The organism is Pseudomonas sp. HS6-2, assembly GCF_049325675.2.
Taxonomy (GTDB): Bacteria; Pseudomonadota; Gammaproteobacteria; order Pseudomonadales; family Pseudomonadaceae; genus Aquipseudomonas; species Aquipseudomonas putida_N.
This window is the reverse complement of record NZ_CM143906.1, coordinates 1,635,841-1,693,511: the sequence shown is the minus strand read 5'-3', so window position 1 is coordinate 1,693,511 and position 57,671 is coordinate 1,635,841. Positions and strand designations below refer to the sequence as shown.

The 57,671-nt window shown below is 62.7% G+C and carries 43 protein-coding genes and 6 tRNA genes (2 of these 49 only partly in view); 12 read left to right on the top strand and 37 right to left on the bottom strand.

Translation table 11 applies throughout. From position 1 onward, the window contains the following. From ACOKS3_RS08005 to phnN, 5 genes are all read right to left on the bottom strand, one after another. Nucleotides 1-3,483: the beginning of an amino acid adenylation domain-containing protein gene (locus ACOKS3_RS08005; protein ID WP_422763220.1), read on the bottom strand. It extends 4,284 nt beyond the left edge of the window; only the first 3,483 of its 7,767 coding nucleotides appear in the window; the start codon lies at nt 3,481-3,483; its stop codon lies off the left edge, out of view. Between the two features lie 2 nt (nt 3,484-3,485). Further along, a complete protein-coding gene (locus ACOKS3_RS08000; RefSeq protein ID WP_103446439.1) occupies nt 3,486-6,881 on the bottom strand; it encodes a non-ribosomal peptide synthetase in 3,396 nt (1,131 codons plus the stop codon). Nucleotides 6,882-7,025: 144 nt separating this feature from the next. Then, complete coding sequence (locus ACOKS3_RS07995) at nt 7,026-8,003, bottom strand: TauD/TfdA family dioxygenase (RefSeq protein WP_103446438.1); 978 nt, start codon at nt 8,001-8,003, stop codon at nt 7,026-7,028. A 204-nt stretch (nt 8,004-8,207) separates the two neighbouring features. Then, nucleotides 8,208-8,282, bottom strand: a tRNA-Arg gene (locus tag ACOKS3_RS07990). Between the two features lie 128 nt (nt 8,283-8,410). After that, nucleotides 8,411-8,998 (bottom strand): phosphonate metabolism protein/1,5-bisphosphokinase (PRPP-forming) PhnN, encoded by a 588-nt coding sequence (gene phnN, locus ACOKS3_RS07985; protein WP_103446437.1) that lies wholly within the window; start codon nt 8,996-8,998, stop codon nt 8,411-8,413. A 348-nt stretch (nt 8,999-9,346) separates the two neighbouring features. Between phnN and ACOKS3_RS07980 the strand changes: the two genes are divergently transcribed. Continuing rightward, nucleotides 9,347-9,673: an Arc family DNA-binding protein gene (locus ACOKS3_RS07980; RefSeq protein WP_003254499.1), complete on the top strand. Its 327-nt coding sequence runs from the start codon at nt 9,347-9,349 to the stop codon at nt 9,671-9,673. A gap of 96 nt (nt 9,674-9,769) precedes the next feature. On the opposite strand, the gene mgtE is transcribed toward ACOKS3_RS07980, so the two are convergent. The 22 genes from mgtE to acs all read right to left on the bottom strand — a co-directional run bounded on the left by mgtE (nt 9,770) and on the right by acs (nt 31,542). Next, the gene (mgtE, locus tag ACOKS3_RS07975; RefSeq protein ID WP_103446435.1) at nt 9,770-11,212 is read right to left on the bottom strand and encodes a magnesium transporter; all 1,443 of its coding nucleotides are present in this window, start codon (nt 11,210-11,212) and stop codon (nt 9,770-9,772) included. Between the two features lie 377 nt (nt 11,213-11,589). Next, nucleotides 11,590-11,666: transfer RNA gene (locus ACOKS3_RS07970), tRNA-Arg, on the bottom strand. A gap of 70 nt (nt 11,667-11,736) precedes the next feature. Further along, nucleotides 11,737-11,813 (bottom strand) — tRNA-Arg (locus tag ACOKS3_RS07965). 71 nt (nt 11,814-11,884) lie between these two features. After that, nucleotides 11,885-11,961, bottom strand: a tRNA-Arg gene (locus ACOKS3_RS07960). Between the two features lie 73 nt (nt 11,962-12,034). Then, nucleotides 12,035-12,111 (bottom strand) — tRNA-Arg (locus ACOKS3_RS07955). A 105-nt stretch (nt 12,112-12,216) separates the two neighbouring features. Beyond that, nucleotides 12,217-12,307, bottom strand: a tRNA-Ser gene (locus tag ACOKS3_RS07950). Between the two features lie 72 nt (nt 12,308-12,379). Next, entirely contained in the window at nt 12,380-12,568 is a 189-nt protein-coding gene (gene csrA / locus ACOKS3_RS07945; RefSeq protein ID WP_003254503.1) for a carbon storage regulator CsrA, read from the bottom strand. Nucleotides 12,569-12,733: 165 nt separating this feature from the next. Beyond that, entirely contained in the window at nt 12,734-13,969 is a 1,236-nt protein-coding gene (locus ACOKS3_RS07940) for an aspartate kinase (protein ID WP_085675858.1), read from the bottom strand. A gap of 85 nt (nt 13,970-14,054) precedes the next feature. Next, a complete protein-coding gene (gene alaS, locus ACOKS3_RS07935) occupies nt 14,055-16,679 on the bottom strand; it encodes an alanine--tRNA ligase (RefSeq protein WP_181004464.1) in 2,625 nt (874 codons plus the stop codon). A gap of 307 nt (nt 16,680-16,986) precedes the next feature. Then, entirely contained in the window at nt 16,987-17,994 is a 1,008-nt protein-coding gene (astE, locus tag ACOKS3_RS07930) for a succinylglutamate desuccinylase (protein ID WP_103446433.1), read from the bottom strand. Nucleotides 17,995-18,004: 10 nt separating this feature from the next. Further along, nucleotides 18,005-18,295 (bottom strand): topoisomerase II, encoded by a 291-nt coding sequence (locus tag ACOKS3_RS07925; RefSeq protein ID WP_103446432.1) that lies wholly within the window; start codon nt 18,293-18,295, stop codon nt 18,005-18,007. Nucleotides 18,296-18,309: 14 nt separating this feature from the next. Further along, complete coding sequence (gene astB / locus ACOKS3_RS07920) at nt 18,310-19,659, bottom strand: N-succinylarginine dihydrolase (RefSeq protein WP_103446431.1); 1,350 nt, start codon at nt 19,657-19,659, stop codon at nt 18,310-18,312. A gap of 23 nt (nt 19,660-19,682) precedes the next feature. Beyond that, complete coding sequence (gene astD, locus ACOKS3_RS07915; protein WP_103446430.1) at nt 19,683-21,146, bottom strand: succinylglutamate-semialdehyde dehydrogenase; 1,464 nt, start codon at nt 21,144-21,146, stop codon at nt 19,683-19,685. Then, a complete protein-coding gene (gene astA, locus ACOKS3_RS07910; RefSeq protein ID WP_103446429.1) occupies nt 21,147-22,175 on the bottom strand; it encodes an arginine N-succinyltransferase in 1,029 nt (342 codons plus the stop codon). Between the two features lie 66 nt (nt 22,176-22,241). Then, entirely contained in the window at nt 22,242-23,261 is a 1,020-nt protein-coding gene (gene aruF / locus ACOKS3_RS07905; protein WP_103446428.1) for an arginine/ornithine succinyltransferase subunit alpha, read from the bottom strand. A gap of 139 nt (nt 23,262-23,400) precedes the next feature. Beyond that, nucleotides 23,401-24,621: an aspartate aminotransferase family protein gene (locus ACOKS3_RS07900; RefSeq protein WP_103446427.1), complete on the bottom strand. Its 1,221-nt coding sequence runs from the start codon at nt 24,619-24,621 to the stop codon at nt 23,401-23,403. Nucleotides 24,622-24,960: 339 nt separating this feature from the next. Beyond that, complete coding sequence (gene argR / locus ACOKS3_RS07895; protein WP_103446426.1) at nt 24,961-25,941, bottom strand: transcriptional regulator ArgR; 981 nt, start codon at nt 25,939-25,941, stop codon at nt 24,961-24,963. Between the two features lie 100 nt (nt 25,942-26,041). Beyond that, nucleotides 26,042-26,806, bottom strand: coding sequence for an ABC transporter ATP-binding protein (locus ACOKS3_RS07890; RefSeq protein ID WP_103446425.1), 765 nt, complete (start codon nt 26,804-26,806; stop codon nt 26,042-26,044). Between the two features lie 22 nt (nt 26,807-26,828). Further along, entirely contained in the window at nt 26,829-27,527 is a 699-nt protein-coding gene (locus tag ACOKS3_RS07885; protein WP_027921089.1) for an ABC transporter permease, read from the bottom strand. Then, nucleotides 27,524-28,213, bottom strand: a complete 690-nt coding sequence (locus tag ACOKS3_RS07880) for an ABC transporter permease (protein WP_027921088.1) — start codon at nt 28,211-28,213, stop codon at nt 27,524-27,526. The genes ACOKS3_RS07885 and ACOKS3_RS07880 overlap by 4 nt, the downstream gene beginning before the upstream one ends. Before the next feature lie 91 nt (nt 28,214-28,304). Beyond that, on the bottom strand, nt 28,305-29,090 hold the full coding sequence (locus ACOKS3_RS07875; RefSeq protein WP_103446424.1) for an ABC transporter substrate-binding protein: 786 nt from the start codon (nt 29,088-29,090) through the stop codon (nt 28,305-28,307). 490 nt (nt 29,091-29,580) lie between these two features. Continuing rightward, nucleotides 29,581-31,542 (bottom strand): acetate--CoA ligase, encoded by a 1,962-nt coding sequence (acs, locus tag ACOKS3_RS07870; RefSeq protein ID WP_103446423.1) that lies wholly within the window; start codon nt 31,540-31,542, stop codon nt 29,581-29,583. 420 nt (nt 31,543-31,962) lie between these two features. Between acs and ACOKS3_RS07865 the strand changes: the two genes are divergently transcribed. After that, on the top strand, nt 31,963-32,217 hold the full coding sequence (locus ACOKS3_RS07865; RefSeq protein ID WP_085675843.1) for a DUF2790 domain-containing protein: 255 nt from the start codon (nt 31,963-31,965) through the stop codon (nt 32,215-32,217). A gap of 98 nt (nt 32,218-32,315) precedes the next feature. Here the strand turns inward: ACOKS3_RS07865 and ACOKS3_RS07860 are convergent, their stop codons facing one another. Then, nucleotides 32,316-33,875, bottom strand: coding sequence for a sigma-54-dependent transcriptional regulator (locus ACOKS3_RS07860; protein ID WP_103446422.1), 1,560 nt, complete (start codon nt 33,873-33,875; stop codon nt 32,316-32,318). 255 nt (nt 33,876-34,130) lie between these two features. On the opposite strand from ACOKS3_RS07860, the gene phhA reads away from it, so the two are divergent. From phhA to ACOKS3_RS07845, 3 genes are all read left to right on the top strand, one after another. Further along, complete coding sequence (phhA, locus tag ACOKS3_RS07855; protein WP_103446421.1) at nt 34,131-34,919, top strand: phenylalanine 4-monooxygenase; 789 nt, start codon at nt 34,131-34,133, stop codon at nt 34,917-34,919. 39 nt (nt 34,920-34,958) lie between these two features. Next, on the top strand, nt 34,959-35,315 hold the full coding sequence (locus tag ACOKS3_RS07850; RefSeq protein WP_060508389.1) for a 4a-hydroxytetrahydrobiopterin dehydratase: 357 nt from the start codon (nt 34,959-34,961) through the stop codon (nt 35,313-35,315). 426 nt (nt 35,316-35,741) lie between these two features. Continuing rightward, nucleotides 35,742-36,929, top strand: a complete 1,188-nt coding sequence (locus ACOKS3_RS07845; RefSeq protein WP_103446420.1) for an MFS transporter — start codon at nt 35,742-35,744, stop codon at nt 36,927-36,929. A gap of 36 nt (nt 36,930-36,965) precedes the next feature. Here ACOKS3_RS07845 and ydiJ read toward each other — a convergent pair whose 3' ends face one another. Then, a complete protein-coding gene (gene ydiJ / locus ACOKS3_RS07840) occupies nt 36,966-39,986 on the bottom strand; it encodes a D-2-hydroxyglutarate dehydrogenase YdiJ (RefSeq protein ID WP_103446419.1) in 3,021 nt (1,006 codons plus the stop codon). A 152-nt stretch (nt 39,987-40,138) separates the two neighbouring features. Between ydiJ and ACOKS3_RS07835 the strand changes: the two genes are divergently transcribed. Continuing rightward, the gene (locus tag ACOKS3_RS07835) at nt 40,139-41,023 is read left to right on the top strand and encodes a LysR substrate-binding domain-containing protein (protein WP_103446418.1); all 885 of its coding nucleotides are present in this window, start codon (nt 40,139-40,141) and stop codon (nt 41,021-41,023) included. A 39-nt stretch (nt 41,024-41,062) separates the two neighbouring features. Here the strand turns inward: ACOKS3_RS07835 and ACOKS3_RS07830 are convergent, their stop codons facing one another. From ACOKS3_RS07830 to ACOKS3_RS07800, 7 genes are all read right to left on the bottom strand, one after another. Beyond that, nucleotides 41,063-45,613, bottom strand: coding sequence for a dermonecrotic toxin domain-containing protein (locus ACOKS3_RS07830; protein ID WP_181004463.1), 4,551 nt, complete (start codon nt 45,611-45,613; stop codon nt 41,063-41,065). Between the two features lie 166 nt (nt 45,614-45,779). Further along, the gene (locus tag ACOKS3_RS07825) at nt 45,780-47,198 is read right to left on the bottom strand and encodes an amino acid permease (protein WP_181004462.1); all 1,419 of its coding nucleotides are present in this window, start codon (nt 47,196-47,198) and stop codon (nt 45,780-45,782) included. A gap of 644 nt (nt 47,199-47,842) precedes the next feature. Further along, the gene (gene rluB, locus ACOKS3_RS07820) at nt 47,843-48,949 is read right to left on the bottom strand and encodes a 23S rRNA pseudouridine(2605) synthase RluB (protein WP_103449912.1); all 1,107 of its coding nucleotides are present in this window, start codon (nt 48,947-48,949) and stop codon (nt 47,843-47,845) included. 275 nt (nt 48,950-49,224) lie between these two features. Continuing rightward, entirely contained in the window at nt 49,225-49,995 is a 771-nt protein-coding gene (gene scpB, locus ACOKS3_RS07815) for an SMC-Scp complex subunit ScpB (RefSeq protein ID WP_422763219.1), read from the bottom strand. Continuing rightward, entirely contained in the window at nt 49,982-50,707 is a 726-nt protein-coding gene (locus ACOKS3_RS07810; RefSeq protein WP_181004511.1) for a segregation and condensation protein A, read from the bottom strand. Before ACOKS3_RS07810 ends, scpB begins: the two co-directional genes overlap by 14 nt. Nucleotides 50,708-50,835: 128 nt before the next feature. After that, the gene (locus ACOKS3_RS07805; protein ID WP_085675920.1) at nt 50,836-51,465 is read right to left on the bottom strand and encodes an L-threonylcarbamoyladenylate synthase; all 630 of its coding nucleotides are present in this window, start codon (nt 51,463-51,465) and stop codon (nt 50,836-50,838) included. 13 nt (nt 51,466-51,478) lie between these two features. Beyond that, a complete protein-coding gene (locus ACOKS3_RS07800; RefSeq protein WP_103446413.1) occupies nt 51,479-52,339 on the bottom strand; it encodes a PHP domain-containing protein in 861 nt (286 codons plus the stop codon). A gap of 67 nt (nt 52,340-52,406) precedes the next feature. On the opposite strand from ACOKS3_RS07800, the gene ACOKS3_RS07795 reads away from it, so the two are divergent. The 5 genes from ACOKS3_RS07795 (at nt 52,407) to ACOKS3_RS07775 (ending at nt 56,064) form a co-directional block, all read left to right on the top strand. Then, on the top strand, nt 52,407-53,000 hold the full coding sequence (locus ACOKS3_RS07795) for a septation protein A (RefSeq protein ID WP_103446412.1): 594 nt from the start codon (nt 52,407-52,409) through the stop codon (nt 52,998-53,000). 1 nt (nt 53,001) lies between these two features. Then, on the top strand, nt 53,002-53,301 hold the full coding sequence (locus tag ACOKS3_RS07790; protein ID WP_008091826.1) for a YciI family protein: 300 nt from the start codon (nt 53,002-53,004) through the stop codon (nt 53,299-53,301). Nucleotides 53,302-53,444: 143 nt separating this feature from the next. Next, entirely contained in the window at nt 53,445-54,122 is a 678-nt protein-coding gene (locus ACOKS3_RS07785) for a response regulator transcription factor (protein ID WP_103446411.1), read from the top strand. Between the two features lie 124 nt (nt 54,123-54,246). Next, complete coding sequence (locus ACOKS3_RS07780; RefSeq protein WP_103446410.1) at nt 54,247-54,663, top strand: Spy/CpxP family protein refolding chaperone; 417 nt, start codon at nt 54,247-54,249, stop codon at nt 54,661-54,663. Between the two features lie 60 nt (nt 54,664-54,723). Continuing rightward, the gene (locus tag ACOKS3_RS07775; protein ID WP_103446409.1) at nt 54,724-56,064 is read left to right on the top strand and encodes a sensor histidine kinase; all 1,341 of its coding nucleotides are present in this window, start codon (nt 54,724-54,726) and stop codon (nt 56,062-56,064) included. A 120-nt stretch (nt 56,065-56,184) separates the two neighbouring features. Here ACOKS3_RS07775 and ACOKS3_RS07770 read toward each other — a convergent pair whose 3' ends face one another. Then, on the bottom strand, nt 56,185-56,742 hold the full coding sequence (locus ACOKS3_RS07770) for an NAD(P)H nitroreductase (protein ID WP_103446408.1): 558 nt from the start codon (nt 56,740-56,742) through the stop codon (nt 56,185-56,187). Between the two features lie 102 nt (nt 56,743-56,844). Here ACOKS3_RS07770 and ACOKS3_RS07765 point away from each other — a divergent pair, with 102 nt between their 5' ends. Next, on the top strand, nt 56,845-57,671 hold the 5' portion of the coding sequence (locus ACOKS3_RS07765; RefSeq protein ID WP_103446407.1) for a TrkH family potassium uptake protein. It continues 628 nt past the right edge of the window; 827 of the gene's 1,455 nt are visible here — the first part of the coding sequence; its start codon is at nt 56,845-56,847; its stop codon lies beyond the right edge, outside the window.

Here is a 57,671-nt window from a genome sequence, read left to right as displayed (position 1 = left end):
CATTGCGCCTGGTATGCCCGCACGGTATTCGGCATGCCAGCTGCCGTGCGCCTTGTTGAAGGCCAGGCGCAGTGCGTCGTGCTGGTTGACCAATAGCGCCAGGGCCTGTTCGACGATGTTCGCCGTCAGCGCCTGGCGTGGCTGCAGCATGACCGCCTGGTTGTAGTGCCCAGGTTGGTTCAGGGCCAGCTCGAAGAAGCGCGCCTGCACCGGTAGCAGCGGCATGGCACCGCTGACCTGCGCAACCGCAGCTGGCTTGGCCGGCACGGGGGCCACCTTGGCGACCTGGGCCAGCTGGGCGATGGTCTGCTTCTCGAACAGCTGGCGCGGGCTCAGCTTGATGCCCTGACGCTTGGCCCGGGCGATGATCTGCAGGCTGAGGATGGAGTCGCCACCCAGCTCGAAGAAGTTGTCTTCGACGCCGATGTCGTCACGCTTGAGCACCGCTTGCCAGATGGCCAGCAGTTGCTCCTCCAGCGGTGTGCTGGCGGCGACATGGCGCTTGAGTTGCACCTGCGGTAGCGGCAGTGCACGACGGTCCAGCTTGCCGTTGGCGGTCAGCGGCAGGCGCTCCAGCAACAGCAGATGAGCGGGTACCAGGTAGTCCGGCAGCAGCGCCTGCAACTGCTCGCGCAGGGCCTCGACGCTCAGCTGGGGTGTGCCCGGCACGCACCAGCCGACCAGTTGCAGCTGCGCTGCGTCATCCCCTTGCGGGACGGCCAGCACCACCGCGTCATGCACGCCCGCCAAGCCGCGCAGCACGCGGCCGACCTCCCCTGGCTCGACACGATAGCCACGGATCTTCACCTGGTCGTCGGCACGTCCGAGGAAGTGCAGCAAGCCTGCGTTGTCGCGCTGCACGCGGTCACCGCTGCGGTACAGGCGGGTGCCCGGTGCGCCAAACGGGTCGGGCACGAAACGCTCGGCGGTCAGGGCCGCCTGGTCCAGATAGCCTTGCGCCAGGCTGTCACCGCCAATGTAAAGTTCGCCAGCGACGCGCGCGGGCAGCACGTTGAGCACATCGTCCAGCACCCGCACGCTGGCCCCCGGCAGCGCCGCGCCCAATGGCATTGCTTGCGTCACTGCACCTTGCAGTTCGTGAGTCAGCACGCCGACCGTGGTTTCGCTGGGGCCGTAGTGGTTGATGAAGCGGCAGCCGGGCTTGAGTTGGCGCACTTTCTGGTACAGCGCGGGCGAGCAGGCCTCGCCACCGACGATCAGGGCATGCTCGGGCAGCACGTCGGCGGCATTGGCCGCCTGCAGCAGGCCATTGAGGTGGCTGGGGACGATCTTCAGCACGCCAATGCGCTGCTCGGCCATGTAGGCGGCAAACGCATCCGGGTCGAAGCCCAGCGCCTCGGGCAACACATGCAGGGTGCGCCCGGAGCACAGGGCGCCGAACAGTACCGTGTGGCCGAGGTCGGCGGCGATGGTGGAGACCAGCGCCATGCTCGCGTCCGCGGCCAGATCCAGGCGTTGCAGCAGGCCATCGACATAGCTGGCCAGCGCGCCATGGCTGACCACCACACCCTTCGGTTGGCCGGCGGAGCCGGAGGTGTGGATCACGTAGGCCGGTGCACCTGCCAGTGTCCCGGCTGCTGGCGCATCACCCGGCAACGAGGCCCAGCGCTCTGGTGCATAGGGCTGTACCTGGCAACCAGACGCTGCCAACGCCTGCTGGCGCAGTTCAGCAGCCTCGCACAGCAAAACCTGCGCGCCGCTGCGCTGCAGCATGCCTTGCAGGCGCTCGGTCGGCGCCTTGATGTCCAGCGGCATGTACGCGCCACCGGCCTTGAGAACGCCCAACAGGCACACCAGCCAATCCAGCGAGCGCTCCATCAGCACCGCGACCGGTGCCCCCGTGGCGACACCCAGGTCGCGCAGGTGATGGGCCAGGCGATTGGCCTGGCTGTCCAGTTCGGCATGGCTGAGCTGCTGCCCCGCACACGCGGCCGCGATGCCTTCGGGCTGGCGGCGCACCTGCTCGTGCCAACGCTGCAGAACCAGGGCCGGCTGCTCACGGTGGCTGGCAACCTCTGCGGCAGGCGCCTTGACCAGGGTATGCAGCGGCGCGTCTGGCGCAGTCAGCAACGTGTCGAACAGCTCACGCAACGCAGCGATGAACCCTTCGATGGTGGAACGCTGGTAGAGATCGCTGGCATAGGTCATCTCGCCGTGCACCAGGCTACCGTCGTCGGTGATGTCCAGGGCGAGGTCGAAGTGGGTGCCTTCCTTGCGCAGCGGATACTCGCTGACCGCTAGCCCCGGCAATTGCAACGCGGTCTGCTTCTGCACGCCGACGTTCTGGTTGAACTTGGCCTGGAACAACGGGTTGTGGCCAAGGCTGCGTTCGGGCGCGAGCACTTCCACCAGTTGCTCGAAAGGCAGCTCCTGATTGGCCTGGGCGGCGAAGGTCGCCTCGCGCACCCGCACCAGCATTTCACTCAGCGACAGGCGCTCGTCGACCACGCAGCGCAGCACCTGGGTGTTGACGAAGAAGCCGATCAGCCCTTCCACCTCTTCGCGCCCACGGTTGGCGTTGGGCACGCCGATGCGAATGTCGCGCTGGCCGGAATTGCGCGAGAGGAACAGTGCGTAGACGGTCAGCATCAGCATGAACAGCGTCACGCCCTGGCCCCGGGCCGCATCGCGCAGGCGCTGCGACAGCGGCCCGCCGAAGTCGAACTTGAGGGTCTCGCCCTGCAGGCTCTGCACCGGCGGGCGCTGGAAATCGGTTGCCACGTCGAGCAGCTGATGTTCGTCACCCAGCTGCTCGCGCCAGTGCTGCAACTGCCGCTCGCCCTCGCCCGCTTCCAGCCAGCGACGCTGCCACACGGCATAATCGGCATACTGCAACGGCAGCGCTGGCAGGCCCTGGGCGCCGCCCTGGTAGCACTGGACGAATTCGCGGACCATCACGTCCATCGACCAACCGTCGCAGACGATGTGGTGCATGCACACCACCAGCACGTGTTCCTCCTGGCCCAGGCGGAACAGGCTGGCCCGCAGCAGCGGGCCATTGAGCAGGTCGAAAGGGCGACCGACTTCGTCTTCCACCTGGCGGGCCAGCTCGGCCTCGTCGGCCGTGCCGATGTCGACATGCCGCAGGGCCAGGGGCTCGGCCGAGAGCACCCGTTGCAATGGTTGTTCGCCGTCGACCTGGAACACGGTGCGCAGCGCTTCGTGGCGCTCGATCAAAGCGTCGAATGCGCCTTGCAAACGGCACTGGTCCAGCTCGCCCTGCAGGCGCAGGCCGGCCGCCATGTTGTAGGCCGCGCTCTGCGGGTCGAGCTGCCAGAGGAATAGCAGGCGCTGCTGGGCGTAGGACAGTGGAATGGCCTCGAGGCCATGGCGGCTGACCGGGATCGGCAGCAGGCCGAAGTCCTTGCCATCCTGGCGCAGCTTGGCGAGGAACTGACGGCGTTGTTCGAGCGGCAACCCGATGAACTTCTCGGCGATGCGCAGCGTAGTGTTGCGGGTCATGCTCAAACCTCCTCCAGTGAATTCATGAACGCTTCCATGTCGGCCCAGTCTTCGTCGGCGGTGCCGCCCAGGGCTTGCAGCTCCTCAGCCAGGGCAGCCAGGTGCGGGCGTTCGAACAGGCTTCGCATGGGCAGCGCGACGCCCAGTTCGGACTTGATCCGGGCAATGACCTGGGCCGCCAGCAACGAGTGCCCGCCCAGGTCGAAGAAGCTGTCGTCGAGGCCGACGCGGGGCACCTGCAACACCTCCATCCAGATCGCCGCCAGCTGCTGTTCCTGCTCGCTGACCGGCGCGCGGAAGCTGGCCTGCAGCTGGCTCGGCTCGGGCGCGGGCAAGGCCTTGCGGTCGAGCTTGCCGCTGGGGGTCAGCGGCAGCTTTTCCAGCAGCACCAGGTGCGCAGGCACCATGTAATCCGGCAGTGTCGCGCGCAGGCCCTCGCGGATCGCCTGGCGCTGCACCTCGGCACTGGCGCCGTCGGCTTCGGTGACCACATAGGCCACCAATTGCCGCCCGCCGGCCATGTCCAGGGCCAGCACCGCCGCCTCCCGTACGCCAGGGCATTGCTGCAGGCGCATCTCGATTTCGCCAAGCTCGATGCGGAAGCCGCGCACCTTCACCTGATGGTCGACGCGGCCGATGTATTCAATGGCGCCACTGACGTCGAAGCGGGCGCGGTCACCGGTGCGGTACAGGCGCTCGCCGGGGACTTCGGGGTCGGGCAGGAAGCGTTCGGCGCTGAGCGCGGGCTGGCCGTGATAACCGCGCGCCAAGCCGGGCCCACCGATGTACAGCTCACCGATGGCACCGGCCGGCACTGCCTGCATCTCGCCGTCGAGAATGCACAGGCGGCGCCCGGCGAGGCCTTGGCCAATGGGGATGCCGCGCCACGACACATCCTGCGACGCCAACGCCGTGCAGTCGTGGATGCTGGACACTACCGTGGCCTCGGTCGGGCCATAGGTGTTGAGCAGGCGCACGCCGCCCAGGCCGGCGCGGCGCCACAAATCGAGGCCGTCCAACGCCATGGCTTCGCCGCCGACATGCACCTGGCGCAGTGCGGCAAACGCCCGTGGCGTTTCGCGTGCGTAATCCTGCACCAGCATGTGCCAGTAGGCGGCCGGCAGGTCGGCGAGCGTGATGCCATGCTGCTCCAATGCCTGCAGGAAACTGGCGCTGTCCCACAGGCGACTGTCGCGCAGCACCACGCGGGCACCGACGCACAGCGGTGGGTAGAACTGTTCGACGAAGCCGTCGAAGCTGCAGGTAGCAAACTGCAGCACGCGATCATCCGTGGTCAGGCGCGAATAGTCGGTTGCCAGTTGGCAGAACTCGTCCAGCGCGCCATGGCTGATGGCGACGCCTTTGGGGCGGCCGGTGGAGCCGGAGGTGTAGATCACGTAGGCCAGGTTGCCGGGCTGCAGTGATACCTGCGGCGCATGCTCAGGTTGCTCGCCCTGCGCCTGGTCCAGGCACAGGACCTCGATACCATCGGCCACTGGCAGCTGGCTCAGCTGGTTTGATTGGGTCAGCAGCAGGCGCAGGCCGCTGTCGGCGAACACCTGGGCGATGCGTTCGCTGGGCGCTTGCGGGTCCAGCGGCACATAGGCTCCGCCGGCCTTGAGCACCGCCAGCAAGGCAACCCCCATGTCCAGCGAGCGCTCCAGTGCCACACCGACCAGCACCTCGGGGCCGACACCCGACTGCGCCAGGCGCTGGGCCAGGCCGTTGCTGCGGCGCTCCAACTCGGCGTAGCTCAGGCTGGCGCCCTGCCCTTCGCCGGCCAGCACCAGCGCGACCGCCTCGGGCGTGCGTGCTGCCTGGGCCTGGAAACGCTGATGGGCCACCGCCGAGGCCTGCGGGGCGGGTGCGCGCAGTGCCCAACGCTGCAACTGGCGGGTTTCTGCGGCATCGAGCAATGGCAGCTCGCCGATTCGGCGTTGCGGGTCGGCCAGCACGCTGCGCAGCAGGTTGCGCCAGTGGCCGGCCATGCGCTCGACGGTGGCGGCGTCGAACAGATCGGTGGCGTAGGTGAAGGCGGCCAGCAGGCGCTCGCCTTCTTCGCGGGTTTCCAGCATCAGGTCACTGGCCGCGGCATGGCTGCGGGCGCCGGCCACGCTCTGTTCGGCGTCCAGATGCGCCAGCTGCAGGCCGCAACCCAGGCGCATGCCCTGAATGTCGGTGACCAGCGGCTGGTGGTTGTACATGACCTGGAACAGCGCGTTGTGGCTCTGGCTGCGGCTGGGCTGCAGCGCCTCCAGCAGCGCATCGAACGGCAGTTCCTGGTGGGCCTGGGCGCCGAGGACGGTCTGGCGCAGCGCTGCCAGCAACTGCTCGAAGGTCTGGCGCCCATCCAGCTGGCTGCGCAGCACCTGGGTATTGACGAAGAAACCGATCAGGCCCTCGACCTCACTGCGGTTGCGATTGGCAATCAGGCCGCCGACGCGGATATCGCCCTGCCCGCTGTAGCGGTACAACAGGGTTTTGAAGGCCGCCAGCAGCACCACGAACAAGGTCGTACCCTGACGCTGGGCCAGCGCCTTCAGGCCGCTGCGCAGCTCGGCGTCGATGGCGAACTCCAGGCGCGCACCGGCATGGCTCGGCTGGGCCGGGCGTGGGCGGTCGGTGGGCAATTCCAGTGGTTCATGCTCCTCACCCAGCTGGGCGCGCCAGTAGCCGAGCTGGCGGGCCTGCTCGCCGGCTTCCATCCAGCTGCGCTGCCACAGGGCGTAGTCGCGATAGTGCACGGCCAGCGCCGGCAATTGGGCCTGGTTGCCAGCGCTGCGGGCGTCCAGGCAGCGCATGAATTCTTCGATGAGGATGTTCATCGACCAGCCATCGGCAATGATGTGGTGCATGGTCAGCAGCAGCACATGCTCATCCGCCGTCAGTTGCAGCAGCGCCACCCGCAGCAGCGGGCCCTGTTGCAGGTCGAATGGCTGGCCGGCTTCGCGGGCGACTTCTTCACGGGTTCGCTGCAGGCGCTGATCTGCATCCAGGGCGGACAGGTCGACATGGCGAACCTGCACCTGCGCACCGTCACCGATACGCTGCAACGCCTGGCCTTCGACGTCGTCGAAGGTGGTGCGCAGGCACTCGTGGCGCTGCACCAGATCGGCAAAGGCCAGGTCCAGCGCCTGGTGATCCAGCCTGCCGAGCAGGCGCACGGCCCCTGGCAGGTTGTAGGCAGCACTGGCCGGCTCCAGCTGCCAGAGGAACCACATGCGCTGCTGGGCATAGGAGAGCTGGTCGCGGCCGGCGATGCCGCTGCAGTCGGGGATGGGGTAGCTGGTGAAATCGACTTGTTCGTCGCGCAGGGCGGCGAAGAATACACGGCGTTTTTCCAGCGGCAGTTCAATGAAGCGGCGCGCCAGCTTCAGGGATTGATCGAGGGTGCTCATAGGTCGTCCGAACCGGTGATGGGAGCCGCCCTGGGCTCCGCGATACCTGTTGAACGAATGATTACGGCTCGCATTTAGGTGCTATATGCAAAACCCGCCGGTGCGCCCGAAGGTATGCCGGCGGCCCCTGCGCTGCCACCTGATTCAGCCCGCAGCGTGGCCTTCAGCCATGGCCACGATCACCTTGCGCTTGCCGGTGAAGGTGCTGCGGGCGTGGGCAGCGAGCATGTTGTCGAGCATCAGCACATCGCCTTCCTGCCACGGGAAAGCGATAGTGCACTCATCCAGCACACCGCGCACCTCATCGAGTATCGAGTCTTCGATGGGCGAACCGTCGCCGTAGTAGACGTTGCGTGGCAGGTCTTCCTCGTCGACGACCTCCAGCAGGCTCTCGCGCACCTCGGGCGGCAGGTTGGACACATGGAACAGGTGCGCCTGGTTGAACCATACATCCTCGCCGGTTCGCGGGTGGCGGGCCACTGCCTGACAGATCTGGCGGGTGCGCAACTCGCCGTCGTCCTTCCAGTCGCAGGTGATCGCATGGCGCTGACAGTAGGCTTCCACCACTGCCGGGTCGTCACTGTTGAACACCTGTTCCCACGGCACATCCAGGCCATTGCCGAAGTTGCGCACATACATCAGCCCATGGCGGTTGAAACGCTCGTGGATTCGCGGGTCGATCCGGCGGAACACCTCGCGGCTGTCGGCGATAGGTGTTTCCCCTCCGCTCTCGGCGGCGATCATGCTGTAGAACCAGATCTTCATCGGCCATTCACGGGTGTAGGCCTGTTCGTTGTGCAGCGGGATCTTCTGGTGCGGCGGGTACTCGGTTGAGGTGTACACACCCTGGGTAACGTTGCTGCGCGGGGTAGAGCCGAACTCGTAATTCAGCAGCGGATGGCCGAAGCCGCCGGCGAAGCTGCGAAAGGCCTCGGCGCCGCCTACATCGAAGCCGCGAAAAAGAATGCCGCCGGCGTCGAGCAAGTGGCGGTCGACCAGCTCGCGGATCGGCTCCAGCGCCTCGTTGAGGTCCAGGCCGGCGTGGGGCGCCTCGACCAGCAAGGGCAGGCTGCGCTGGCCAGGCAGCAAGGGCCGGGCCAGCAGTTCCAGTATGGTGCTCATGATCTCCCCCTTACGGCAGCTGGCCGCAGCGGGTTGAGCAGCAATTGATTGGCAACAGGCAGCGCCTGGCTGGCCTTGAAGCAGGTGGCGGCAAGCATCCTTCGACCCTCGATGAAATGACAGCAAGCTCCGGTTCGGGCGCGCGCAGCGCACGTCGGCCTTGTGCAAAGGAAACGAGGGGCAGAGGGAGGGATTTAGCGTGGATGGCGTCCCCGGCAGGAATCGAACCTGCACCAGAGTCTTAGGAGGACCCCGTTCTATCCATTAAACTACAGGGACTGAAACCCGCAAGCCATGCGTGCTGACTGAATGCAGCAACAGCGGGACGGCGAGCATGTTAACCAGCCCGCCACCGTTTGTCATGCCTGAATCGGGCTTTTTGCACGTAGGGGTTTTCTGAGAGCCGCTCAGGCAATCAACTTTTCCTGACGCAACAGATCGAGCAAGGCCGCAACTGCAGTTGCCAGATCACCTGAATTGTCGAGGGGGTAGACCGACGGCGCAGTTTCCAATTGCAGCCGAGCATTGCGCGCCAGGCGCTGCTCGACTTGCTCCGGAGTTTCCCGCCCGCGGGCGAGCAAGCGTTGACGCAGCACCTCGGGTTGCACTTCCAGGCAAACGGCCAACATATCTGGGTAGCGCGCCTGTGCTTCAGGCAGATAAGCCCGCGAACCATTCACCAGCACCGAGTGCCCTTGCGCAAGCCAGTGATCCACCTGGGCCGGGATCCCGTACTCCAGGCCATTAGCTCGCCAGTGCATGGCGAACGCGCCCTCCTCGCACATCTGCGCGAACCGCTCCGCGCTGACGCCATGGGCTGCCTCACCCTTGGCCTCGGCGGAACGCGTGATCACACGACGGGCAATTTCCACCCCTGCGGCAGACAATTGCGCGCGAGAAGCATCGATCAGGGAATCTTTTCCCGAACCTGAGGGTCCTATCAGGAATATCAGGCGGCCTGAGGTTCCATCTCGGGCGCTTGCGTCATGTTGCATAGCCACTATGCTCTATGGAAGGAAACCCGCGCATTCTAGGTGTTTTCTGGGGCCTTTGCTGCGTTTTACAGGTTTTTGACGGCAAAACGCTGACGGTACGGCGGGCTGGATAATGCAAAACTTTTCAAACCAGTGCTCATTTCTGATAATTGGTACTGGCAAAAAGCCTTTATCCAGCTCACTATTTGTCACAGAATTGACGCCAAGGAATCGGCGGCCATGAGGCAAGATGACCATCCAAATTTTTATGACGGTTGAACATTTTGTCGTCGCCACGGTCGTACTTCCACCCCGTGCGGCCAATTTGAGAACCGCTTCCCCTGAACCAGTAAAATCCGGTCAATTTATATGCGCCCAATGAAACAGGCTATTTATTCGAGCCGCACCGCTGACAAGTTCGTCGTCCGCCTGCCCGACGGGATGCGTGAGCGCATTGCCGAGGTAGCGCGCAACCATCACCGCAGCATGAACTCCGAGATCATCGCGCGCCTGGAGCAGAGCCTTATCCAGGAAGGTGCGCTGGGCGACGAGCTGAGCATGCGCCTGGACAGCCCGGAGCTGTCGCTGCATGAGCGCGAGCTCCTGCAACGTTTCCGCCAGCTGTCGCACCGCCAGCAGAATGCGCTGGTGGCCCTCATCGCTCACGATGTGGAAATGGCCGCCGACGCCTCCTGAGGCCGGCATCAAGCAGACACGAAAAAGCCAGCGTAAGCTGGCTTTTTTAGTTGTGTCCGCAAAATGACCAAGGGCGCGCAAGGCACCCCAATCGCATTACAGCAAGAACAGTGTAGCCAGGCCCAGGAAGATAAAGAAGCCGCCACTGTCGGTTACAGCCGTGATCATCACGCTGGCACCCATCGCCGGGTCACGCCCCAGGCGGGCCAGGGTCATTGGAATCAGCACCCCCATCAACGCCGCCAGCAACAGGTTCAAAGTCATCGCTGCTGTCATCACCACACCCAGCGACCAACTGCCATACAGCCAGAACGCCACTGCACCAATCACGCCGCCCCACACCAGGCCGTTGATCAGCGATACCGCCAACTCCTTGCGCATCAAGCGGCTGGTATTGCCCGGCGATACCTGGTCCAGCGCCATGGCACGGACGATCATGGTGATAGTCTGGTTACCCGAGTTGCCACCAATACCGGCAACGATCGGCATCAGCGCAGCCAACGCTACCAGTTTTTCAATCGAGCCCTCGAACAGGCCGATCACGCGAGAAGCAACGAAGGCGGTAATGAGGTTGATTGCCAGCCATGCCCAACGGTTGCGGAACGAGCGCCAGACCGAGGCGAAAATGTCCTCCTCCTCGCGCAGACCCGCCATGTTGAGCACTTCGCTCTCGCTCTCCTCACGGATCAGGTCGACCATCTCGTCGATGGTCAGACGGCCAATCAGGCGCTCGGCCTTATCGACTACCGGCGCCGATACCAAGTCATAACGCTCGAAGGCTTGCGCCGCATCGTAGGCATCTTCCTCGGGCTGGAAGGATACCGGGTCGGTCGCCATGACCTCCGCTACCTTCTTCTCCGGGTCGTTGACCAGCAGGCGCTTGATCGGCAGCACGCCCTTGAGGATGCCTTCATAGTCGACCACGAATAGCTTGTCGGTATGGTTGGGCAGCTCCTTCAGGCGCCGCAGGTAACGCAGTACCACTTCCAGGCTGACGTCTTCGCGGATGGTGACCATCTCGAAGTCCATCAGCGCACCGACCTGCTCCTCGTCGTAGCTCAGCGCCGAGCGCACACGCTCGCGCTGCTGGGCATCGAGGCTTTCCATCAGCTCGTGGACGACATCGCGTGGCAGCTCTGGCGCCAGGTCGGCCAGTTCGTCAGCGTCCATTTCCTTGGCGGCAGCCAGGATCTCGTGATCGTCCATGTCGGCGATCAGCGATTGACGAACAGAGTCGGAAACTTCGAGGAGGATGTCGCCGTCACGATCCGAGCGCACCAGCTGCCAGACCGTCAGGCGGTCTTGCAGGGGCAGGGCTTCGAGGATATAGGCGACGTCGGCAGGGTGCAGGTCGTCCAGCTTGCGCTGCAGGTCAACCAGGTTCTGGCGGTGGACAAGATTCTCCACCAGGTCATTGTGCTGACCTTCCTGACGGTGGGTCAGGTCTTCTACCACACGTTGGCGCTGCAGCAGTTCGACCACCTGGGCCAGGCGATCCTGCAGGCTTTCTTGCGCTTTCTTTACTTCTACTTCAGTCATAGGCGAACTCCACTCCCAGCAGCGGAGCACGCCGGGAGAATCAATCAGTCAGATCTAGCTGTATGAATCTTGTTAAGGAGTAACTACTGGGTAAGTCCATGGTGGTTTTCCACAAGCCCCGGCGGGGCTGACGGGCGCAATCATACACTGCCTAAGCTGTCAGATCGCTTAAAATTTTGGCCAGAACAATCGTTTGCGCGATAAAGCTGGGACAATGCTCGAAGCCATCAGTGCGACGGCGGGCGAGCAATAAAAAACACATCCGCCGCGCAAAAGTCTGTCGAGCGGGTTACTGTGCAGTCTAGTCAGGCATCACTGACAAAGCAGTGAAATAGAAAACAAAAAGCCCGCTCAATTGAGCGGGCTTCTTGATTGTATGGTGGACTCAGCAGGATTCGAACCTGCGACCGCTCGGTTCGTAGCCGAGTACTCTATCCAGCTGAGCTATGAGTCCGTGGTGGTAGTTTTAGACCAGATTACCACTGGTGGGTGAAGCGTCTTTGCAAGCAGAGCCACTTCAAAAGTGGTGGACTCAGCAGGATTCGAACCTGCGACCGCTCGGTTCGTAGCCGAGTACTCTATCCAGCTGAGCTATGAGTCCGTGGTTGGCAGTTTCAAACCAGATACCGCTGGCGGGTGAAGCGACTTTGCAAGCAGAGCCACTTCAAAAAGTGGCGGACTCAGCAGGATTCGAACCTGCGACCGCTCGGTTCGTAGCCGAGTACTCTATCCAGCTGAGCTATGAGTCCGCGATTGGTATTTTTAGACCAGATTACCACTGGTTGATTTGAAGCAGCCTTGCAAACAAAGCCACTTCAAAAGTGGTGGACTCAGCAGGATTCGAACCTGCGACCGCTCGGTTCGTAGCCGAGTACTCTATCCAGCTGAGCTATGAGTCCAGTATTGCCGCGCATGATAGTTCGCTGAAACATATTTGCAAGAACTTTTTCGTTTAACTTCAACGACTTAGTGTTCCTACTGCTTACAGCGCCCTACGCAAATAATGGCGGTGAAGGGGGGATTCGAACCCCCGATACCCTTATGAGGTATACTCCCTTAGCAGGGGAGCGCCTTCGGCCACTCGGCCACCTCACCGCAACACGAGGCGAATATTAAAGAACCTCTTTCACCTTTGCAACCCTTTTTTTGAAAAAAACTTCAAAAAAATTAAAGGCTTGGCTCTTCATCCTTCTCCTTCTTGATCCGCAGGTAGATTTCCTCGCGGTGAACAGCCACTTCTTTAGGGGCGCTGACACCAATACGCACCTGGTTGCCTTTGACGCCGAGCACCGTCACGGTGATCTCGCCGTCTCCAATGATCAGGCTCTCGGCGCACCGACGAGTCAGAATCAACATAGCTTTCTCCTTACGCAAAACATTCAGGGATTTCAGTCTTGGGATGTCAGGCCAGTCGTGGACGACGACACACAGCCTGGATGATCGCCTCGCCGGCAGGACAGGGCCTGCGTGGCGACCAGAAACGCGAAGGGCGCGGCCAAGCCGCGCCCTCCGAGCAAGGCGTTACTCGCCCTGTCGGGCAGGAGCGTCGAGTTCGAACGCGGTGTGCAGCGCGCGTACGGCCAGCTCCAGGTACTTCTCTTCAATGACCACCGAGACCTTGATTTCGGAGGTGGAGATCATCTGGATATTGATGCTCTCCTTGGCCAAGGCTTCGAACATGCGGCTGGCAACCCCCGCGTGGGAGCGCATGCCGACACCGACGATCGACACCTTGGCGATCTTGGTGTCGCCGATCACTTCACGGGCACCGATTTCACGTGCGGTGTTTTCCAGCACGCTGTGGGCCTTCTCGTACTCGTTGCGGTGTACGGTGAAGGTGAAGTCGGTGGTGTTATCGTGCGAAACGTTCTGCACGATCATGTCCACTTCGATGTTCGAAGCGCTGATCGGGCCGAGGATCTTGAAGGCAACGCCCGGGGTATCCGGTACGCCACGAATGGTCAGCTTGGCTTCATCACGGTTGAAGGCGATACCGGAAATGATCGGCTGTTCCATGGATTCCTCTTCATCAATGGTAATGAGGGTACCTGGACCCTCCTTGAAGCTGTGCAGCACGCGCAGCGGAACGTTGTACTTGCCGGCGAACTCCACCGAACGGATCTGCAGCACCTTGGAACCGAGGCTGGCCATTTCCAGCATCTCTTCGAAAGTGATCTTCTCCAGGCGGCGGGCCTGTGGCACGACACGCGGGTCGGTGGTGTAGACGCCATCGACGTCGGTGTAGATCTGGCACTCGTCAGCTTTCAGCGCAGCCGCCAGGGCCACGCCGGTGGTGTCGGAGCCACCACGGCCGAGGGTGGTGATACTGCCGTGCTCGTCGACACCCTGGAAACCGGCTACCACGACCACGCGACCTTCCTTGAGGTCGGCACGGATCTTCTGGTCGTCGATCTGCAGGATGCGCGCCTTGTTGTGCGCGCTGTCGGTGAGGATGCGTACCTGGTTGCCGGTGTAGGACACCGCTGGCACACCACGCTTGATCAAGGCCATGGTCAGCAGGGCAATGGTGACCTGCTCACCGGTCGACACGATCACATCCAGTTCACGCGGAACCGGCTGATCGGTGATCTGCTTGGCCAGATCGATCAGGCGATTGGTTTCACCGCTCATGGCCGACAGCACAACCACCAGGTCGTCGCCCGCTTCACGGTGTTTCTTGACCTTTTCGGCTACCTGCTCGATCCGCTCGATGGAACCGACAGAGGTGCCGCCAAATTTCTGTACGATCAACGCCATTTCAATGGTGCCTCAGCCCGTACCGGGCCTCAAAAAAACCATCCAACATGAAGGGGCCGGCGACTAGACCGCCGGCCCCTTCATCTCAAAGTCCCTGCTCTGCGAACGGCACGGCCAGCGCCAGGGCCTGGTCCAGTGCAGCGACATCGACGCCACCACCCTGGGCCATGTCCGGACGGCCACCGCCCTTGCCACCCACTGCCGCAGCGGCTTGTTTCATCAGGTCACCAGCCTTGAGTTGGCTGGAGAGGTCTTTGGTCACGCCGGCCACCAGCACGACCTTGCCCTCATGCTCGCTGCCCAGCAGGATCACTGCGTGGCCGAGCTTGTTCTTCAGCTGATCGACCAGCGCCAGCAGTGCCTTGCCATCCTGCCCATCCAGGCGGGCGGCAAGCACCTTGGCACCCTTGACCTCAACGGCCGCATTGGAGAGATCGTCCCCGGCGGCGCTGGCGGCCTTGGCCTGCAGCTGCTCTAGCTGCTTTTCCAGCTGGCGGTTGCGCTCGAGCACAGCCGACAGCTTGTCGATCAGGTTGTCACGGTTGCCCTTGACCAGCTGAGCGGCTTCCTTGACCTGCTCTTCGGCAGCGTTCAGGTAGGCCAGTGCAGCGGCACCGGTAACCGCTTCGATCCGGCGTACGCCCGAAGCCACGCCGCCTTCGCTGATGATCTTGAACAGGCTGATATCGCCGGTGCGCTTGGCGTGGATACCGCCGCACAGCTCGACGGAGAAATCGCCGCCCATGCTCAGTACGCGCACGGTATCACCGTACTTCTCACCGAACAGGGCCATGGCACCCTTGGCCTTGGCGGTTTCGATATCGGTCAGCTCGGTTTCAACCGGGGTGTTCTTGCGCACTTCACGGTTGACGATGTCTTCCAGCTGCTTGATCTGCTCCGGCTTCACCGCTTCAAAGTGGCTGAAGTCGAAACGCAGGCGCTGGCTGTCGACCAGCGAGCCCTTCTGCTGTACGTGCTCGCCCAGTACCTGACGCAGCGCTTCGTGCAGCAGGTGAGTGGCCGAGTGGTTCAGCGAGGTGGCGTGCTGCACGTCGGCATCGACCTTGGCCTCGACCGGCGAGCCAATGACCAGCGCGCCGCGGGCGACCACGCCGTGGTGCAGGAAGGCACCGCCAGTCTTGGTGGTGTCACGCACGTCGAAGCGTGCAGCGCCGGCCTGCAGGAAGCCGGTGTCACCGATCTGGCCACCGGATTCGGCGTAGAACGGAGTGCGATCGAGGACCACGACGCCCTGCTCGCCTTCGCCCAGCTGGTCGACGGCCTGGCCGTCCTTGTACAGAGCGATGATCTTACCCTGGCCTTCGGTGGCGTCATAACCGAGGAACTCGGTGGCGCTGTCGACCTTGACCAGGCTGTTGTAGTCCATGCCGAAGCTGCTGGCGGAGCGGGCACGTTCGCGCTGGGCTTCCATTTCACGCTCGAAGCCGGCTTCGTCGATGGTCAGCTCGCGCTCGCGGGCGATGTCGGCGGTCAGGTCCATCGGGAAGCCGTAGGTGTCGTACAGCTTGAACACCACGTCGCCCGGGACCACGTCGCCCTTGAGCTGGGCCAGGTCCTGCTCGAGGATGCGCAGGCCTTGCTCCAGGGTCTTGGCGAACTGCTCTTCTTCAGCCTTGAGCACGCGCTCGATGTGCGCCTGCTGGCTCTGCAGCTCTGGGAAGGCCTCGCCCATCTCGGCGGCCAGGGCGGCGACGATCTGGTAGAAGAAGCTGCCCTTGGCGCCCAGCTTGTTGCCGTGACGGCAAGCGCGGCGAATGATACGACGCAGCACATAGCCACGGCCTTCGTTGGACGGCAGTACGCCGTCGGCAATCAGGAAGCCGCAGGAACGGATGTGGTCGGCCACCACTTTCAGCGAAGCCTGGCCGTCGTTGCTGCAACCGATGGCCTTGGCCGCGGCGCACAGCAGGTTCTGGAACAGGTCGATCTCGTAGTTCGAGTGCACGTGCTGCATGACCGCACTGATGCGCTCCAGGCCCATGCCGGTGTCCACCGACGGCGCTGGCAGCGGGTGCAGCACGCCGTCGGCGGTGCGGTTGAACTGCATGAAGACGTTGTTCCAGATCTCGATGTAGCGGTCGCCGTCTTCTTCCGGCGAGCCGGGTGGGCCGCCCCAGATTTCGGCGCCGTGATCGTAGAAGATCTCGGTGCATGGGCCGCACGGGCCGGTGTCGCCCATGGTCCAGAAGTTGTCGGAGGCGTACGGGGCGCCTTTGTTGTCACCGATGCGCACCATGCGCTCGGCCGGCACGCCGACTTCCTTGGTCCAGATGTCGTAGGCTTCGTCGTCAGAGGCGTAGACGGTGACCCAGAGCTTTTCCTTGGGCAGGTTCAGCCACTTGTCCGAGGTCAGGAAGGTCCAGGCGAAGGTGATCGCGTCGCGCTTGAAATAGTCACCGAAGCTGAAGTTGCCCAGCATTTCGAAGAAGGTGTGGTGACGCGCGGTGTAGCCGACGTTTTCCAGGTCGTTGTGCTTGCCACCGGCACGCACACACTTCTGGCTGCTGACAGCGCGGGTGTAGGCACGCTTCTCGGCACCGAGGAAGCAGTCCTTGAACTGGTTCATGCCAGCGTTGGTGAACAGCAGGGTCGGGTCGTTGTTCGGGATCAGCGAACTGGAGGCGACTCGGGTATGGCCCTGCTCTTCGAAGAAGCGAAGGAAGGCTTCACGGATTTCTGCGCTTTTCATAGGTTCTTCCACGGAAACGGCGGCCCTTGGGGGCAAACACGTCGACGAAACGACGGCAAAGGGCCGCATTATATCGGTCCTGCAATCTCGGTGCAGTGTGTTTATGCGATAGAAAGCGTCGATTGGACGGCTTTTAAGGCGCTTGCAAACGAAAATGACATGACCGGATGCTAAATGCAGCCTTTCGCCACTGGCAAGCCAATTACCGCCCAAGGGAAGGGAAAATGGAACAGGCGGTGAATTAAAAGGTTTTCATCCGGGATCGGATCCGAAAAACGCGTCGCCGGCCTCGCGGGCGACGCCAATTTCAGCCCAGGCGCTGCCCCGAGTCAGGCACGATCAGGATGCCGGCGCGCAGGCCATTCTTGACCCTGGGATTGGGGAAGATGATCCGCGCCCCCTCCTCCTCGACCACCCAGCGCATCTCGGCCAGGTCCTCGGCCAGCAGGTAACCCTTGCTCAGCTCGGAGAAGTTCTCGATGTCCGCCGGCAGGTGCAGGTGGAAGCTGTCGCTGTGCTTGATGATCTCGCGAGCGACGCTGAACAGCTTGAGGCCATCCAGCGAGCCGTCGATCTCGGGTTCGGTATCTTCGATGATGTGGATCAGGCGCTCTTCAAGCTTGTCGAGGTTGACCTGCTCGTTCTGCCCGAACGGCCGTGCCTTGCCCAGCTCCAGGGTGAATGCCTCGGCATCCAGCTGTTCGTAGGTGAAGGCACTGAAGGTGATCGACGACTTGCTCTGCAACAGCACCGCCTCCATGCCGGCAGCAGCCAGGCGGGCCAGCTCGCGGCGGGAATGCTTGCGCCCCTCTTTGTAGGGGTACAGGGCGAACTGCTCGATTTTGGAGCCACGAATGGCGGTATGCAGGTCGTAATGCAGGCGGGTGCGCTCAGGCTTGCTGAAGAACACCCGGGCGAACTGCTCCAGCTCGGCCGCACGCAATGCCTCGAAGCCACTGGAAAGCTCGTGACGACCGTTGAACAACCGGTTGATGTCCTGCTCGACGAAACGCTCACCCTTGCGAATGGCGACCGGGTTGCCGAACAGGAACAGAATCCGCGCACGTGGCTTGATCTTGCCGTTGGCCACGCCATGAAGCAGCCTTTCGAGCAGTTCGATCGGTGCTGTCTCGTTGCCGTGGATACCGGCCGAAAGCAGCAGGTCAAGCCCACAATCCTCGCTTTCGGGCGGACGCACTTCCAGTGCGCCCTCCCCCAGCCAGCGCAACCGCACGCCCTTGGGTGTCACTTGAGTCTTCTCGGCCGGCTCGTGATCGGTCAGGGTCAGCTCGAGCAATTTGCCAAGGGCGAGCATAGGCGCTTCCTTAGTGATGGTGGCCGCAGTCGGGGCCATGGACATGATCGTCATCGTCGCCGACTTCCGCCGGTTCCATTTCCAGCTGCAGGCTGACCAGGTTGGTGGCCATCGGGCGCAGCAGCAGGTTGGCGTATTCGGCATCGCCCTCCTCGACATCCACCCCGATCAGCAGCTGGCCACGGCCGTCCTGCTGAACCCACACTTCCTTGCCTTGCCAGACAATGGCAAAACGGGTGCAGGAGGTTTCCAGCTGGGTGCCGTCTACATCTTCGAGGATCAGGCGCAGGGCGTCGGTCATTACAAATTCTCTCTTCAAGGTTGGCGTTGGAACGGGTACACCGAGCCCAACTTCAGTATCTGGGTCAATTCATCCAGTGCGGTACGGCACTCCAGCAGCAGCTGCGGGTCGGCAAGGTCGGCTTCGCCAAGGCGATCGCGGTAGTGCTTGTCGACCCACTGCACCAAGGTCTCGTACAGCGGGGCGGTCATGATAACGCCTGGATTGACCGCCGCCAGTTCCGACTCCTTCAATGCCACGCGCAAACGCAGGCACGCCGGGCCACCGCCGTTCTGCATGCTCTGCTTGAGGTCGAACACCTTGACCTCTTTCACCGCGCCGCCCTGGGCGGTCAGCTGGCTCAGGTAAGCCCAGACCCGCTCGTTGTTGCGGCACTCTTCCGGCACTACCAGCAGCATCGAGCCATCGTCACGGCTGAGCAGCTGGCTGTTGAACAGGTAGGAGCGCACTGCATCCTCTACCGTCACCGCCGCACGTGGCACACGGATGGCCTGGAAGTTGCCACCCTTGCTGGCCAGTTTAGCCTGCAGTTGGCCAAGCACCGCGTCGGTCTCGAGGAAAGCGTCCTCGTGGTAGAACAGCACTTCACCGTTACCGACCGAAATCACGTCGTTGTGGAACACACCCTGGTCAATCACTGCCGGGTTCTGTTGAGCGTAGACCACTCCGTCATCGCTCAGGCCGTGCAGCCTGGCCACGGCCTGGGAGGCCTCCAGGGTCTGTCGCGCCGGGTACTTCTGCGGTGCGGGGTAGCGGCTGTCGAAGGCACTGCGGCCATAGACGAAGAACTCCACCCCGGCCTCGCCGTATTCGCGGCAGAAGCGCGTGTGGTTGGCCGCGCCCTCGTCGCCGAACTGTGCCACGGCAGGCAGGGCTTCATGGTGGGCAAAGTGCTTCTCGTTGTTGAACATCGCCGCCAGCACGCGGCTGGTGGTCGGGTGCTCAATGCTGCGGTGGTACTTGCAGTTGAGGTTGGCGGCGGTGAAGTGCACACGGCCATCGGCGGTGTCGGCGCTCGGGCTGACGGTGGCGGCGTTGGCCACCCACATGCTCGAGGCCGAGCAGCTGGCGACCAGCAGTGGCATGGCCTCCTTGGCGGCACGCTGGATCACCTCGGCATCGCTGCCGCCGAACCCCAGGCGGCGCAGGGCGGCCACGTCTGGGCGCTCCTGCGGTGCCAGCACGCCCTGCTTGAAGCCCATGTCGGCCAGCGCTTTCATCTTGGCCAGGCCCTGGCGTGCCGCTTCCCGCGGGTTGGACCCTTGCTGGCTGTTGCTCTGTGAAGCCACGTTACCGTAGGACAGGCCGCCGTAATTGTGGGTAGGCCCCACCAGGCCATCAAAATTCACTTCATAGGATTTCATCGGCTAGGCTCCGTGACCTGTTGTTATAGGGTGACGCCCGGCGTCAGGGTCGCCGGCAAGGCAAGGCTGGCGGTCTCCAGCGAAGCCACGGGGTAAGCGCAGTAATCGGCTGCGTAATAGGCACTGGCGCGGTGGTTGCCACTGGCACCCACGCCACCGAACGGCGCGCTGCTGGCGGCGCCGGTCAGCTGCTTGTTCCAGTTGACGATACCGGCACGGCTGCGCAGCCAGAAGTACTGGTAGCGCGCACGGGAATCGGACAACAGGCCGGCGGCCAGGCCGTACTGGGTGTTGTTGGCCTCGTCGATGGCGGCATCGAAGTCGGCGTAGCGGATCACCTGCAGCAGCGGGCCAAAGAACTCTTCGTCCGGGCGATCGGCCACGGCGGTGACATCGAGAATGCCGGGCGTCAGCAGCGCGGCGTCGGCCTGGGGCTGGGTCATTTCCAGCAGCTTCACGGCGCCCTTGGCCAGCAGCTCGGCCTGGGCCGCGATCAGTGCCTGCGCGGCCTGCAGCGAGATCACCGAGCCCATGAACGGCGGCGGCTGCTGGTCGAAGGCCCCGACTGTAATGCTCCGGCACACCTCGACCAGCCGCGCCACCAGTGTATCGCCCCAGGCACCCTGCGGCACCAGCAGACGGCGGGCACAGGTGCAGCGCTGACCGGCAGAAATGAACGCCGACTGGATGATGGTGTACACCGCGGCGTCGAGGTCTTTGACCTCATCCACCAGCAGCGGGTTGTTGCCGCCCATTTCCAGGGCGAGGATCTTGTCCGGGCGGCCGGCGAACTGCTGGTGCAGCAGGTTGCCCGTGCGACTGGAACCGGTGAAGAACAGGCCGTCGATCCCCGGATTGGCAGCCAGCGCCACACCGGTTTCCCGGGCACCCTGCACCAGGTTGAGGACACCGGCCGGCAAGCCGGCGGCAATCCAGCAGTTGACCGTCAGCTCGGCGACCTTGGGGGTCAGCTCGCTGGGCTTGAACACCACACAGTTGCCCGCCAGCAGTGCCGGCACGATATGGCCATTGGGCAAATGGCCGGGGAAGTTGTAAGGGCCGAACACCGCCACCACGCCATGGGGCTTGTGCCGCAGCACGGCCGTGGCATCGGCCAGCGGGCCGCTCTTCTCGCCGGTACGCTCGCGGTAGCTCTGCACCGAGATCGCCACCTTGTTGACCATGCTGGTGACTTCCGTGGCCGATTCCCATAGCGGCTTGCCGGTTTCCTCACCGATGCAGTGAGCCAGCGCCTCGGCATGCTGCTTCAACTGCTCGGCAAACTTCTCCAGCACGTCGATGCGCGCTTCCAGGCTCAGTTGCGCCCAGGCCGGGAACGCCTGGCGGGCCGCCTTGACGGCTGCGTCAACCTGGCCGGCGTCGGCGCCCTGCCCTTGCCAGACGACAGCCTGGGTTACCGGGTTGAGCGACTGCAGGGCTTCGCCCTGGCCAGCGAGCCAGTTGCCTGCGATGTAATGCGTGGTCATTTACTGGGCCTCCCGGCTTGCCGACAGCGGCACGGCGCGTACGTTGTCACCGGCGCCCATGCGCAGGCGCTTGGCGGTCTGCTGGTCGACCACCAGAGTACCGGCGGCCAGGCGCGCCGGCGCTGCCGTGATGCGGCAGTCGTCGCGCTTGCGGTTGTGGATGATGTAAGGGGTCGCGTCATCACCTGGCGTGCCCACGGCCAGCACCAGGGTCTCGCTCTCGCGCACGGCGCGGATCTTCGAGGTCTCGCATTCGATGGCCGGGCCGGCGTCGAAGATGTCGACGTAGCCCTGATAGCTGAAGCCTTCCTGCTTGAGCATCGCCAGCGCAGGCTCGGTGTCGGTGTGCACACGGCCGATGACATTGCGTGCAGCCTCGGACAGGAAGCAGGTGTACAGCGGGAATTTGGGCATCAGCTCGGCGATGAAGGACTTGTTGCCGACGCCAGTAAGGTAGTCGGCCTGGCTGAACTCCATCTTGAAGAAGTGCCGGCCCAGGCTCTCCCAGAACGGTGAACGGCCTTGCTCATCGGACATGCCGCGCATTTCAGCGATGATTTTGTTGCCGAACAGTTCAGGGAACTCGGCAATGAACAGCATGCGTGCACGCGACAGCAGGCGGCCGTTGAGCCCGGAGCGGTAATCGCTGCGCAGGAACAGCGAGCACAGCTCGGAGTTGCCGGTCAGGTCGTTGGCCAGGAACAGTGTGGGGATTTCGCGGTAGATCTTCAGCTCCTGGGAGGCGCTGACGGTCAGGCCGACCCGGTAGTTGTACCAGGGTTCACGCAGGCCCACTGCCCCGGCGATGGCGCTGATGCCGACCACCAGGCCTTCATCGTTCTCCAGCACGAACAGGTAATCAGTGTCGCCGCGCTCGGCTTCGCCGCGGAAGCTCTTTTCCGCCCAGCCGACGCGGTGGCCAAGGCGCTCCTCGTTGGCCGGCAGGGTGGTCAACCCGGTGGTGCCGGTGCTGCGGGCCAATTCGATCAGCGCGGGTAAATCGCTGCTGCGTACAGGACGAACGATCATGCTATCTCCTTGTGCGGTGGCCAGTGCCTGCCGCGAAACTCATTGTTCCGGCTTGCGCGCCGCGGCTCAGGCGGCGACCAGGCGCACGCTGGCACCTTCGCCGACCCCCAGGGCCTCGGCCGCCTGGCTGCTCAGGCTGACCGGCTTGCCCGGCACCCAGTCCAGCTCCAGCAGCACTGCGCGGTAATCCTGCAACTGGCCGTTACACACCAGGTACGGGCGCCCGCCCTTGACCGGGGTGTCGTCCACCTTGACCGGCACCACGCGGCTCTGGGCAATCGAACGGATGCCCGAGGTACGCGCATGCAGGGTCGGGCCACCGTCGAAGATGTCGATGTAATGCTCGGTCTCGAAGCCTTCGCGCATGAGGATGTCGAAGGTGATCTGCGCCCGCGGGTGCACCTGGCCCATGGCTTCCTGCGCTTCATCAGGCAGCAGTGGCACGTAGATCGGGTAATGCGGCATCAGCTCGGCGAGGAAGGTGCGGCTCTTCAGGCCGCACAGGCGCTCGGCGTGGGCGTAGTTGAGGTCGAAGAAGTTACGGCCGATGGCATCCCAGAACGGCGATTCGCCCTGCTCGTCGCTGTAGCCGACGATTTCGGTGACCACCGAATCGGCGAAGCGCTCCGGGTGCGAGGCCATGAACAGCAGACGGCCACGGGAGTTGAGCTCGGCCCAGCCGCTGTTCACCAGTTCCGGCAGCACATAGAAGCTGGTCAGCAAGCTGTTGCCGGTGAGGTCGTGGCACAGCGACAGGACATGAATCTTGTTGTGGATCTTCAGCTCGCGCGAGGCATGCACGAAGGTCTCGTTGCGGAAGCTGTAGAACGGCTCGGAGTAGCCGGCCGAGGCAACGATGGCCGAGCAGCCAGCAAGCTGGCCGGTCTCGCTGTCCTCAAGCACGAAGAAGTAGCTCTCTTCACCGTTGAAACTGACTTCGGCCGCGAAAGAGGTTTCCGAGGCGGCAATCTTGTCGCCCAGGCGGGCGGCATCGTCCGGCAGCGAGGTGACACCAACGGGGCTGTCGGCAGCCATGCGCTGCACTTCGTTCAGATCAGCCATTTGCGCGGGGCGCATCACCAGCATGGTGTCACTCCTTTGAAAAAAAGGGGCCATTCAGGACGGCACGGAAAAACGGCGGGCACATCAGCACCCGCACTGGAATTCGGGGTTCACCGCCCCGGCGCCGCGAAGCGCCCGGGGCGGTGAACGGACCGCAGGCCGATCAGCCCTTGGTCAGTTGCGCCACAGCGCGTTCGAAGCGGTCCAGGCCTTCGTCGATGTCGGCATCTTCGACCACCAGGCTTGGGGCGAAGCGGACCACATCAGGGCCCGCCTGCAACACCATCACGCCTTGTTTTTCAGCGGCGTTGAGCACGTCCTTGGCCTTGCCCTGCCAGGCTTCGGTCAGCACGCAACCGATCAGCAGGCCGACGCCACGCACCTGGCTGAACAGGCCGTACTGTTGGCCGATCTTCTCCAGGCGGGACTTGAAACGCTCGTGCTTGGCCTTGATGCCAGCCAGGGTTTCCGGGGTGTTGACCACATCCAGTACGGCACAGGCGACGGCGCAGCCCAGCGGGTTGCCGCCGTAGGTGGTGCCGTGGGTGCCAACGGCCAAGTGCTTGGCGATGTCGGTGGTAGTCAGCATGGCGCCGATCGGGAAACCGCCGCCCAGGCTCTTGGCGCTGGTCAGGATGTCCGGGGTCACACCGTAGTGCTGGTAAGCATACAACGAGCCGGTGCGGCCGACGCCGGTCTGCACTTCGTCGAAGATCAGCAGGGCGTTGTGCTCGTCGCACAGCTTGCGCGCGCCTTCCAGGTAGGCCTTGTCGGCAGGCACCACACCGCTCTCGCCCTGGATCGGCTCGATCACCACGGCGCAGGTCTTGTCGGAAATCTGTGCCTTCAGCGCTTCCAGGTCGTTGTACGGCACGTGGCTGATGCCGGTGATCTTCGGGCCGAAGCCGTCCGAGTACTTCGGCTGGCCACCGACGCTGACGGTGAACAGGGTGCGGCCATGGAAGCTGTTCACGGTCGCGATGATCTCGTGCTTCTCAGGGCCGAAGCGGTCGTGGGCAACGCGGCGGGCCAGCTTGAAGGCGGCCTCGTTGGACTCGGCGCCGGAGTTGCAGAAGAACGCACGGTCGGCAAAGGTGGCATCGACCAGCTTGTGCGCCAGGCGCAGGGCCGGCTCATTGGTGAAGACGTTGGAGACGTGCCAGAGGGTGTTGGCCTGTTCGGTCAGGGCCTTGACCAGTGCCGGGTGGCAGTGGCCCAGGGCGTTCACCGCAATGCCGCCGGCAAAGTCGATGAGCTCGCGACCCGACTGGTCCCAGACGCGGGAACCCTCGCCTCGCACAGGAATGAAGGCCGCCGGAGAATAGTTGGGAACCATGACCTGGTCGAAATCGGCACGTTGCACCGGGGCTTGCTCAACGGACATCTGAGTCTCCTGAAGAGGAACGCTGGCCTGGAAGTGGCGAGCGATGGGGGGATTGTAAGGACTGATCCGCGCCTGTCCTTGCGGCCAAGCGACAACTTGTTACAGCGCAAAACCCAGTTTTACCAAGGCTTTCGGCAATGCGACAAACACTGTCGCAATCGCGCAGTGTACGGGAGAGAGGGGGCTGGGTGAACGGGTGTGCACAGGCAATTCGGGGCGGAGCAGCAGGTGCACGTCGCTGTTGTTGTGTTGTGGCTGAAATCGAGCGCCGCGCGGGCGGCGCTCGATTTCAGCGCCACTGCCAGACCCAAGGCATACACCCCAGCCCCCACAAAAACCTCAGCCTTTTTCGGCGGGCGCCGAGCTCAGTTCGAACGGGCTGCTGCTGCGCCGCTGGTTGCGGTCTTCCCGCGGCGTGGCGCCGAAGAAGTTGCGATAGGCGCTGGAGAAATGCGGCCCCGAGGAGAAGCCACAGGACAAGCCGATCTGGATGATCGACTTGCTGGTCTGCATCAGCATCTGCCGCGCCTTGTTCAGCCGCAGCTCCAGGTAATACTGGCTCGGCACGCGGTTAAGGTACTGCTTGAAGATCCGCTCCAGCTGGCGGCGCGATACGCAGACATGCTGGGCGATTTCGTCGGTGGTCAGCGGCTCTTCGATGTTGGCTTCCATCAACAGCACAGCCTGGGTCAGCTTCGGATGACTTGAGCCAAGGCGGTTCTGCAACGGAATGCGCTGGCGCTCGCCTCCTTCGCGGATGCGCTCGACCACCAGCTCCTCGGACACCGCCCCGGCAAGCTCCGCCCCATGATCGCGGGCCAGCACCGCCAGCAGCAGGTCGGTAACGGCCATGCCACCACAGGCGGTCAGGCGGTCACGATCCCAGTCGAACAAGTGGCTGGTGGCAATCACCTTGGGGAAGCGCTCGGCAAAGTCGTCCTGCCAGCGCCAATGCACCGCAGCTCGATAACCGTCGAGCAGCCCGAGCATGGCCAGCGGGTACACCCCGGCGGACAGGCCACCGATCATGCAACCACTGCGCGCCAGTTGCTTGAGCGCCGTCGAAAGCGCCGAGCCCACCGCCTGGGGCAGATCGTCAGCCAGCAGGAAAAGCTTGTGGCAACCTTCCAGGCGCCCGTTCCACGGCTCGCCCGGCAGGCGCCAGGCGCCCTCCTCGGCAGGCTCTACCTGGAGGAAGACGATCTCGTAGACCACTTCCGGATGCACCCGCTGGGCCACCCGCAACACTTCCTCCGCCAGCGCCAGGGTCAAAGGCTTGGTGCTTGGCCAGATGAGAAAACCGATTCGCTGGGTGGTCATAGGGTACGGTCCGAAACCTGGGTTCGTTCGAGTCTGTGGCGCCGGGTCAGGCTGCGCTCGCTGCGCAGCATGCCCTATTCTGGTGCAAAGGTGCAGCGTTTTACTTCAAGCTGCCGGAGAGGAACTGCTTGAGCCGCTCCGATTGCGGATTGGCCAGCACTTCACGCGGGCAGCCGGTTTCTTCGACCAGGCCTTTGTGCAGGAACACCAGCTGGTTCGACACTTCGCGGGCAAAGCCCATTTCGTGAGTCACCACCACCATGGTGCGGCCTTCCTGGGCCAGGGCCTGCATGACCTTGAGCACATCCCCTACCAGCTCGGGGTCGAGCGCCGAAGTCGGTTCGTCGAAGAGCATAACCTCTGGCTCCATGGCCAGGGCCCGGGCAATTGCCACACGTTGTTGCTCGCCACCGGACATGTGGCCTGGGAAAGCATCCTTGCGGTGCGCCACACCAACCTTGGCCAGGTAGTGCTCGGCCTTCTCCAGGGCTTCCTTCTTGTTCATCCCCAGCACATGCACCGGAGCTTCGATGATGTTCTCCAGCGCAGTCATGTGCGACCACAGGTTGAAATGCTGGAACACCATCGACAGGCGCGAGCGCATGCGCTGCAGCTGACGCGGGTCGGAGGCCTTGAGTGCGCCATCCTTGCCCGGTACCAGCTTGAGCTCTTCGTTGTTGAGCAGGATCTTGCCTGCATGGGGTTGCTCGAGCAGGTTGATGCAGCGCAGGAAGGTCGACTTGCCCGAACCGCTTGAGCCGATGATGCTGATCACGTCGCCTGCCTTGGCCGCCAGGGACACGCCCTTGAGCACTTCATGGCTGCCATAGCGCTTGTGCAGGTCTTGGACTTCGAGTTTGTACATGCTGTCGGTTCTCACAGAGCGTTCAGTGCTTGCGCGGCGCCAGGTAGCCGAGCCAGCGGCGTTCGGCCATCTTGAACAGGCGCACGAGGATGAAGGTCAGGCACAGGTAGAACACGCCCGCCGTGATGTAGGCCTCGAAAGGCAGGTAATACTGGGCATTGACCGTGCGTGCGGCACCGGTGATGTCGATCAGGGTGACGATCGACGCCAGGCTGGTGGTCTGCAGCATCATGATGACTTCGTTGCTGTACTGCGGCAGCGCCCGGCGCAGGGCCGATGGCAGCAGGATGCGTCGGTACATCTTCATGCGCGACATGCCCATGGCCTTGGCCGCCTCGATCTCGCCATGGGGCGTGGCCTTGAGGCTGCCGGCGATGATTTCTGCGGTGTAGGCGCTGGTGTTGATGGCGAAGGCCAGGCAGGCGCAGAAGGTCGCGCTGGACAGCCACGGCCAGAAGATGCTCTCGCGTACCGCCTCGAACTGGGCCAGGCCGTAGTAGATCAGGAACAACTGCACCAGCATCGGCGTGCCGCGGATCACGTAGGTGTACAGCCAGGCGCCCATGTTCACCAGCGGCTGCTTGGAGACGCGCATCAGGCCCAGCGGAATCGCCGCCAGCAGGCCGAACAGCAGCGACAGCGCCAGCAGCTTGAGGGTGGTCAGCAGGCCGCCGAGGTACAGCGGCATGGCTTCCCAGACGACGTTGTAGTCGAAAATCATAGTTCAGCCACCTTGACGCCTACCGAGTAGCGGCGCTCCAGATACTTCAGCGCCAGCAGCGAAATACTGGTGATCACCAGGTACAGCGCGGCCACGGCCAGGAAGAAGGTGAAAGGCTCGCGGGTGGCGTCGGCCGCCTGCTTGGCCTTGAACATCATGTCCTGCAGGCCGACCACCGAAATCAGCGCCGTGGCCTTGGTCAACACCAGCCAGTTGTTGGTGAAGCCCGGGATGGCCAGGCGGATCATCTGCGGCACCTGGATGCGGAAGAACACCTGGCGCGCGCTCATGCCATAGGCCACGCCGGCTTCGGCCTGGCCCTTGGGGATACCGAGGAACGCACCACGGAAGGTTTCCGACAGGTACGCACCGAAAATGAAGCCCAGCGTGCCGATACCGGCTACCAGCGGATTCAGGTCGATGTAGTCGTCATAGCCGAGCAGCGGCGCCACCCGGTTGATGATGTCCTGGCCGCCGTAGAAGATCAGCAGGATCAGGACCAGGTCGGGGATGCCACGGATCACCGTGGAATACAGATCCCCCAGCCAGGCCAGCCAGCGCACCGGCGACAAACGCAGCGCCACGCCGATCAGGCCTAGGACGATGGCCAGGGCCATCGACGACAGGGCGAGCTGTAGCGTCAGCCACGCCCCGTCGAGGATGACTGCCCCATAGCCTTTCAACATGATTGGGATTCCTCAGGGCTTGGGAATGAAAAATGGTGCAAACCTCAGAGCCTCTGCTGTTTGCACCATTACACAGGTGAAACCCGACGTCTTAGTTCGAGTCTGGACCGTAGATGTCGAAGTTGAAGTACTTCTTCTCGATTTCTTTGTACTTGCCGTTGGCGCGGATGGCATCGATGGCCTTGTTTATGCGCTCGCGGTTGGCGTCGTCGCCCTTGCGCACGGCGATACCGACGCCGTCACCGAAGTACTTCACGTCGGTGAACGATGGGCCGACGAAAGCAAAGCCCTTGCCGGCGTCGGTTTTCAGGAAGCCGTCTTCGAGCAGGGTGGCATCGGCCACGGTACCGTCCAGGCGGCCGGCGGCAACGTCGAGGTAGATTTCGTTCTGGGTGCCGTATGGAACGACGGTAGCGCCCTTCGGAGCCAGCACTTCCTTGGCGAAGCGGTCGTGGATCGAGCCGCGCTGCACGCCGATCTTCTTGCCCTTGAGTTCGTCGAGGCTGTCGCTGACGGTGGTGCCGTCCTTCATGACCAGGCGCGCTGGGGTCAGGTAGTAGCGCTTGGTGAAGTCGACCGACTTCTTGCGATCATCGGTGATCGACATGGACGAAAGGATGGCGTCGATCTTGCGCACTTTGAGCGCCGGGATCAGGCCGTCGAACTCTTGCTCGACCCAGGTGCACTTGGCCTTCATCTCTTCACACAGGGCGTTGCCGATGTCGTAGTCGAAACCGGCGATGCTGCCGTCCGGCTGCTTGAAGGCGAACGGTGGGTAGGCGGCCTCGATGCCGATCTTCAACGGTTTTTCATCGGCCTGCGATACCAGGGAAAACACGGAAAGCGCCAGGGCGCCAAGCAGTGCGAGCTTCTTCATCAGGTAACTCCATCGGTACGGGGCAATACGAGGCAGGGGGTAACAACTGCCCGATATGCGAATGGGTACAACGCGAGCCGCGCAGGGTTCGACCAAGGTCGCAGACCACGAGCGAGTGAGTGGCATTTTAACGACAGCCCGGTAGTCGATATTTCTTCAAAGCGACAACTACTTACAGAAGCGCTTGAAATCGCGGCGGGCGATGTTGACAGCTTTTGCAAAACATGCAAGAGCTCGAGAGAAATAACCTGTAAGCCAAGCAATTACCGGGCCTATTATTGGCAAACCCTTGCAATACGGCAAGTGCAGCGTTTCACCTTGTTGAGAACGGTCACGCAACCGCACCGAAATGGCACGGATCTGTTTCCGTGCGCCCCGATCCTGTGCGAAATCGGTGACAGAAGAGTTACCGATGATTGTCGGGTAACAGTAAAGCAAAAACCCCGCCGGTTGCCCTGGCGGGGTTTGCGTTATCGTCAAATCGGGCTTATCAGGCCGAAGCCAGGTTCATCGCCTTGTGGGTATCGATCAGGTGTTGCACCACGCCCGGGTCGGCCAGGGTCGAGATGTCACCCAGGGCATCGTATTCGGCGGTGGCGATCTTGCGCAGGATACGCCGCATGATCTTGCCCGAACGGGTCTTAGGCAGCCCCGGCGCCCACTGGATCACATCCGGCGAGGCAATCGGGCCGATCTCCTTGCGCACCCAGTTCTTCAGCTCCAGGCGCAGCTGCTCGCTCGGCTCGATACCGGCATTGAGGGTGACATAGACATAGATGCCTTGCCCCTTGATGTCGTGCGGCACGCCGACCACCGCCGCCTCCGCCACCTTGGCGTGGGCAACCATGGCGCTTTCGATCTCGGCGGTACCCATGCGGTGGCCGGAGACATTGAGCACGTCGTCCACGCGGCCGGTGATCCAGTAGTAGCCATCCTCGTCACGGCGCGCGCCGTCGCCGGTGAAGTACATGCCGCGGAAGGTCTTGAAGTAGGTGTCGACGAAGCGGTCGTGGTCGCCGTACAGCGAACGCGACTGGCCCGGCCAGGAATCGAGGATCACCAGGTTGCCTTCGGCAGCCCCTTCAATCAGGTTGCCCAGATTATCCACCAGTGCCGGCACCACGCCGAAGAACGGGCGGGTCGCCGAACCCGGCTTGAGCGCCGTGGCACCCGGCAGTGGGCTGATCAGCACGCCACCGGTCTCGGTCTGCCACCAGGTGTCGACGATCGGGCAACGCTCCTTGCCCACGGTCTTGTAGTACCAGTTCCAGGCCTCGGGATTGATCGGCTCGCCCACCGAACCCAGCAGGCGCAGGCTGGAACCGTCGGCGCCGGCAACCGCGGCCTGCCCTTCGGCCATCATGGCGCGAATGGCGGTCGGGGCGGTGTAGAGGATGTTGACCTTGTGCTTGTCGACGATCTTCGACACGCGGGTGATGTCCGGGTAGTTCGGCACGCCTTCGAACAGCAGCGTGGTGGCGCCGTTGGCCAGCGGGCCGTAGACGATGTAGCTGTGGCCGGTGACCCAGCCGACGTCGGCGGTGCACCAGTAGACTTCGCCAGGGCGGTAGTCGAACACGCGCTCATGGGTCAGCGCGGCATACACCAGGTAACCCCCGGTGGTGTGCAGCACACCCTTCGGCTTGCCGGTGGAGCCGGAGGTATAAAGGATGAACAGCGGCTCCTCGGCGCCCATTTCCTTGGGTGCGCAGTGGCTGGAGGCCACTTTCATCAGGTCTTCGAACCAGATGTCGCGGTGCTGGTGCCAGGCGATGTCGCCACCGGTGCGCTTGCACACGATGATCTTCTGCACGCTGCTGGTTTCCGGGTTGGTCAGTGCCAGGTCGACGTTGGCCTTGAGCGGGGTACGACGGCCGCCACGCAAGCCTTCGTCGGCGGTGATCACCACCTTGGACTTGCAGTCGATGATCCGGCCGGCCAGCGCTTCCGGCGAGAAGCCGCCGAACACCACCGAGTGGATGGCGCCGATGCGGGCGCAGGCCAGCATGGCCACCACGGCTTCGGGGATCATCGGCATGTAGATGGTCACCACATCGCCACGGTGCACGTCCTGGCCGCGCAGGGCGTTGGCGAACTTGCAGACCTGCTCGTGCAGCTCGCGGTAGGTGATGTTGCGGTGTTCGGAAGGGTCGTCGCCTTCCCAGATGATTGCCAGCTGGTCGCCGCGCTCTTCGAGGTGGCGGTCCAGGCAGTTGGAGGAAACGTTCAGAGTGCCGTCGGCGAACCACTTGATATCGACATGGTGGTCGTCGAACGAGGTCTGCTTGACCTTGGTGAACGGCTTGATCCAGTCCAGACGCTGGGCCTGCTCACGCCAGAAGCCGTCCGGGTTGATCACCGATTGCTGGTACATGGCCTTGTAGGTGGCCTCGTCGGTCAGGGTAGTGGCCGCAACCTCGGGACGAACGGGATACAGTGGAGCCGCACTCATCTGTGTTACCTCGGTGTAATAGTTGTTTTTGTATGGAATCGTTTGTAACTGTACCAGAGCGGGAAAAACCATACGACGATGGTAGTAGCGCGACGGGAAAATCTTCATGCGAATAGCGCGGAAGGCTCTAGCCCGCAGCCGCCGGCCCGGCCAGGGAAAAATGAGATAGCGCCTGCCGGGGGATTGTTACAGATTCTGGAAAAAGGCAAAAAAACTTTATCAAAACGCCATCTGTTTCCCTTAGTTGCCCAGGCATAAGATTCACCTCGCCAGCAACGGCAAGGCGATTAACTACTGGAAACAGCCCCCACGAAGGCAATCAGTTAATCCCCCTCTCATTCTGATAGTTGAACTTTGGCAGCACTCGCGGCGCCACAAGCGCCGCGTGCCCCCTCACGACCTTAGACAGGTAAAATGAAAATGAAAGCTTTACTGGTATTGGTACTTGGCGGTCTTTGCGGCGCGGCGATGGCCGGCGAAGCAAACAATGTCGAGCAGATCCCGGTTGAACAGTACAGTTACTCGCAGCACCTGGACATTGCCCGCGTCATCTCCATGAGCGAAGTGCCCAACGTGTGTGAAGTCGTGCCCGCCCGCATGACCTACGAGGACTCCAAGGGCCAGAAGCACATTCTCGAATACCGCGTGATGGGGAACGGCTGCTCCAACGGCTGATACCTTGAATCGGGGCCCTTGTGGGCCCCGTTCGCGTTTTGCCCGCACGTAACTTCCGCTCCGCTGTGAAAGTTAACGGGCCATTAAATAACCGTTATTTAATCTGCCGACTTGCCCAGGGAATAATCCCGCAACTTGTTGGCAATCGTCGTATGGGAAACCCCCAGGCGTTTACCCAATGCCCGGCTACTTGGAAACTCACCCATCAGACTTTCCAGTACGGCCTTTTCAAATCGTCCGACAATCTGCGCAAGATCCCCATCCAGCGAAAACTCGCCCAATGGTTGCCGCACGCCGTAATCCGGCAAACGAATATGCTCCCCTTTCACCACCCCGCCCTCGCATAGCGAAACCGCCTGGAACAACACGTTCTCCAGCTGCCGCACGTTACCCGGCCAGTGATACTGGCTGAGCTTGTCCATGGCCGCCGGCGCCAGGCGCGGCATGGCACAGCCGATCTGCCGGCTGGCCTGGTCGAGAAAGTGCTGTACCAGGCCTTCCAGCCCGTCCATGCACTCGCGTAGCGGCGGAATGTGCAGCGACAGCACGTTGAGCCGGTGATAAAGGTCCTGGCGGAACTCGCCACGGGCGCACAGCTCGGAAAGGTCAACCTGGGTGGCACAGATCACCCGCACATCCAGGTACACCTCTTCGTCGCTGCCCACACGGCGGAAGCAACCATCCTGCAGGAAGCGCAGCAGCTTGACCTGCAAGCGCGGACTCATCTCCCCCACGCCATCGAGGAACAAGGTACCGCCGGCGGTCAACTCCAGCAGTCCCAGCTTGCCCTCGGCACGCGCCCCTTCGAATGCCCCGGGGCCATAACCGAACAACTCGGTTTCGGCCATCGACTCTGGCAGGCCGGCACAGTTGAGCGCCATCAATGGCGCCTGGCCACGCGGGCTGGCCAGGTGGCAAGCACGGGCCAGCAATTCCTTGCCGGTGCCGGTCTCGCCTTCGATCAGCAACGGCGCATCCAGCGGCGCCATGCGCCGCGCCTCACGCACCACTGCCGCCATCACCCGCGAACTCTGGAAGATGCTGTCGAAACCGCGCAACTCCTGCTTGCGCACGTTATAGATGCGTTCACCGATGCGGTCGGCCCGATGCAGGGTCAACACGGCACCGGCCAGGGCCTCGCTATCATCGTGCTCGGACTGCAACGGCGCAATATCGGCCAGGAACACATCGCCCTTGACCTTGATGCGCAGCCCATTGATGCGCGACTTGTTGGCACGCACCAGCTCAGGCAGGTCGAAATCCTCGACATAACGCGCCAGCGGCATACCCGGCACTTCGTCGACGCGCACCCCGAGCAACTGCGCCGCCGTGCGGTTGGCGGCGACGATGCTGCCCCCCATGTCTATAGACAGCACCGGGAAGTCCAGCGCACCGAGCAACGCATTAAGCTCCATGTGCCGGCGCTCACTGGGCATCAGGCCAACGCGCTTGACCCCGAATACGCCAGCAATCGACTCGAACTTGGGCCGCAAGGCCTGAAACTGCAGATTGATCAGGTTCGGGCAGTGCAGGTAGATGGCGTTGCCATGGTCTCCCCCCACCTCGCCGCGCAGCACGTTGATGCCGTACTCCACCAGCAGGTTGAGGATGTCGCGAAGGATGCCGATGCGGTTCTGGCAATGCACTTTGATACGCATGAATGCTCTCGAAGCGGCGAAGTTTTTCAACCTCGCACGGGAAATTCGTAAAGATAAGCTGACAAAAAACCCATAAAAGGCAGCTTGATAACCCGGATTTTCCGGCATGTCGTGTATTTTGTAAAATTATCGTTACGCAAGACAGATCAAAGGGCGCCCGCCAGCAGGGCCAGCCCCCGTGCAAATCATCCGGTGAAGGGATATTCCTAAGTCATGTCGTGGACATAACAAGAAAGCCCTCACCAGGAGAGCCACATGAAACAGACGCAATACGTGGCACGCGAGCCCGATGCGCACGGTTTTATCGATTACCCGCAGCAAGAGCATGCGGTATGGAACACCCTGATCACCCGCCAGCTGAAAGTCATCGAAGGCCGCGCGTGCCAGGAGTACCTGGACGGCATCGACCAGCTCAAGCTGCCCCATGACCGCATTCCGCAGCTGGGCGAGATCAACAAGGTGCTGGGCGCCACCACCGGCTGGCAGGTTGCCCGCGTGCCGGCGCTGATTCCCTTCCAGACCTTCTTCGAGCTGCTGGCGAGCAAGCGCTTCCCGGTCGCCACCTTCATCCGCACCCCGGAAGAACTGGACTACCTGCAGGAACCGGACATCTTCCACGAGATCTTCGGCCACTGCCCGCTGCTGACCAACCCGTTCTTCGCCGAATTCACCCACACCTACGGCAAGCTCGGCCTGGCCGCAACCAAGGAACAACGCGTGTACCTGGCGCGCCTGTACTGGATGACCATCGAGTTCGGCCTGATGGAGACCGCGAAGGGCCGCAAGATCTATGGCGGCGGCATCCTCTCCTCACCGAAAGAGACCGTCTACAGTCTTTCTGGCGAGCCTGAACACCAGGCCTTCGACCCGATCGAGTGCATGCGCACGCCGTACCGTATCGACATCCTGCAGCCGCTGTACTTCGTGCTGCCGAACATGAAGCGCCTGTTCGACCTGGCCCACGAAGACATCATGGCGATGGTCCAGCAAGCCATGCAGCTGGGGCTGCACGCACCGAAATTTCCACCCAAGGTCGCTGCCTGAGCGCCTTGCCGATAACAACTCGAAGCGGAAAACACACCCATGAATGCCTTGAACCAAGCCCACTGCGAAGCCTGCCGCGCTGACGCACCCAAGGTCACCGACGAGGAACTGGCGGAACTGATCCGCGAGATCCCGGACTGGAACATCGAAGTCCGCGACGGCCACATGGAACTGGAGCGCGTGTTCCTGTTCAAGAACTTCAAGCAGGCCCTGGCCTTCACCAATGCCGTGGGCGAGATCGCCGAAGCCGAAGGCCACCACCCTGGCCTGATGACCGAATGGGGAAAGGTCACCGTAACTTGGTGGAGCCACTCGATCAAAGGCCTGCACCGCAATGACTTCATCATGTGCGCGCGCACCGACAAGGTCGCCGAGACGGCTGAAGGCCGTAAGTAAACACCACGAACAGGGCCTCAGGGCCCTGTTTTTTTACCCGCAATTTAGTCGAAATCTGTCCGGTATCCGCCCGCAAAACCGACAAGCGTCCGGGAAAAATTACAAACTGTCATCCAGACTTGTGTATCCTGCCCCAGCTTTACGAAGCTCCGAACGCGCCTGGCGCAGACTTTTCACTCACACTTGCGAGGAACGACGAGATGCATGAAATCCCGAATCTTCCCTTCCCAAGCCTGAACCCAGAAGAGCCATCCGTTACCGTCCACGCCGAACCGACGCCTGCCGTCGATCAGGATGGTGACGACCAATCCAGCGCTGACCAGGAATAAACTGCGCATCCCTGCGACTGTGTGAAAACGGCTGACCTGCGGGCTCCCCCGTCATCACGTTTTCACACCGTCACGAACCTCTGCCACGAAGACCCCCATGCCTGACTCACCGCGCCCTCTTGCGGTCACCCTGCAAGTCGTATCCATCGTCCTCTTCACCTTCATCGGCTACCTAAACATCGGCATCCCCCTTGCCGTGCTGCCAGGCTACGTACATAACGAACTCGGCTTCAGTGCCGTGATCGCCGGCCTTGTGATCAGCGTGCAGTACCTCGCCACCCTGCTCAGCCGCCCCACCGCCAGCCGCATAATCGATAACCACGGCAGCAAGAAAGCGGTCATGATCGGCCTCGCCGGTTGCGGCCTGAGCGGTGTATTCATGCTCGCCTGCGCCTTCCTTACCGAGCTGCCCTGGGTCAGCCTGGCGTGCCTGCTGTTCGGCCGCCTGGTGCTGGGCAGCGCAGAAAGCCTGGTGGGCTCTGGCTCGATCGGCTGGGGTATCGGCCGGGTCGGTGCCGAGCACACGGCCAAGGTCATTTCCTGGAACGGCATCGCCAGCTATGGCGCGCTGGCCATCGGTGCGCCATTGGGCGTGCTGATGGTCAAGGGCCTGGGGCTATGGAGCATGGGGGTGAGCATCCTCCTGCTGTGCGCCCTGGGCCTGCTGCTGGCCTGGCCGAAGCGCGCAGCGCCTGTGGTCAGTGGCAAGCGCCTGCCGTTCATGCAGGTGCTGGGCAAGGTGTTCCCGCACGGTTCAGGGCTGGCTCTGGGCTCGATCGGCTTCGGCACCATCGCCACCTTCATCACCTTGTATTACGCCAGCCGCGGCTGGGCCAATGCGGCGCTGACCCTGAGCCTGTTCGGTGCCAGCTTCATCTGCGCGCGGCTGCTGTTCGGCAACCTGATCAACCGGATCGGTGGGTTCAGGGTGGCAATCGTTTGCCTTTCGGTGGAAACACTTGGGCTGTTGATGCTGTGGATGGCGCCCAATGCCGAGATGGCACTGGCAGGGGCAGCGCTGAGTGGCTTCGGATTCTCGCTGGTGTTCCCGGCGCTGGGCGTGGAAGCGGTGAATCAGGTGTCGGCAGCCAACCGCGGGGCGGCAGTGGGGGCGTATTCGCTGTTCATCGATCTTTCGCTGGGGATTACCGGGCCGCTGGTGGGTGCGGTGGCATCGGGATTCGGGTTTGCCTCGATGTTTCTGTTTGCAGCGGCGGCAGCGTGCTGTGGGCTGGTGTTGAGCCTTTATCTGTATCGCCAGGCTCGGCTGGAGCGCGGCCAATAAAGCTGGGGCTGCGAAGCAGCCCCAGGTCCCTGAAACTCAGCGCTTGGCGTACTGCAACACCACTTCCAGCGGGTGGCGCATCTGCCGCTCGGTCATGCGCTTGACCTGGCTGCGGCACGAATAGCCGGTGGCCAGTGCTTCACCTTCCTTGTCCAGCTTGGTCGCCCACGACTGCTCGAAGATGGTCCGCGAAGTCTCCTGATTGCGCGCCTCATGCCCGTAGGTACCGGACATGCCGCAGCAGCCGGTCGCCTCGGTCACCAGCTTCAGACCCAAACGGGCAAACACCTGTTCCCACTGCTTGGTGCTGGCCGGCACATTGGTCTTCTCGGTGCAGTGCGCCATCAGGCGGAAGTTGCCCGGCGCGGTCGGTGCCTGCTCCGGCAGCACATCCATCAGCCACTCCTGCGGCAGCTGCACCTGCGGGCAGGCTTCGAGGCCCGGGACCTTCTGGTACTCCTGGCGGTAGACCAGGGTCATCGCCGGGTCCAGGCCCACCAGCGGCACGCCGCAATCAGCCAGGGCCTTGAGCTGGGTCGCATTGCGGATAGCCGCCTTGGCGAAGGCACCGAGGAAGCCCTGCACGTGCAGCGGCTTGCCGTTAGCGCTGTAGGGCGCCAGGAACACCCGGTGGCCAAGGCGATGGGCCAGCTCGATGAACGCGGCCAGCAGCGGCGTCTCGAAGTAGCGGGTGAAGGCATCCTGTACCAGCACGATGCTGCGCTCACGCTGGGCCGGGGTCAGTTCGCGCAGGGCTGGCACACTGGCCACGCCGACACGGCAGCGGGTCAGGGTCGACTGGAAGTTGAAGCGGCTGATCAGCGGGCTGTCGACCATACCGACCTTGTCCGCCAGCAGCTTGCTTACCCACTTCGAGCCCATCACTGCGTTGTACAGGCCTGATGCATGGGCCAGGTACGGGATGGTGAATTCCAGCGAGCCGATCAGGTAGTCACGCAGCGGGCGCTGGTAGCGGCCGTGGTACAGCTCGAGAAAGCGCGAGCGGAAGTCTGGCACGTTGACCTTGATCGGGCACTGCCCAGCGCACGATTTGCACGCCAGGCAACCGGCCATGGCGTCGTACACTTCATGGGAAAAGTCTTCCTGGCCCTGGTTGCGGGCGCGGTTGTTGCGCAGCCTCGCCGGCAGGCCCTTGAGCCACGACACCTTGTTGCGCGCCGCCGCCAGTACGTCGATGTTGGCCTCGCCCTGCAGGCGCAGCCATTCACGCATCAGCGAGGCACGGCCCTTGGGAGAATGCTGGCGTTCGCGGGTGGCCTTCCACGACGGGCACATGGCGTCGTTGCGGTCGTAGTTGTAGCAGGCGCCGTTGCCGTTGCAGTGCACGGCGCTGGGGAAGTCCTGCCACACGCGCTCGTCGATGGTGCGGTCAAGGTCGCCACGCAGGGTCACGCCGTCGACCTTGGTCAGGCCCTCGGCGCTGCCCGGTGGCGTGCAGATCTTGCCCGGATTGAGCTGGTTGTGCGGGTCGAAGGCGCCCTTCAGACGCTGCAGCGCCGGGTACAGTTCGCCGAAGTACTCCGGCACGTATTCCGAACGCAGGCCCTTGCCGTGCTCGCCCCACAGCAGGCCGCCATAGCTTTTGGTCAGCGCCGCCACGGCGTCGGAGATTGGCTTGACCAGGGCGGCCTGGGCCGGGTCTTTCATGTCCAGGGCCGGGCGCACGTGCAGCACGCCGGCATCGACGTGGCCGAACATGCCGTAGGCCAGGCCGTAGCCATCGAGCAGCGCGCGGAAGTCGGCGATGTAGTCGGCCAGCTGCTCCGGCGGCACGGCCGTGTCTTCCACGAACGGCTGCGGGCGCACTTCGCCCTCGACGTTGCCGAGCAGGCCCACCGAGCGCTTGCGCATGGTGTAGACGCGGGTCACCGCCTCGGCGCCCTCGGCCAACGTGTGGCCCAGGCGCTCGACGCTGGTGTCGCTCTGCAGGTGGTCGATGAACGCCTGGACCCGAGCATTGACCTCGGCCGGCTCGTCGCCACAGAACTCCACCAGGTTGATGCCCAGGGTCGGGCGCTCGGGGTCGGCCGGGAAGTATTCGGCGACGCTGTGCCAGACGATGTCCTTCATCGCCAGCATCAGCACCTTGGAGTCGACCGTTTCGATCGACAGCGGCTTGAGCGCCATCAGTGCATTGGCGTCGCGCAGGGCGTCCATGAAGCTGGTGTAGCGCACGTTGACCAGCACGGCATATTTCGGGATCGGCAGCACATTGAGCTTGGCTTCGACCACATAACCGAGCGAACCCTCGGCGCCGCACAGCACGCTGTTGAGGTTGAAACGGCCCTGCTCGTCACGCAGGTGCGCGAGGTCATAGCCGGTCAGGCAGCGGTTGAGCTTGGGGAAGGTGCTTTCGATCAGATCGGCCTGGGTTTCGTGGATCTCCCGGGCCATGCGGTACACCTCGCCGACACGGCCGGGCGCGGCACAGGCCTGCGCCAGCGCAGCGTCGTCGATCGGCAGGCTGTGCAGGCGCTCGCCGCCCAGCAGCACGCTGTGCAGTTCGAGCACGTGGTCGCGGGTCTTGCCGTAGGTGCAGCTGCCCTGCCCGCTGGCGTCGGTGTTGATCATGCCGCCGACGGTGGCGCGGTTGGAAGTGGACAGCTCAGGGGCGAAGAATAGACCGTGCGGCTTGAGCGCAGCATTGAGCTGGTCCTTGACGGTACCGGCCTGGACCCGCACCCAGCGCTCCTCGACATTGATTTCAAGAATCTGGTTCATGTGCCGCGAAAGATCGACGACGATGCCGTCGGTCAAAGACTGGCCGTTGGTGCCCGTACCGCCGCCACGCGGGGTCAGCTTGACGTCCTGGAAGCGCGCTTCTCCCATCAGTGCAGCAACCCGCGCCACGTCGTCGGTGTCCAGCGGGAACACCGCCGCCTGGGGCAGGCGCTGGTAGATCGAGTTGTCGGTGGCCAGCACCGTACGGGTGCCGTAGTCGGCGCTGATCTGGCCACGGAAACCACTGTTGCGCAGGGCTTCGAGGAATTCGGGGTAGTTGGCGCCGGGAGCAACGGTCGAAAGCGGGGCGATCATCGAAGGATGGCCTCTTGATATGGGCTGATTCACGGGATTCCTGTCGTTCCGGCATGGGTGACCGCATGCAGGGATGACGTATAGCCCAATGTTCCTGTAGTTTGGCTTCAGGGGCAAACGGATAATCCTGCCGCTATCAATGACTTTTATGAATGAATTACCGCCACCTGACACCGTCCATGTCACTCCTGCTGGCTTTCGAGGCCGCCGCCCGGCATGAAAGCTACACCCGCGCCGCCGCCGAACTGTCGCTGACCCAGAGCGCAGTCAGCCGCCAGGTACAGGCACTGGAGCAACAACTGGGCCTGACCCTGTTCCGCCGTGAAGGGCGCCAAGTGCAGCTGACCGATGTCGGCCGTCTGTACCAGCGCGAGCTCAGCGAGGCGCTGGGGCGCATCCGCAGCGCCACATTGCAGGCGCTGGCGTATCAGTCGGGCGTGGGCACCTTGCGCCTGGCCACCCTGCCGACCTTCGGCTCGAAGTGGTTGTTGCCGAGGCTGCATGCGTTCTACAGCGCACACCCAGGGATGCTGGTGCATATTCATTCACGGATCGAAGCCATCAACTTCGACACCAGCGAGATCGATGCGGCTATCGGCGTAGCCAGCCATGACTTGCCAGGGCTGATCTGCCATCGCCTTCACGCCGAGGAACTGGTGGTTATCCTGCCACCGGAAGCAGGCACAGATACCCAAGGCTGGTGCCCGGCGCGCATCAGCCAGGAAGTGCTGCTCAACGTGGCCAACAACCCGCATGCCTGGGGCGAATGGTTCTCGCACCATGGCCTGCCGCACCGGGCGATGCGGTTGGGGCCAAGTTTCGAATTGACCTCGCACCTGATCCAGGCGGTACGGGCCGGGATCGGGATCGGCCTGGTGCCGAGAATCCTGGTTGACGAGGAATTGGGCAAAGGCGAGTTATTTAGCCCAGGCAGCGCCATTGCCAGCCAGCGTAGCTATTACCTTGTCTATCCTTCGCGAAATGAAGCGCTGCCGTCGCTGAAAGCTTTTCGTGGCTGGCTGCTGGGGCAGATATAGGGAGTAAGCATTCCTGGAATTGCGCCTGCCCCCTATCATTCATTCGGGGATGTTAACATTCCACATATATGCCGCGCGCTGCATGGCCGCCTCGGTCAACGCCATACGCTGATCACGCAACCAGTCCGCCTCCCATTGGTTAAATGCCTCCATGCCCTCTGCATCATCTGCCTCATGTAACCGATTCTTTTCTATGATTCGCTGTGCTGGTAACTTGAAGCGTGCAGGCCACGTCCGCTCAAGGTATTTTCGCCAGTACGCTTGCTCACAAAACCATGGAGCCATTTCGGCAACCACTTGATGTTCCCGGATGTCCCTCAACACCCCAGGACGGTCTACAGCTCTTCGGTCAAACTCACCGGTAAAACGCATAACAGGACGGCGAATGGGAAGTTGCAGGTCATCGTACAGCTCGATTCGATACATCAACTGCACATCGACCGACTTCGCAGCCATTCCCAAATCAAAAGCATGCATCGAAGAAAACTCATCCAGCTTTTGCATCCGCCAAAATTGACCACCGACCCTCAACAACTCTGCCTCCGAGTGAGCTTCAGGATTTCGGATAAGCCCCCACGTCTGGATCTTCATCTCAAGATCGATAAAATGAGAGAGCGCATCATCACCACAGGCATTGACCTCCGACTCCCTAAAGAAATCAGCCCTGAAGCTGTAATGCTCCCGGGTGTCGGCCATCAGTTTTTCCCTGCCTGCATTCGCCCCAGCTTCCTGCGCCAGCTTGTCCTCAACGATCGTGGCAAGTTCATCCTCTGTGATCACAAGCGAATCACCGGCTTCTTTGATCGCCTCCATCATCTCCTGTACCCGATAAGCAAGCTCATTCGCACCGTTATCAGAGGCGAACTCTGCAGATGTACTCAAGCGTTTGAGGAGGTCGAAAAAATTATGCGAGCCGGGCAGCTCTTCAATACTCTGCCACAACGATGCCAGCTCGTCCCTGAACTCCGGATCCATAGCGTCCTCCCACTGATAACGCTGAGGCACAGGATTCAGAATATTCTCTGGGTCATACCACCGCCTCTCTGTTTCACCGCGCATTCCTACCCGAAACCTTCCCCTGCGCACGATGGGTGACGCCCAAAAATCCGGATCGAATGAAGTGATCGTACTGTCCGTCAGTTCAAACCTTGACAATTTCTGGTGTCTCAACACTCCCCGCGGCATGCTCGGGAGCCGGGTAGAACAAAGCAACAATGATCTCAACTCCGGCATCCCGCTGATTGAAAAGCCTACGTTCAGCGGGTTATTCGACAAGTTTAGGTACAACAGCGCCGTGCAACTCTCCAGTATCTCCACCTGCCGGGCGTCCAGTTTTATTCTGTTCCCTGACAAATCCAACGACGTCAACTGGCCACGAAGAAAGGGGGGCAAGGAAATTTTGCGAATCTCACCATTGGTCAGGTCTAGCTCCTGCAAGTTCGGGAACGCACGAAGAAAGTTTTCAGAAATTTCCGTCAATTCGGAGTCTCTCAGCGCGAACTGGGTAACGTGTGGGAAGACGATGGACTCCGGGAGCTCAGGAAGTTGCTGAAACCCCATCCCGATATCCCATAGCGCGTTTGGCACCTTGACATCCAGAAATTTTCCGAGTATCGCAACACGCCACCGCGCAATCAGTGTTTTGCGAAAACCATAACGCGCCAACCATTCAAGCTTGAACGCACCGAGCCGCTGCCAACGCGTCAAGCTGGTTTTCAATATTTTAAGCTGGCTCTCAAATTCACGTATTGCCGTCTCGGCATTCTCAGGCCCCGCGGCACTGAGCCACGCCTCGATCTGCGCGTCACTGGCGCCGGCACACAACATTCGTAGCCGGGCTGGTAGCGCGGCGGGCGGGCGACTGCCGAACAACCGGCCACCGCCTGAAAGTGGATAACCTATCCTGCCATCATCCAGACGTCTGGGCAGCAAGAAGGGCGCCGAAGGGTGATCACCTCCGAACAGGCTCTCGATGTCCTGCCGGCCTGTCATCCACTGCCTTGCCACTGCTTGCCGAAGGTTGACGGCAAAGGGCTCTGCAATCCCCATGGCAGCACGCTCTGCTGTGCTGAATGCATCGGCCAGGGTTTCAAACAATTCTCCGGGTGTACTTTCATCGTTGCCCTGCGCATCTCGCAACCAGAATGCGCCGTCCTGGTAAAGCAAGCTTGATGCAGTGGACTGGCTACTTGGCGCGGGGAATGCCAAGCGGCCTTGCGCATCTATCAAGTGCCAGCTTTTGTCAGCCGGCACGCCAGGCAGCCCCTGCACAAGCTTGAGGATAGCCCTGGCAAAATCGAACGTCTGCGGCACGTCGATCCACAAGCCTTCCCCCACTCGCGTCACCCTTATGCGCAAAACCCGCTCCCGCGCAGCCAGCGCCATGGCCAGCGGCACACGCCCCGATTCGGCCATCTGGGTGCGCTGGGCCTCACTCGCTTCGGCCAGCATCTGCTGCGCAGCCAGCTGGTGCAGGCTGGCAAAAGCCCGCCGCAAAGGGCGAGTGGTTTCATCCATGACGTCCAAAGGCTCATAGAGCATCTGGAACAGCTGCCGTCGATGATCGGCAACGACTTGCGCCAAGCCTTCATCCGCCAACCCGGCGGCACCGGGGAGCTCATGCGCTTTGAGCAATAAAGGCTGGTCCGCGATCTGCTCACCGGAACGCAAGCATCGCTGCAGATCAGCCACGCGCTCGGCAATCAGAAACCGGTTTACCGTATCAATCAGCTCAACCTCGGGCGCCTTGCCAAAAACGTGCAAAGCCCTCAGGTGCAGGTCGCTGAGGCCATGCACGGCAATCACATGGTCAACCAAGCTGCGCGGAAGCCGAGCGCATTGGCCGCCCAGTCGGCTGAACATCCTTTGAGTATCATTCCACTGCTCTGGCCGGTCGCTCCAGAGCCGCCATGCCCCGGCGCCATTGTGCTCCAATTGAGGCGAATGATTCGCGTGCGGACGAAGGTAACATTCCCCGTCAACGCGCTCAGTTACCTGGTAGTAAGCCCCATCCATCTCAATCCAGCTTTGCGCGTCCTGACGGTAGATCCCCTGCGCATCAACCACCGCAGTCACCGGTGGTGGCTGACTTACATAAGGCGCAAGATCCTGGTTCCACAGCTTTTCACTGCCGTCCTCCAATACAGCAGGCACCATGTCATCGACCATTACCGCTCGTTGCCACGCATGTCGCACGGCAACACCTCCAACACCCGCCGCTGCCACGATCGCCAGGGTCTTGCCCACGTTGAGCAGGTGGTCCAGCGCTGCAGCGTCGTCGCCCTCGCGCCACCCCGCCGCAGCTTGAAATGTCTCGTCCAGCAGGTCCCAGGCCATCACCGCCAGCAAGATCACGCCCAATTGCGGCACAAACAGGCTCGCAAGCGTCAATCCCGCCCATCCCTCGGCGACCATGCGCCGGTCATGCTCCGCCTGCACAGCAGTGTCGATCTGAGCCACAGGCACCGCAATCATCGCAGCGTCATCCTTGATCTGGTTGATCCGCCCAATCGCCAGCCCTTGGAATAGCGAATCCAGATCACGCGTCATGTGTTGATCCAGGTCTCGGGTAGCAAAGTCTGCGATATCGCCCAATCGTTTCTGCACTTCAGTAAAAAAATGCTGGCTGTCGCGCCTGCGCACAAAGCGACTGAAAAACTTACGATACTGGTCATCGCGCAAGCGACGTCCCAGCACACTGCGGGCAAACGCCTCGAGATCGTTGCTCACGCTCCAGGGGCCATGTGGATCTGCAGGTATGTAAACCAGCACCGCTTTGCTGGTATTACGGAAAAACCCTTCATCGATCACATCGAACACAACAATCTGCTGAAGCTCGCAACCCAGTATCTGCAGCTTTCTGGCAACCACGGGCGCGCCCGCCAGTCGGCCAGGGCGGCCTTGACGATAAACGTCGATCACCCACTCCAGTTGCACCTCACTGAGTACGCCATCCGAGTGCGCCTTGAGTGCATCGACCAGCATCATCGAACGAATCTGACTTTGCAGCAATTCAGCAAAGCCCTGCCCGTTAGCGCCGCTCACCACTGGCGACTGCAGTACAGATTGCAAGTGCTTCTGGTATTGACCGCCAATATCAAGACTGCGGCATGCCTGGACAAATGCCGTGGCTGAAAGCTGCGCAACTTTGTTGCCGACCATGTCGACCACGCAATCCCCTTTCATCGTGATGTGGTCATTGCTGAAGTTCTGTAAAGCCGCCCATAACAACGAAATGTCGTACCAGTCGCGGTCCTGTATCGGTAGCCGACTGGTAGCCCAATGCACGGTTGGCGATGCATAGGTGTACCACTGCCGCAGAAACAGCTTATCGGGTGCCCTACTCAGCCCAAACCGATCGACAATTCGTTGCTTGGCGAACTCATCGATGTTTTGCACTCTGGAAAAAATTGCAGAGAGTTGCCGACGCGTTGCAAGCCCGGCGTGCAACGCCTCGCTCAACAAGGCAAACCGCGCAGGGTCGAGTTTTTTCAACCAGCCAGGTAGGCGTCTGGCGATAAAGCCATCCTGAAAGCTGCGCAGTTGCGCACTTCCATCAAACGGTGTGGAGTGAGGATTGTCGGTAGTCATGTGTGCCTGAGACCCTGCTTGTAAGTACCTGCAGCATTGGCTAAGGGAGGCAGCGCCAGGCACTATTCGGCTACTACCCGGCATCCTCTGCAGGGCTTTGGGACAAGGCAAAAAAAAACCCGAAGCCAGTCACCTGGCTTCGGGTTTTACGAGTAGCTCTAGCGGCTTACTTGGCCGCGTGACCAGCAGCCCGACCCGCCTGCGCCTGACGACGCGGCTTGACCATGTACACCACGAACATGGCAAACAGCCAGACAGGGATTGCATACACCGAAACCTGGATACCCGGAATCATCAGCATGATGCCGAGGATCAGTACCACGAAGGCCAGCACCACATAGTTGCCGTACGGGTACCACAGCGCCTTGAACAGCGGCTTCTGGCCAGTACGGTCGAGGTGCTGGCGGAACTTCAGGTGCGAGTAGCTGATCATCGCCCAGTTGATCACCAGGGTGGCCACCACCAGCGACATCAGCAGTTCCAGGGCGTTTTGCGGCATCAGGTAGTTGAGCAGCACGGCAACAAAGGTAACCGCAGCCGACACCAGGATCGAACGCACCGGCACGCCGCGCTTGTCAACCTTGGCCAACGATGCCGGGGCATCGCCCTGCTCGGCCATGCCCAACAGCATGCGGGCATTGCAGTAGGTGCCACTGTTGTACACCGACAACGCCGCAGTCAGTACCACGAAGTTGAGCAGATTGGCGGCCACATCACTGCCCAGCAGCGAGAACACCTGCACGAACGGGCTGCTGCCATAGCTTCCACCCGAAGCGTCGATACTGGCAACCAGGTTGTCCCACGGCGTCAGCGACAACAGCACCACCAAGGCGCCTACATAGAAGATCAGAATGCGGTAGATGACCTGGTTGATGGCCTTGGGGATTACGGTCCTCGGCTTGTCGGCCTCGGCTGCCGTGAACCCGAGCATTTCCAGGCCACCAAAGGAGAACATGATGAAGGCCAGGGCCATGACCAGGCCGCTGACGCCATTCGGGAAGAAGCCTCCGTGCGACCACAGATTGGTGATGGAGGCGTCAGGGCCGCCGCTGCCACTGGTAAGCAGGTAGGCACCCAGGCCGATCATGCTGACAATGGCCACAACCTTGATGATGGCGAACCAGAATTCGGCCTCACCGAAGAACTTCACGTTCATCAGGTTGATGGCGTTGATCAGCAGGAAGAACGCCGCTGCCGTAACCCAGGTGGGGATCTCCGGCCACCAGTAGTGAACATACTTGCCGACCGCCGACAGCTCCGACATGCCCACCAGGATGTACAACACCCAACAGTTCCAGCCCGACAGGAAGCCGGCGAAACCGCCCCAGTAGGAGTGGGCGAAGTGGCTGAACGAGCCGGCCACCGGCTCTTCGACGATCATTTCGCCAAGTTGGCGCATGATCATGAAGGCGATGAAGCCGCAGATGGCGTAGCCAAGGATCATCGACGGGCCAGCGGATTTCATCACGCCTGCCGAGCCGAGGAACAGGCCGGTACCAATTGCTCCGCCGAGCGCGATCAACTGGATGTGGCGGTTCTTCAGGCCCCGCTTGAGCTCGCCTGAATGCATGTTTTGTCCACTCATGAACGAAGTCACCTGCATTGTTTTTATCTGTGACGGAATCGGACCCACCGCGCTCGTGGCGCAGCGGAATGGGCAAGGTGGTTACCTTGGGTTTCTTGCCAACGGATGCCGCCGGGGCGGATCAGCCAGGTGTGGGCAAGAGTGCGCGGTACGCAAGAGGGTCACAGGTAAAACGCGGCGCACTGTATACCTCTGCAAACGCGCAGGCGTCAACGCGTTGCATTGTTTCCTCGGGAAAAAACGCAGCGATCCTGTGGTAGGGGCCTGAAAAGGCGAAGTGATCGGCGTACATGGCGCCTCCATTTGTTGTTCTGTTGGCCCGGCTCTGCGGCCGGGCTTTTGCACTCGGCAATGAGCGCTATATCACCGTGGTACGGGGGTTTGGGCAAGACTGGGTGGGGTGGAGGCAAGAGCTTTGGGGCGGGCGGCGTGGCAAGTTCTGTTTACACGAAGAGGAAAAATCCGAATTGCAGGCTGAATTAGGGTAGACGCGTATAAATTTCTTTACAGGTTGGTTTGAAAACTTGCCAGTCGTCCGAAAATTTCTTTTTCTTCAATATCTTGGGACCGTATTGCGGCCCCAGATTCTCGCAGGCATAAAAAAACCAGCCCGAAGGCTGGTTTCTCATCGCTGCACAGAGCACTCAACCACGCGGCTTGCCGCGGCCACGGCCGGCCGGTTTGTCACCATCAGGCTTGCCTGGGCGCTTGCGCATTTCGCTCGGGCGTTCGGCCACGGCGCTGCCACGGCTGCCTTTGCGCGGCGCTTCGTCACGCGACTGACGTGCTGGGCGTTCACCCGAGGTATCGCGCGGCTGACGTGCAGGACGCTCAGCGGCTGCAGCACCGCCTTCATGGGCCGGGCGCAGGCTGCGCACACGCTCGTTGCGCCCCATCGGCCGGCTCGACTTGCGCTGCAGGCGCTCCATCTTGTCCTTGGCCTTGAGGTTCAGGGTCGGCAGCGCTACCGGCTGCAGGCCTACCTCGGCGGCGAGGATGTCGATTTCGCCCTGGGTCATTTCGCGCCAGCGGCCCATCGGCAGGTCGGAGTTGAGGAACACCGGGCCGAAGCGCACACGCTTCAGGCGGCTGACCACCATGCCCTGGGATTCCCACAGGCGGCGTACTTCGCGGTTACGGCCTTCCATCACCACGCAGTGGTACCAGTGGTTGAAGCCTTCGCCACCTGGCGCCTTCTGGATGTCGGTGAACTTGGCCGGGCCGTCTTCGAGCATCACGCCCGCCTTCAGGCGATCGACCATCTCGTCGTCGACTTCACCCCGCACGCGCACCGCGTACTCACGGTCCATCTCGTAGGACGGGTGCATCAGGCGGTTGGCCAGTTCGCCGTCGGTGGTGAACAGCAGCAGGCCGGTAGTGTTGATGTCCAGGCGGCCGATGTTGATCCAGCGGCCTTCCTTCGGCCGCGGCAGGCGGTCGAACACGGTCGGGCGGCCTTCCGGGTCGTCACGGGTGCAGATCTCGCCATCGGGCTTGTTGTACATGATCACCCGGCGCGTGGCCTCGGCGGCCTCTTCGCGCTTGATCAGCTTGCCGTCGACGGTGATGGCGTCGTGCAGGTCGACACGCAGGCCAAGGGTGGCCTCGACGCCGTTGACCTTGATGCGGCCCTGGCTGATCCAGGCCTCGACGTCCCGGCGCGAACCAACGCCGATGCGCGCCAGCACTTTCTGCAGCTTTTCGCCGGCTGGCGGGGTGATTTCGGTATTTTGCAGGTCTTGCTCACTCATCTGGGCACCTCCCGGTGTAGGAATGAAATCAGGGCTCTGGCGACGAACGCGCCAAAAGGCCGCGCATCATACGCGGTTCGCTGGGGGAACGCACTGCAGGGTAGAAGGTTTTGTGGTTTTTGGGAGTGAATTCTGCCTAATGGTGATGTGTAGGCATTGCTGGCCTCTTCGCGGGACAAGCCCGCTCCTACAGGAGATCTCCATCCGCCGGGAAAGCTCAAAACCTGTAGGAGCGGGCTTGTCCCGCGAAGAGGCCGGAACAGGCAGCAGAAGAGTCAGGGTTCGGACTTGCCCTCTTCCTCCACCGAAGCCTCGGGCTCTTCCTCGCGCAGGTCATCGAAATCGGTCTTCAGGACTTCTTCCATTTGGTCCAGCTCAACCAGCAAGCTGCGGAAGCTGGTCTCTTCCTTCGGCTCGCCGACGGCTTCCTCTTCGCCCAGGCTGGCATCGGCCAAGGCCTGTATGTGCGCCGGGACCGGCGCATCATCCGGGTCGAGCAGCGGCTCCGGCTCCAACTCGCGCAGTTCGGCCAGCGCTGGCAGTTCGTCCAGGCTTTTGAGGTTGAAGTGATCGAGAAACGCCTTGGTGGTAGCAAACATCGCCGGGCGCCCGGGCACCTCGCGATAGCCGACCACGCGAATCCACTCGCGCTCCATCAACGTCTTGATGATGTTGCTGTTGACCGCCACGCCGCGCACGTCCTCGATCTCGCCACGGGTAATGGGCTGGCGGTAGGCGATCAGCGCCATGGTTTCGAGCAAGGCCCGGGAATAACGCTGCGGGCGCTCCTCCCACAGCCGGCCAACCCAGGGCGCGAAATCTTCACGAATCTGCAAGCGGTAACCGGAGGCCACTTCCTTGAGCTCGAAAGCCCGCCCCGTGCAGGACTTGGCGAGCACTTCCAGGGCTTTCTTGAAGACTTTCGGCTCGGGGCGCTCGGCCTCTTCGAACAGCTCGTAGAGGCGTTCGAGGGACTGCGGCTTGCCCGAGGCGAGCAGGAACGCTTCGATCAGCGACGCCAGGTCGCGGGGTTCATTCAGATTCATCAGGTTCTTCGACAGACTCGGGGCGCAGCCGCACATGGATCGGCGCAAACGGCTCATTCTGCACCAGTTCGACCAGCGATTCCTTCACCAGCTCGAGGATCGCCATGAAGGTCACCACCACGCCGAGCTTACCCTCCTCGGGCGTGAACAGCTCGACGAACGGCACGAAGGCGCCGCCCTTGAGGCGCTCCAGCACGTCGCTCATGCGCTCGCGGGTAGACAGCGTCTCGCGGGTGATCTGGTGGCTCTCGAACAGGTCGTTACGGCGCATGACCTCGGCCATGGACACCAGCAGCTCCTCCAGGCTGACCTGCGGCAGCAGCTTGCGCACCTTGGCCTGTGGCGCCTCAAGACGCGGCACGACGATCTCGCGGCCCACCCGCGGCAGCTCGTCGATGCCCTCGGCGGCGGCCTTGAAGCGCTCGTACTCCTGCAGACGGCGGATCAGCTCGGCGCGCGGGTCGCCCTCCTCTTCCTCGACCTCGGCCGAACGCGGCAGCAGCATGCGCGACTTGATCTCGGCGAGCATGGCGGCCATCACCAGGTACTCGGCGGCCAGTTCCAGGCGCACGCTCTTCATCAATTCGACGTAGCCCATGTACTGGCGGGTGATTTCCGCCACCGGGATGTCGAGGATGTCGATGTTCTGCTTGCGGATCAGGTACAGCAGCAGGTCCAGCGGGCCCTCGAAGGCTTCGAGGATGACTTCCAGGGCGTCCGGCGGAATGTACAGGTCCACCGGCATTTCGGTCAGCGCTTCGCCGTAGACCAGCGCCAGCTGCAACTGCTGTGGCGGCGGCTCGATCTGTTCGGCCGGCGCCTCGGGTACTTCCACCTGACTCACGCGTTGACCATGAACGGCGTAGGGTCGCCGCAGCCTTCGCGGATCAGTTCAGGCTCGTCGCCGGACAGGTCGATGATGGTCGAAGCCTTGAGGTCGCCGAAGCCACCGTCGATGACCAGGTCGACATGGTGCTCCAGGCGCTCGCGAATCTCGTAGGGGTCGGTCATCGGCTCGGTGTCGCCCGGCAGGATCAGGCTCACGCTCATCAGCGGCTCGCCCAGTTCGGCCAGCAGCGCCAAGGTAATAGCGTGGTCCGGCACGCGCAGGCCGATGGTGCGGCGCTTTTCATGCAGCAGCAGGCGCGGCACTTCGCGGGTACCGTTGAGGATGAAGGTATAGGGCCCGGGTACATGGGCCTTGAGCAGACGGAAGATACCGGTGTCGACCTTGGCGTACAGCCCCAGTTGCGACATGTCGCAGCACATCAGGGTGAAGTTGTGGGTCTTGTCCAGGCCGCGCAGGCGGCGCACCCGCTCGATCGCCGCCTTGTCGCCGATCTGGCAACCCAGGGCATAGGCCGAGTCGGTCGGGTAGACCACCACGCCGCCCTTGCGGATGATCTCCACCGCCTGGCGGATCAGGCGCGGCTGAGGGTTCTCCGGATGAATCTGGAAAAATTGGCTCACGAAGTCTTCCTGTTCATAGCGCCATAGGCTGTTCATGGCTGAATCGACGCCACAGAGGTGGCAAGTCCTCAGGCAATGGCCGGTAGGCACCGATCTCGCCCCAGGTGCCGGGGCCGTGGAAATCGCTGCCAGCGCTTGCCAGCAGGCCAAACTCACGGGTGAGGATGGACATCGTGCCCACCTGTTCGGCCGGCATCATCCCGTTGACCACTTCAAGTGCCTGCCCGCCTGCCTGAATATAGTCGGCAATCAGCCGCCTGCGCTTGCTGCGGGTCAGATCGTAGTGCATGGGATGCGCAAGGCTCACCCAAGCGTTTGACTCGCGAAGGGTCGCGACAGTTTCCTCGAGCGTCGGCCAGTGCTGCTTGACGTCGCCCAGTTTGCCGGCCCCCAGCCACTTGCGGAAGGCCTCGCCGCGGTCCTTGACATGGCCGGCGCGGACCATGAATTCGGCAAAGTGCGGCCGCGCCGGGGCGTTGCCGCTGTCCCCCAGTTCCTGTTGTACGGCCCGCGCACCGTCGAGGGCGCCCGGCATACCCTTGGCCGCCAACCGTTTGTCGATTTCCTCGGCGCGCAACCAGCGGCCACGGTGCAGGGCCTCGATGGCCCGGAGCAAGGGCGGTGCATCGAGCGGGAAGTTGTAGCCCAGCACGTGGATGGTCGCGCCGCCCCAGGTGCACGACAGCTCTACCCCGCTGACCCAGCGCATGCCACGCGTGTGGCAGGCCTGGCGAGCTTCGGGTAGCCCTTCGAGGGTGTCGTGGTCGGTCAGTGCCAGCGTTTGCACCCCGTGCTCATGGGCCCGGGCGACCAGGTCCGTGGGCGACAGGGCGCCGTCGGAGGCCGTGCTGTGACAGTGCAGATCAACATTCATGGAGGAGCGCTTTCGCTGGAATCGATGTTTGTTATTATGCCGTCACATCCCGATTCTGGCTGCCATTGTGAAACAATTCATCGATTTCATCCCGCTGCTGCTGTTCTTCATCGTCTACAAGCTCGACCCACGACCCATGGAAGTCGCTGGCCACAGCTTCGAGTTCGGCGGCATCTACAGTGCCACGGCGATGCTGATCATCAGCTCGCTGGTGGTGTACGGCGCGCTGTTCCTGCGCCAGCGCAAGCTGGAAAAGGGCCAGTGGCTGACCTTGGTCGCCTGCCTGGTGTTCGGTGGACTGACCCTGACCTTCCACAGCGAGACCTTCCTCAAGTGGAAGGCGCCGGTGGTCAACTGGCTGTTCGCCCTGGGCTTCGCCGGTAGCCACTTCATCGGCGACCGGGTGCTGATCAAGCGCATCATGGGCCACGCGCTAACCCTGCCCGATGCCATCTGGTCGCGCCTGAACGTGGCCTGGATCGCCTTCTTCGTGTTCTGCGGCGCCGCCAACCTGTTCGTGGCCTTCACCTTCCAGGACTTCTGGGTCGACTTCAAGGTGTTCGGCAGCCTGGGCATGACCGTGATCTTCCTGGTGGCGCAGGGTGTGTACCTGTCGCGTCACCTGCACGACGACCCTTCCACCTCCAAACCCAAGGATTGACATGCTCTACGCCATCATCGCCAGCGACGTCGCGAACTCCCTGGAAAAACGCCTGGCCGCACGCCCGGCGCACATCGAGCGCCTGCAACAGCTCAAGGCCGAAGGCCGCGTGGTGCTGGCCGGCCCGCACCCGGCCATCGACAGCAACGACCCAGGTGAAGCCGGCTTCAGCGGCAGCCTGATCGTCGCCGAGTTCGACTCCCTGGCCGCCGCCCAGGCCTGGGCCGATGCCGACCCGTACATCGCCGCGGGCGTGTACGACAAGGTCATCGTCAAGCCGTTCAAGCAAGTCTTGCCCTGACCGCCCACCGCGTCGCCGATCACGCAGGCGACGCGGCCTGCCCCGTTCTAATTGCACGCTCAAATTGCACAGTCGCCCCCAGTCTGCGGTATCTTTGCCACTGGCGAGCGCGTCAGACGCCGTCGATTTGAATTGAGTGAGTCATGAGCGAGCTGTTACTGATTGATGATGACCAGGAACTCTGCGAGCTGCTCGGCAGCTGGCTGACCCAGGAAGGGTTTGCGGTACGCGCCTGCCACGATGGCCAGAGCGCGCGACAGGCGTTGGCCGAGCAGGCCCCGGCGGCCGTGGTGCTGGATGTGATGCTGCCCGACGGCAGCGGCCTGGAGCTGCTCAAGCAGCTGCGCAACGAACACGCCGAGCTGCCGGTGCTGATGCTGTCGGCGCGCGGCGAACCCCTGGACCGCATCCTCGGCCTGGAACTGGGCGCCGACGATTACCTGGCCAAGCCCTGCGACCCTCGTGAGCTCACCGCCCGCCTGCGCGCCGTGCTGCGCCGCAGCCACCCCACCGCCACCACCACCCAGCTGGAGATCGGCGACCTGGCGTTCAGCCCGGTGCGTGGCGTGGTCAGCATCGATGGCCGCGACATGAGCCTGACGCTGTCCGAAAGCCGCATCCTCGAAGCGCTGCTGCGCCAGCCGGGCGAGCCGCTGGACAAACAGGAACTGGCGCAGATCGCCTTGGGGCGCAAGCTGACCCTGTATGACCGCAGCCTGGACATGCACGTCAGCAACCTGCGCAAGAAAGTCGGCCCACACCCCGATGGGCGGCCGCGGATCGTGGCACTGCGTAGCCGCGGTTACTACTACAGCCTGTAAACCTGCATGGGGCCGCCTGCGCCCCATCTTTACCCTGCCTTTACCGTCCGCTGACTGCGCTTGACCTTGATCTCCCTAGACTGAGCTCATCCGGTAAACACCGGCCCATGACAGGAGAAACACCATGCGCAAGACCCTTATCGCCCTGATGTTCGCCGCCGCCCTGCCAACCGTCGCCATGGCCATGCCTGAAGGCGGCCCGCGTCACGACGGCCCGCATCATCGCGGTGATGCGCCTTTCGCCCAACTGGACCTGAGCCGCGACCAGCGCCAGCAGATCGGCAAGCTGATGGGCGAGCAAATGCAGCACCGCCGCGAAATCACCGAGCGCTACCTGAACAAGCTGCCAGCAGCTGACCAGAAGGCCATGAAAGACGAGCTCAAGGCCAGCCACGACAAGACCGACAGCCAGGTCCGCGCGCTGCTCAAGCCTGACCAGCAGAAGAAGTTCGACGAACTGCAGAAGGAACGCGAAGCTCGCAAGGCTGAATGGAAGGAGTTCCAGGCCTGGAAAGCTGAAAAAGCTGGCAAGGCCCAGTAAGCTGTCACCCCAATGCCCGGCCCGCCCTCAAGCGGGCCGGGCTTTTCCCGTTTTCAGGAGGTGCTCTTGCGTTCTCTGTTCTGGCGCATCCTGGCCAGTTTCTGGCTGGCTATCACCCTGGTCGCGGGCCTGTCGATCCTGCTGGGCCACATGCTCAACCAGGACGCCTGGATCCTCAGCCGCCACCCGGGCCTCAAGACCATGGCCAGCCACTGGGCCAAGCATTACGAGCAGGAGGGCCTGGAGTCTGCCCAAGCCTTCCTGGAGCGACGCAAGGAGCGCTACAAGATCGATGTGCAGGTGCTCGACGACAGCGGCGATGCCGTGGTGCCTGGTACTTTCCCGCGCCGCGCGGCGGCGTTCGAGGCGCGCCAGCACAATGACGAGCGCCGCCTGCCGTGGCGCCGCCTGACCGAGGAATACACCAGCCCCGACAGCGGCAACACCTACCTGTTGATCTACCGCATCCCGCACCCGGAGCTGGACGCCTGGCACCGCGAGAGCCTGCTCTGGCCGTTGAGTGCCCTGGGTATCGCGCTGGTGGTGCTGACCTTGTTCAGCCTGCTGGTGACCCTGTCGATCACCCGCCCGCTCAGCCGCCTGCGCGGCGCGGTGCACGACCTTGGCCAGGCCAGCTACCAACAGAACAGCCTGGCCCGCCTGGCGGCCCGGCGTGACGAGTTCGGCGTGCTGGCCAAGGACTTCAACAAGATGGGGGCACGCCTGCAGAGCCTGATCGGCAGCCAGCGCCAGCTGCTGCGCGATGTGTCCCACGAGCTGCGCTCGCCACTGGCTCGCCTGCGCATTGCCCTGGCCCTGGCAGAGCGCGCCGAAACCGAACAGCGCCAGGCCCTGTGGCCACGCCTGACCCGGGAATGCGACCGCCTGGAAGACCTGATCAGCGAAATCCTGACGTTGGCCCGGGTCGATGCCGAGCAGGCCCACGCCGAGCCTGTCGATCTCAACGCGCTGCTCGGCAGCGTGCGCAAGGACGCCCAGCTCAGTGCGCCGGAGCAGGAAGTGAAGCTGGAAGCGCAGCCGGGGCTGACGCTACAAGGCTGGCCGACGCTGATCGAGCGTGCCGTGGACAACCTGGTGCGCAATGCCCTGCGCTTCAACCCGGAGGGGCAACCGATCGAGATCAGTGCGCAGCGCGAGCAGGACAAGATCGTCCTGAGCGTGCGCGATCATGGGCCAGGTGCGGCGCCGGAGCATCTGGCGCAGTTGGGTGAGCCATTCTTCCGCGCGCCGGGGCAGGAAGCGGCGGGGCATGGGCTGGGGCTGGCGATTGCGCGCAAGGCGGCCGAGCGGCATGGCGGGAGTCTGGTGCTGGAGAATCACCCGCAGGGTGGGTTCGTGGCTCGGTTGGAGTTGCCGCTGGCTGTGGCAACAGGCAGTTGAAGTGATGTAGGGCCCACTGGCCCTTTCGCGGGGCAAGCCCGCTCCTACAGATACTGCACAGCCCTCGGCCCTTGCGTAATTTCTGTAGGAGCGGGCTTGCCCCGCGAAGAATCCAGCGCGCTATTCGCCCCAGACGCTGACGTAATCGGCAGTTTCCAGAATCGGCGCCGTACGCGGTTCGGCCATCGGCGTACCGACATACAGGTAGCCAATCAACTCCTCATTCTCGGCCAGGCCCAGCCCTTTGTGCACATGGGCATCGAACGCCATCTCACCGGTGCGCCACACCGCGCCTATCCCTTGTGCATGCGCTGCAATCAGGATGCCATGGGCCGCGCAACCCGCCGCCAGGCGCTGCTCGGACTTGGGCACCTTGAAGTGGTCCTGCAGCTTGGCGATCACCACGATCAGCAACGGCGCACGCAGCGGCATCGCGCGTGCCTTGTCCAACGCAGCCTGGCTGGCGTCGCCCTTGTGCTGCACCGCTTCGGCAAACAGCTGACCGAGCTTGTCGCGGCCCTGCCCCTCGATGGTCAGGAAGCGCCATGGCCGCAGCTGGCCGTGGTCCGGTGCGCGCAAGGCGGCCTGGAACAGCGCCTCGCGCTGGGCCTCGTTGGGCGCAGGTTCGGTCAGGCGCGGCACGGATACACGGTTGAGCAATGCGTCGAGAGCCTCCATCGGCTACCCTCCTGGCAGGTGAATGTGCGGCCATTCTAGCGTTTACATCACCAGACCCATAGGTAGAATGGCGCCCTTCCGTTTCGAGTCAGAGCAGATCACATGGCGTTGCCGACCTTAAGGATCATTGGTTTCATCATCGGCATCTTCCTGATCACCCTGGCGGTCAGCATGGTCGTGCCCATGGCCACCCTGGTGATCTTCGAGCGCACCGGCGACCTGCCGTCGTTCCTCTGGTCCAGCCTGATCACCTTCATCGCCGGCCTGGCCATGGTCCTGCAGGGCCGCCCCGAGCACGTACACTTGCGCCCGCGCGACATGTACCTGCTGACCGTCAGCAGCTGGGTGGTGGTGTGCATATTCGCCGCCCTGCCCTTCCTGCTGACCCAGCACATCAGCTACACCGACGCCTTCTTCGAAAGCATGTCTGGCATCACCGCCACCGGCGCCACGGTGCTCAGCGGGCTCGACACGATGTCGCCGGGCATCCTGATGTGGCGCTCGATGCTGCACTGGCTCGGCGGCATCGGCTTCATCGCCATGGCGGTAGCAATCCTGCCGCTGCTGCGCATCGGTGGCATGCGCCTGTTCCAGACCGAGTCGTCGGACCGCTCGGAAAAGGTCATGCCGCGCTCGCACATGGTCGCCAAGTCGATCGTCGGCGTATACGTCGGCTTCTCGATCTTTGGCGCACTGGCCTTCTGGTGGGCGGGCATGAGCCCGTTCGATGCCATCAACCACGCCATGTCGGCGATCTCCACCGGCGGTTTCTCCACCTCTGACCAGTCACTGGCCAAATGGGACATCCCTGCCGTGCACTGGGTCGCGGTGGTGGTGATGATCATGGGCAGCCTGCCCTTCACGCTGTACGTGGCGACCTTGCGCGGCAACCGCAAAGCCCTTATCCGCGACCAGCAGGTTCAAGGTTT

What these genes read in the sequence shown, in the direction of transcription:
- csrA (WP_003254503.1), bottom strand. Translation starts at nt 12,568, where the DNA reads ATGTTGATTCTGACTCGTCGGTGCGCCGAGAGCCTGATCATTGGAGAC.
- ACOKS3_RS07800 (WP_103446413.1), bottom strand. Translation starts at nt 52,339, where the DNA reads ATGAATGTTGATCTGCACTGTCACAGCACGGCCTCCGACGGCGCCCTG.
- acs (WP_103446423.1), bottom strand. Translation starts at nt 31,542, where the DNA reads ATGAGTGCGGCTCCACTGTATCCCGTTCGTCCCGAGGTTGCGGCCACT.
- ACOKS3_RS07890 (WP_103446425.1), bottom strand. Translation starts at nt 26,806, where the DNA reads ATGTACAAACTCGAAGTCCAAGACCTGCACAAGCGCTATGGCAGCCAT.
- ACOKS3_RS07900 (WP_103446427.1), bottom strand. Translation starts at nt 24,621, where the DNA reads ATGTCCGTTGAGCAAGCCCCGGTGCAACGTGCCGATTTCGACCAGGTC.
- scpB (WP_422763219.1), bottom strand. Translation starts at nt 49,995, where the DNA reads ATGAATCTGAATGAACCCCGCGACCTGGCGTCGCTGATCGAAGCGTTC.
- alaS (WP_181004464.1), bottom strand. Translation starts at nt 16,679, where the DNA reads ATGAAAAGCGCAGAAATCCGTGAAGCCTTCCTTCGCTTCTTCGAAGAG.
- astD (WP_103446430.1), bottom strand. Translation starts at nt 21,146, where the DNA reads ATGACCACGCATTACATCGCAGGCAACTGGCTCGCTGGCCAGGGCGAA.
- ydiJ (WP_103446419.1), bottom strand. Translation starts at nt 39,986, where the DNA reads ATGATCGCCCCGCTTTCGACCGTTGCTCCCGGCGCCAACTACCCCGAA.
- astA (WP_103446429.1), bottom strand. Translation starts at nt 22,175, where the DNA reads ATGATCGTTCGTCCTGTACGCAGCAGCGATTTACCCGCGCTGATCGAA.
- ACOKS3_RS07940 (WP_085675858.1), bottom strand. Translation starts at nt 13,969, where the DNA reads ATGGCGTTGATCGTACAGAAATTTGGCGGCACCTCTGTCGGTTCCATC.
- ACOKS3_RS07980 (WP_003254499.1), top strand. Translation starts at nt 9,347, where the DNA reads ATGCGCCCAATGAAACAGGCTATTTATTCGAGCCGCACCGCTGACAAG.
- argR (WP_103446426.1), bottom strand. Translation starts at nt 25,941, where the DNA reads ATGACCACCCAGCGAATCGGTTTTCTCATCTGGCCAAGCACCAAGCCT.
- ACOKS3_RS07925 (WP_103446432.1), bottom strand. Translation starts at nt 18,295, where the DNA reads ATGACCGACGCCCTGCGCCTGATCCTCGAAGATGTAGACGGCACCCAG.
- phnN (WP_103446437.1), bottom strand. Translation starts at nt 8,998, where the DNA reads ATGCAACATGACGCAAGCGCCCGAGATGGAACCTCAGGCCGCCTGATA.
- phhA (WP_103446421.1), top strand. Translation starts at nt 34,131, where the DNA reads ATGAAACAGACGCAATACGTGGCACGCGAGCCCGATGCGCACGGTTTT.
- ACOKS3_RS08000 (WP_103446439.1), bottom strand. Translation starts at nt 6,881, where the DNA reads ATGAGCACCCTCGATCAATCCCTGAAGCTGGCGCGCCGCTTCATTGAA.
- ACOKS3_RS07785 (WP_103446411.1), top strand. Translation starts at nt 53,445, where the DNA reads ATGAGCGAGCTGTTACTGATTGATGATGACCAGGAACTCTGCGAGCTG.
- ACOKS3_RS07865 (WP_085675843.1), top strand. Translation starts at nt 31,963, where the DNA reads ATGAAAGCTTTACTGGTATTGGTACTTGGCGGTCTTTGCGGCGCGGCG.
- ACOKS3_RS07790 (WP_008091826.1), top strand. Translation starts at nt 53,002, where the DNA reads ATGCTCTACGCCATCATCGCCAGCGACGTCGCGAACTCCCTGGAAAAA.
- aruF (WP_103446428.1), bottom strand. Translation starts at nt 23,261, where the DNA reads ATGCTGGTGATGCGCCCCGCGCAAATGGCTGATCTGAACGAAGTGCAG.
- ACOKS3_RS07850 (WP_060508389.1), top strand. Translation starts at nt 34,959, where the DNA reads ATGAATGCCTTGAACCAAGCCCACTGCGAAGCCTGCCGCGCTGACGCA.
- ACOKS3_RS07880 (WP_027921088.1), bottom strand. Translation starts at nt 28,213, where the DNA reads ATGTTGAAAGGCTATGGGGCAGTCATCCTCGACGGGGCGTGGCTGACG.
- ACOKS3_RS07780 (WP_103446410.1), top strand. Translation starts at nt 54,247, where the DNA reads ATGCGCAAGACCCTTATCGCCCTGATGTTCGCCGCCGCCCTGCCAACC.
- mgtE (WP_103446435.1), bottom strand. Translation starts at nt 11,212, where the DNA reads ATGACTGAAGTAGAAGTAAAGAAAGCGCAAGAAAGCCTGCAGGATCGC.
- ACOKS3_RS07825 (WP_181004462.1), bottom strand. Translation starts at nt 47,198, where the DNA reads ATGAGTGGACAAAACATGCATTCAGGCGAGCTCAAGCGGGGCCTGAAG.
- astE (WP_103446433.1), bottom strand. Translation starts at nt 17,994, where the DNA reads ATGCTCGCCCTTGGCAAATTGCTCGAGCTGACCCTGACCGATCACGAG.
- astB (WP_103446431.1), bottom strand. Translation starts at nt 19,659, where the DNA reads ATGAAATCCTATGAAGTGAATTTTGATGGCCTGGTGGGGCCTACCCAC.
- ACOKS3_RS07830 (WP_181004463.1), bottom strand. Translation starts at nt 45,613, where the DNA reads ATGACTACCGACAATCCTCACTCCACACCGTTTGATGGAAGTGCGCAA.
- ACOKS3_RS07885 (WP_027921089.1), bottom strand. Translation starts at nt 27,527, where the DNA reads ATGATTTTCGACTACAACGTCGTCTGGGAAGCCATGCCGCTGTACCTC.
- ACOKS3_RS07770 (WP_103446408.1), bottom strand. Translation starts at nt 56,742, where the DNA reads ATGGAGGCTCTCGACGCATTGCTCAACCGTGTATCCGTGCCGCGCCTG.
- ACOKS3_RS07835 (WP_103446418.1), top strand. Translation starts at nt 40,139, where the DNA reads ATGAATTACCGCCACCTGACACCGTCCATGTCACTCCTGCTGGCTTTC.
- rluB (WP_103449912.1), bottom strand. Translation starts at nt 48,949, where the DNA reads ATGAGTGAGCAAGACCTGCAAAATACCGAAATCACCCCGCCAGCCGGC.
- ACOKS3_RS07875 (WP_103446424.1), bottom strand. Translation starts at nt 29,090, where the DNA reads ATGAAGAAGCTCGCACTGCTTGGCGCCCTGGCGCTTTCCGTGTTTTCC.
- ACOKS3_RS07860 (WP_103446422.1), bottom strand. Translation starts at nt 33,875, where the DNA reads ATGCGTATCAAAGTGCATTGCCAGAACCGCATCGGCATCCTTCGCGAC.
- ACOKS3_RS07995 (WP_103446438.1), bottom strand. Translation starts at nt 8,003, where the DNA reads ATGAGCACCATACTGGAACTGCTGGCCCGGCCCTTGCTGCCTGGCCAG.
- ACOKS3_RS07845 (WP_103446420.1), top strand. Translation starts at nt 35,742, where the DNA reads ATGCCTGACTCACCGCGCCCTCTTGCGGTCACCCTGCAAGTCGTATCC.